This is a genomic window from Microaerobacter geothermalis (genome assembly GCF_021608135.1).
Classification (GTDB): domain Bacteria; phylum Bacillota; class Bacilli; order DSM-22679; family DSM-22679; genus Microaerobacter; species Microaerobacter geothermalis.
Genome location: NZ_JAKIHL010000019.1, coordinates 1 through 52,152, shown reverse-complemented (window position 1 = coordinate 52,152; position 52,152 = coordinate 1). Strand labels below are relative to the sequence as shown.

The window sequence follows — 52,152 nt, the reverse complement described above, 5'->3', positions numbered from 1 at the left end:
CGTTTGCCTCCAGCTTCCTCCAGATTCCGCCTCGCGGCGGACACCCTTGCTCTTGGCTAACGGTAGGCGCTCGCCAGCCCCCGTTCGGGACTTTCACCCTATAGATGATCGCCCATGCTGGGCGCACTAAAAAACTGGCGCGGCAAAGATACTGCCGCGCCAACGCATTTAAACTGTCCATTGATTATTGATCCTTCGTCACAATGAAAACAGATTTTGATGCACCTTCCCAATCGACTCTAGCACCCAAAGCTTCGCTGACAAACCGTAATGGCACCATTGTTCTATTATTGATAATCTCAGGTTTCTGTCTAAGAATAATGGGCTTTCCGTTAATACGGGCCAAAGCATTACCTATTTGCAACACGATGATGGCATCCCCTTTAACAGCAGTCACAGTCCGGTTAGCACCATCCCATGTAATATCCGCTCCTAATGTTTCAAAAATACCCCGTAACGGAACCAGAGTTGACCCATTGACGATAACAGGCTGTTGATCGTAAAATTGTTCGATATTATCAATAAACACGGATACGGGGTAGTTTATCTTGCTTCTCTCAAATTGATTGGGAATTGCTTTGGGTTGAAACGGATTGCGGAAATCATACCAATACATCGGAGAGTAGGTCATCTGCTTCGTTTCGGTATCGAAAGCATAAATACGGATATATCCTTTTTCTTTCGGTATGAAAGGTCTATAAATCCTGTTCCCTTCAATTTTGGTTCCGTATTGTATCGTGGTTTTTCCTTGCACAATATCGGACTGGCCATAAACAAAAGGAACCGAGGAAGAATTTTGCTCACTAAAGATTAAGAAGTAATTGATTCTATCCTTCGTTGACGGGTTCTCCCTTGCTGGCGTAAATGAGAAGGTATAGACCGGTTCCTTTCCGTAACCGCCATCAACATAACGAATAAGAAATGATGTGAGCTCAGGTTGGTAAAGCGGTTGTAAATTGACTTGAATACCTGATAATTTGGCCCAGTACTCACGTAATCCGGGCACATTTTCTGCCGGTGGAATAAGGGTATTCTCAATTTGAAACAGGGTATTCTCTTTTATTCCGGTTTTCCCTTCCGGTGCTCCAAATAGGATCGCATAATCATCTGCCATAATTTCTTCCGGTTGCCAGAAATGGTCATATTCCAGTTTGCTGTTTTCCCATCTAATTGGAAACCCATTCAATTTTCTGATTTTCGCCCATTCCGTTGAGGGATCAACCGGTAATTTATTTTCCTTTTTAATAAGCCAATAGTATGTAAAAAGATGGCCATATTCATGATTTAATGCAAAAGACAATTCTTCAACACTGGTCAACCGATCCGCTTGAAATAATGTTATGGTTTGCCCTGATTTGAATTCCATTTTCCCATACCGATCAATTGTCCAGCTTAATGTAACATTGCCCGCTTCACCTATGGGTTCCTCTGGCGAAAGTTTTACAGTGGAAAGGACAGATAGTTCTGATGAGTGGGGATTTTTGATAAATACTTCGTATAACTGCTTTAATTTCTGTCGATCCCATTTCGTTGAGTAGCTGTCAAAATTGATTCCTTCCGGCGAAGTATATCTGGCAAATAGAGTATTTGACAGAGATGCAGATGAGGCGGCATATAAATGAGCGGAATTTAAGCTTAATAAAATTAGAAGCATTAGCATTGCCGCAATTATTTTCTTGCTGCGAGTAATCAAAAAAACACCCCCTTAAAAAAATTCGATCTTTACTTCATGTTTCTGTCTGCTGATGATACTTTGTTCAAAAATTTATATAAATAACATAATAGAAACTTGCGGTCCATAGCCAGGAGAGGGTATGCTCTCTCAGTCCCGGTCCTAAGACAAGACCATCAAGGTATTCCCAAACTGATTACAAAGGAAGTGTTCTGCTTATTTGTCAGGAATCTGAATTTTACAATGATATTGTAACAAATATCTATTGTGAATTTCTGGACAAAGAAACTTGTTTAACCTATATGCGCCAGAATTCTCCCACCTTTAAGTGAGGAATTTCTGGCGCTTCGGTCCTGTCTATCTGTTAACAAGCTCTCGATTTACGAGATGCTCCGGTGTCTGATTGGATAAAGCTTGAAGAAGATTGGTTGCAGCAACTTCTGCCATTCGGGTTCTAGTCTTGATGCTCGCGCTTCCGATATGCGGCAGCATCACAACATTAGGCAGTTTTAGAAGCGGATGATCCGGCTTTATCGGCTCTTCTTCAAATACATCCAACCCTGCAGCCCAAATCGTTCCGTTTTTCAGCGCTTCATACAGTGCCTGCTCATTGACAATTCCGCCCCGTGCGGTGTTAATCAGAACCGCCGTTTTCTTCATCAAGGAAAGCTCTTTTTCACCGATTAAATTGCGGGTTTCAGGAGTATAGGGTGTCATCACACAGACAAAGTCTGATTCTTTCAAAAGAGTTTGCAAATCTGCATATTCTAAATCAAACGTCTGCTCGGCTTCCAGCTTGCGGTTCCGGTTATGGTAAAGAACCTTCATATCAAAACCCTTTGCCCTTTTGGCTACAGCTTCCCCTATTCTCCCCATCCCAATAATCCCCAAAGTTGCACCATATACATCTTGTCCCGTAAGCAACATTGGAGACCATGTTTTCCATTTTCCGCTCCGTAAATAGTCAGTTGATTCTACTATTCTGCGGGCAGTCGCCATTAATAGAGCAAAAGTAAGATCTGCAGTCGTTTCCGTTAATACTCCCGGTGTATTGGTAACCATAATCCCCCGTCTTGTTGCGGCATCAACATCAATATTGTTATACCCAACAGCCATATTGCTAATTACTTTCAGGTTTTTTGCCCTACTGATTAGAGATTCGTCTATCGATTCGGTGAGGAGACAGAATAATCCGTCTGCCTCAATAATCTCCTCCTCCAATACTTGCCTCGGAACAGGAACATCTTCTTCTCCCCACATCCTTACTTCACAAAGCTGGCCGATTTTTTCTACCACTTCTTTTGGTATTCGCCTGGTAATGTAAACTTTTGGCTTCAAAGTGACGTACCACCTTTCCATGGTTTCGCTACTCGTTCCATGATTCCAGTCTTATTTTACCATAAAGCTATCATATATTAAGATACTACTCCAAAATTCTCCGCAATTCCTGCCCTGATTCGGGGCTTGATCCACCGGCATCGTACCCGAATCTAGTATATCAGTCAAAGTTGGTGATAATACGCCTGATTTGATCCATACTAAGAAATATCAAAAAGGAGTTGTTGATCCATTGAGTGTGGTTGTGAAGCCTCTCCAGCGAGTAAACGGCAGAAATATCATTCATTTACAAGGGCTTGATACAAAGGTTATTGCTGACTTAACCAGTGATGATGTTATCACAAATGAAGATGATTCTTTATTACACCAAGCTAGTAATTGGTCAGTTACAATCTCTCCTGAGGAAACATATCATGCTGGACCAATCATTTCCTTTCCCAGGTTATATCTTACATTTATTGGTGAAAAAGAAACCTTAGAAAAGGTAATTGGTAAATTGGATTCCCGCACATTGCCCCTAATGACCAAGCTGTTTCATATTCCATGGATTCAACACTTGTTTTGAACTTCCCTTCTTTTACCTCAACCTCTTTTTTACATGCGACAGGACAAGCATGACAAGTTGGGTCTGAAACCAAAAGCTCCTTTCGATATGCTTCACCACTTATCTCATCAGCAAGCTCATAATGTGATTGCTTTGCATTATATGCCGGAAGTCCTCCAACCTCGTTTAGTACATTCATTAGAACATTCGTACCATAAACCGATAGTCCACCTTTTTTGGGTGCTGTAATAACGCCTTCCATAATCATTTTCAAAGCAGTTTGTCTTGCCTTTTTATGCTCTTCCCCTTGCTCTGGTTTTAGAGCATTTTTGGTTGAACCTCTAATTACAATAGCCTTTAGATTTTTGCTCCCAGCAACAGCTCCTGTTCCTCCTCGACCGGCTGCCCTATCATCCTCGTTTAGAATAGCGGAAAACTTAACAAGATTTTCCCCGGCCTGTCCAATTGCTATTACACTTAGATCCTTTTCACCGTAACGTTCTCTCATGATTTGGACTACTTCATGAATACCCTTGCCCCAGATATCGCTAGCCTCGCGAATTTCCACTTGACCATTTTCAACAAATAAGTAAATTGGCCGGTCAGCCTTCCCTTTGATTACGAAGCCATCAAATCCAGCCCAACGGATTCTAGATGCAGCCCATCCGCCCATATGTGAATTTGTTATTGTTCCAGTTAAGGGGGATTTTGTAACAACAGCAAGTCTATTTCCCATTGTTACCTGTGTTCCTGTAATCGGCCCAGTCATGATTGCCAACATATTTTCTGCATCTAATGGATTAACCTTAGGACCGTTGTCAAAGACGTATTTATTGCCTATACCCCTTGCACCGATGTATTTTTCTTTAATATCTTCTCCAATTTCCTTATACTCAATTTTCTCTTCAGATAAATCAATCCATGCAACCTTATCCTGATAACCAGGAAGCTTCAACTTAATTCCTCCAATCATTTTTCTAATAGAAAATGCTTTTTTGTACACTTTTCAGGAATTATTCATATTTTGGTTTAAACTATAAAATAAATACATTTTATTTACTCTACTTTCGAAGCTTAGTTTTGCAAACAAACCCTTAATGTAGTTGGGCAAACCGGACATCCATTCTTGTACTTGACTCATCATGACAGACTGTTTCCGTTTCGGTTGAATATCGATCTGATTCTATTCAACCTACAATTATTGAAAAGTGAGGTAATATCATGTCAAAAACAGCATTGATTACCGGAGCATCAAAATGAAATTGCCGAGAAATCCAATCTTTCACGCCCGGCTATTTCTCACCACTTAAAGGTACTGCGCGACGTCAGTTTGGTAAGTATAGAACAAAAAGGGACGCAGCGCTACTACTCCCTCGCTTTAAAAGAGGCTGTTTATATACTCAAGGAATTGGTCCGTACAGTAGAAACGACTTGTAAGCTTGGGGATTCCGACTGATATACGTTCTATGGTTTGGAATTATGGGAATGCCTATGCCTGATGAACTGGTTGTTATTATGGTGTGTGTAAAGTGTGTATATCTTGCTCGCAGATTTGCATTCGAGTAAATCTGTAGGAGTTACGATTCGTTCAATGGTTCCGTTGTTGATACAAACAATCCGATCCGCCAATGCTATGGCATCATTCTGATCGTGAGTAACAAAGATAGATGTGATGCCGGTCTCTTTTAAAATCTTCCGCAAGTCATCCCTGATTCTGACCTGAAGGTCAGCATCCAGATTGCTAAAGGGCTCATCAAACAGGAGCAAGGAAGGAGAAGGAGCAAGGGATCTGGCAAGAGCAACACGTTGCTGCTGACCACCGCTTAATTCGTGAGGGTAACGGTCTTTATACTCCTCCAGGTTGGTTAACGACAGCATTTCATCAAGACGCTGCTGCCTTTGTTTCCGGCTCCATTTCCTTAATCCGAATTTAATATTTTTGGCTACAGTCATATGAGGAAAAAGAGCATAATCTTGAAATACCATGCCAATACCTCTTTTTTCAGGCGGAGTGTAATGACGGTCGTCAATAAATACCCTTCCATTAACGACAATAGAGCCGGCGTCAGGGATTTCCAGTCCAGCTAGCAATCTCAGAATGGTACTCTTCCCGCTCCCGCTTTCACCAAGAATGCAAACAATTTCTCCCTTCGTCATATCTAATGTGAAATTTTTAATCGTCGTTTCTTTTGTGTTTTTATATTGGAATTGTAAGTTTTTAATTTGAACAAACATCAATCATGCTCCTTATCTAAAATTTTGTGAAAGGAAAAGATGCACGCACCACTTATCAAAATAATCAGCATTGATGCCAATGCAGCCTCGTTAACCATTTCATCATTGGCGTATTGAAATGCTTTCGTTGCTAATGTCGAAAAGTTAAAAGGTTGCAAAATCAAGGTCAGCGGAAGTTCCTTTAAAATATCAACAAAAACTAAAATAAATCCGCTAAAGATTGCTCCTTTCATCATAGGAAGATCAACCTTGAAAAAGGTTTCTGTAATAGGCACACCTAAAGTTCTTGAGGCCTCCGTAAAACGGTTGCCTATTTTCTCAAACCCTGCTTCGACGGAGTTATAACCTAACGCCAAAAAACGAATAATGTAAGCAGAAACAAGCATAAGCAGACTTGTGCTCAAAACGAAGACAGGGGTCAGATTAAAAGAAGCAGATATTGAGAAAATAATACGATCAATCGTTAAAAAAAGAGTGATTATGGCAATCGCAATGACAGCACCGGGGATAGAGTAACCAAGCACAGTGATTTTGGAGAACAGCTTTGCAATGAATCCCCCCTGCAGTCTGGTATAATTGGCAACTATCAATGCAATCAAGACAATCACAGAGGCAGCTGTCGTTGATACAAAAATCGAGTTCATAATTAAAGTGGTGAACTCTGGGCTAATGATCTTTTCAAACGTCATAAACATCCAAAACGTTAATTGTATAAAGGGAATCAGGAATGCAATACTGAAAATGCCGAAGCAATAAGCAAAAACCAGCCAGGCAGCAACACCTTTTACCGGTTGAGGTTGGATAGGCCTGATCTTTGATGTGGAGTAACTGTATCGCTTACGCCCACGCAGAATCTTTTCCAGGACCAAAATGATCATAACGATGGACATCAACGTACCAGCGAGCTTAAATGCGGAATCAAGATCTCCCATCCCAAACCAGGTCTGAAAAATAGCAGTACTTAATGTCTGAATCCCGTAATATTTTACAACACCATAATCGTTTAAAACTTCCAATATCACCAAGCTTGCGCCAGCAACAATGGCTGCCCTTGAAATAGGCAATACAACCCGGAAGAAAATTCCGAGGGGACTACCTCCCAGTAAACGAGCGTTCTCCAAAAACGATGCAGATTGATTGGACAAAAAGCTTTTCGTTATCGAATACACATATGGGAAGAGGAATATGGTAAATATAAATACTGTTCCTTGCATGGTCATGATATCGAAATATTTCTGATCCAACTGTATGTCAAACGAGTTTCGCAATGTAGACTGGATAATACCTGTATAGCTTAACATGCCTTGGTAAGTATAAGCACCGATATACGGGGGGATGGCTAGAGGCAGAATTAAACCCCATTTCAGGAAATTACGTAAAGGGAACTTGTAAACCGAGATAACCCATGCCAGACTGGTTCCAATCACAGAAGCCGCAATTCCTGTAAAGAGGATTAGAACAAGGGTATTATAAACGTAGTCCTTTAACAAGTAATCTTTAATGTGCTGCCAATTCTCATTCGGTTCAGAGAATACCTGCAAACCTATCATTAAATTAGGCAGCAGAATGATTAATATAATTAGAAAACTAAGAATAGCCCATATATTGAGCTGTAATTTTAATTGTTGTATCAGCCTCATCTTTCACACGACCTTAAATAATTTATCAACTTGTAATCCCGAATGAAAAGTAATGTAACCGTATCACCTTCCAGTGATACGGTAAGTCACTTTCTTAAAGAGGCCCTTGTTACTTCCAACCTACTTCATTAAATATTTTAATCGCCTGGGCATTGTTCACACCAAGTATGGTCAAATTAATATCCTGCGCTTTAAAGTCTCCCCACGACTTTAACAGATCGGAAGGAGGTACCGCTGGATTTACCGGATACTCATTATTACCTTCCGCAAATTGTCCCTGTGCCTGCACGCTGGATAAAAATTCAATGAACTTCACCGCGTTTTCTTTGTTTTTCGCATACCTTGTTACTCCGACACCGCTTATATTAATGTGGGTCCCATTGGTCTGCTGGTTCGGGAAGAAAACACCTACTTTTTCTGCGATCTTTACATCTTCGGGATTGGACGAATTTAATAATCTGGCATAATAATAGGTATTGACGATAGCAATATCTCCTTCGCCAGCCACGAGGGCCTTGATCTGGTCAGTATCGCCACCTTTAGGATTCCTTGCCATATTGGCAACGATTCCTTTCGCCCATTCTTTCGCTTTTTCCTCACCGTTTAACTCGATGAATGAAGCCAGCAACGATTGGTTGTAAATATTACTGGAAGAACGGACCAGGATCCTCCCCTTCCATTTCGGATCAGTCAAATTCTCATAAGTGGACAGCTCGGAAGGGCTCACACGGTCTTTGGCATAGGCGATAACACGTGCTCTTTTGGTTAAGCCAAACCACTGATTATCCACATCACGCAATTGTTCTGGTATATTTTCAGCCAATGTTTTGCTCTCTACAGCTTGCAATAATCCTCTTTCTTTCAGACGATACAAATTACCTGCATCCGCCGTCATAAATACGTCAGCTTCAGTGTTTGCTCCTTCACGGTCAAGGCGCTCCATCAACTCATCGCCTTTTCCTTGAACTACATTAACTTTGATACCAGTTTGCTCTGTAAAAATTTTATAAAGTTCCGCATCGGTATCGTAGTGTCTGCTAGTATACAGATTAACTACACCTTTATCTTCCGCTTGTTCATTGTTGCTAGTAGATTTGTTAGCTTGAGAAGACGATTCAGTGGTTTGCACACCTTCTGTGCCGGAGCATCCCGCCAAAACCAACAATGCTACTAAAAAGATGGCTCCCAAGAAGAGAAATTGTTTTTTCATGATATGTATCCCCCTTACGTTACAATAAGAGATTGTTCTCAACTACTAATTATAATGATAATCATTATCATGTAAAGAAACTTTTTTGCTTTACAGCTAAGAGTGTTAGTGATTTGTCACTTTTACCCTTCATCTGCAGAAAAAAAGTTGGAAAACTTAGATTGATAAATTGTAGGACTAGGCGATTTTTCCAAATAAGGATCGATACTGTCAGATGAGGAATCACTTGTGTACGAATTTGGAAAAGGGTATAGTATTTGTATCATTGTAACAATGAAAAATTTTCTAAAGGTTAGGAGACGCTGATGTTAAAGCTATTCGTCATTCTCGGCAGCTTAAATATGTTTTTGTCTGTGGCATTAGGAGCTTTTGGAGCCCATGGCCTGAAAGGGAAAATTTCTCCCGATTTGCTGGCTATTTATCAAACAGGCGTTCAATATCAAATGATTCATGCGATTGCCCTGATCTTTATTGCCATTTTATCTGACAGATTGGGGGCCATATCACTCATGAATTGGTCAGGATGGTTGTTTCAAATCGGAATTCTTTTATTTTCAGGAAGTTTGTATGCTTTAAGTATAAGCGGGATTAAGGTCCTAGGAGCAATTACTCCCTTCGGGGGAGTAGCCTTTTTACTTGGCTGGATTTTGCTTGCGTTAGCAGCCATCAGAGGGTGAGTACTCCTACGATCCCATAAACTAACTTCTGTTAAAACAGCATATCCAGCATGGGGAAGTCGACCTTGAAGGTTCTCCGCTACTCACTAAAATTATCCATTTATAAACAAATGGAGGAGTGGGAGAAATGCGAGTGCAAAAAATGGGGTAACAGTTTGGTAATTTGGCTGCCGAAGCCTTATGAGAAGCGATTTCGATAAAATAAGGAAGCGAACTGAAATTTGAGGTAAGAGATGATACCCTAATAATTGGCAGTGAAAGAGGGTCAACACATTCTCACATAAACGTAACAAAAAACCCTTGATTATCAAGGGTTTCAATCTCTTATGTATGGTGACTCGGACTGGGTTCGAACCAGCGACCCCCACCCTGTCAAGATGGTGCTCTCCCGGCTGAGCTACCGAGTCACATCTATTAATAGAAATGGTGGGCCCTACAGGACTCGAACCTGTGACCAATCGGTTATGAGCCGACCGCTCTGACCAACTGAGCTAAAGGCCCACAGAACATACAAAACAGTGTTAAAAGTTGAAGAATTTCATATATGGCGGAGCTGACGGGATACGCTCACTTCGTTCCCGACTTCGACGCCCCCTACGCCTCTTACGAGGCTGGTTTCGAATCCCTTTGATTAAAGGGCTACGAAGAATTTCATATATGGCGGAGCTGACGGGATTCGAACCCGCGATCTCCTGCGTGACAGGCAGGCATGTTAGGCCAACTACACCACAGCTCCACTTTGGTTGCGGGGGCAGGATTTGAACCTGCGACCTTCGGGTTATGAGCCCGACGAGCTACCGGACTGCTCCACCCCGCGTCATTACATGCTGAAATAAATGTTTTTTTCAGCGACAAGACTAAATATACACCATTTCACGAAAGAAATCAACCCCCTAATCGCAAGTTTCTGATTCCAATTATTTTATTCGTCAAAAATTCACTCGTGAATGATACATAGCTTTTTTCTCATGATTATACCTCAATCGTTCTACGGCACAAGTTAAAATTAACTAGAGGCTAATCACCACTTATCTCCCACCTTAGAAGTAGAAGTCATAGTGGCGATTAGCCATCGGATTAATGAATACTTAGACTATCCTACGTTCTTGTTTTTTTCATCAACCATTTCTATCCGTTGCTTTCTCTGTTCCAATTCCTGTTCCTGTTCATCCCTAAGACGATGGGCTAAGCGACTGGATGCTGAGGCTGCAATACTGGCGACCAAATCATCTAAAAAAGTATGAACTCCTTTTCCACTCTTCGTATCGAGACGTTTAATAACTCCAATCTTTTGTTTATCAAGGTGACCGAACGTGGTTACCGCAATACTTCCATAGCCAAATACGGAACCCAGTGCTAACGTTTCATCACAGCCAAATAATCCCTCATCACTTTCTACTAAAGACTGAAGTGGTTCAGATAACATCCCCTTTTCAGCAAGGACATCCAATTCTACTCCAACAAGAATGGCATGCTGCAATTCTCTCTTTTCCAAAACCGCTTCAACACTTTCTACGCAGGATTCCATCTTTAGATCTACGTTGTATGGTGCCTGCATCAGATATACCACTTCGGCAATATCTTCAACGGTAACCCCTCTATCTTTTAAACGCTTTAAACAAGCTTCTTTTACTTCTTTGCTGTGAACTTGTCTCATCATGATTTGAGTCCCCCTCGCCATTTACGGTATACTAACATCATATCATATTTATCGTAAAATGTGTCTGAATGATAAACTTTCGGCAGTATGCAAATGGTATGAGATTTGCTAAAATTTAGCTAAGAATCGTATTGGAGGGATTGGTTTGAAATACGGAATTGTGATTTTCCCTAATAAGAACGTACAAGATACGGCCAACTCATATCGCAAAAGATATGACAGCCATTATGCATTAATTCCCCCTCATCTAACATTAATTGAGGCTTTTGAGGCGGATGACCCTCAAATAAAGGAATTAACCCCATCAATAAAAAAAATAACAGAAAATACAAAGCCATTTATACTTCAGTTTCATAAGGTCAGCACCTTTCACCCTACAAATCCAGTCATTTATTTTGCAATAAAAGAAGAGACTGAGATCATTAAGCTTCATCAATCTCTTAGAAACGAAATAAAAATTCCCATACCAACTTCATATCGTTTTATTCCTCATCTAACCATTGGTCAAGACATGTCAACCTCTGAACTTCTCGATGTATATGGCAGATTACGAATGAACAAATTCAACCTGGAAACTTATGTGGACAGAATTCATTTGGTCTATCAGTTAGAAAATGAGACCTGGAGTGTATATCAAACTTTTTTATTAGGAGAAGTGGAATGAGAACGACAGATCAATTAACATTTAAAATCGCCCAAAACAAAGAAGATTGGCAAGACGCCCTTAAGGTGAGGAAAAAGGTGTTTATCGAGGAACAAAACGTACCTGAAGAGATTGAAATTGATCAATACGAAGAAATTTCCACCCATTTTATTGTCTACAATGAACAGTTGCAGCCCGTTGCAACTGCCCGATTTAGATCCTATGATGAAACAACGGCTAAAATCGAAAGGGTTGCCGTACTTCCTGAATTAAGGGGAACTGGTTTGGGCAGAGAACTGATGTTATTCTTGGAGAAAGCGGCAAAAGAGGCTGGATACACAAAGGCAAAATTAAACGCTCAACTTCACGCAGAACCCTTCTATAAAAAATTGGGATACTCTCAAATTAGCGAACTGTTTTATGAAGCCAATATTCCCCATGTCACCATGGTAAAGGATCTATAGTTAAGCATTTTCCGCTAATTGTTTTAATTGATTGACAATCTCAATATTCACATATTTTAAACCGATGTCACCGTGGAAAATTTCACCATTTCTTTCTCCATGGAAATCTGAACCACCGGTCATTATCAACCCATATGTAGACGCTAATTTAGAATAGCGATTTACTGCGTCATCGCTATGATCGGGATGAAACACTTCTATACCCTTTAGACCATACTGAATCATCTCTTCAATTAACAAATCATCATCATATAAACCGGGATGGGCAACCACAGGAACACCCCTTGCCTCTTTGATCAAGTCAATGGCTTCAAAAGGGGATATCCTGGGAGGATTCACATATGCCCTTCCCTCTTTTCCCAAATATTGACGAAAGGCCTCTTCCATAGAAGATACAATTCCTTTTTCCATTAATACTTCCGCTATATGAGGCCGCCCGATATTTCCTTCGTTATCTTTTTTTCTAGCGTATACCTCATCCATTCCAATAGAAAGGCCCAACTCATTTAATTTCTTCACCATCATCTCGTTTCTTTTATCTCTGGTTTTCCTTAATTCTTTAAGCTTATTTAAAAAACACGGATCATCTTTGTCCACATAATACCCCAACACATGGATATCTTGTCCTTTGAAAATTGAACTGATTTCTATTCCCGGAACAACCACAATATCCATTTCTGTTCCCGCTTTCATCGCTTCGTCCAAACCGGCAACTGTGTCATGGTCAGTAATGGCAATTGCCTGTAATCCCTTCTTCTTTGCCCGAATAATATTATCTGAAGGAGAGCATTTTCCATCAGAAGCAGTCGTATGCGTGTGTAAATCAGCCCACATAAAAACACCCCCATCATAATCCCTTCGTTCATCTCTATAGATCGCAAAATGATAGCGAAAGTGAATTAGGTATAAAAGTTATAAACCATGCCTAGTAAAACATAAAGTGTAAATATGTAATCTGAATATGAAAAGGGAGGATTGATTTATTTTATGCAAATTGGCCGTTCTTTACTTGCCGGAAAGACAAAACCGTTTTCAGTGGTAGATCGCACATTATCAGAAAGAGGGTTTAAAAAAAATGGAGAGAGCATGTCTCCCACATATTCACTAAAAATCACCGATGTATCAACAAATATTACCTACCAATTGCGAATACCCACTAAGGTTATTTCCTCCAGCCTCTCCATTGAATCCTTAGAAAAGCAACCGGTAAAAATTGGTCAACCCAGTATAGAATCAAAGGGTCATGTAAAAAAGCGTATTTCTCATTTCCATATACCCCACTCTATTAGAGAAGCAGCAGAGCATAAAATTGCCGAAATCGCTACTTATTTAGACAATTGAAGCAAGAAGCAAACCACCATTGTGGTTATTTGATCTGTCAATCTTAATTGCCAAGAATATTGTAACCGGCATCAACATGAATAATTTCACCAGTAATTCCCCTGGATAGATGGCTAAACAAGAAAAGAGCGGTATCCCCAACTTCACTTTGATCAACCGTTCTGCGAAGGGGTGCTTTTTCCTCAATGACTTTTAGAATACTGTTAAAGTTGCGTACTCCCTTCGCCGCCAAGGTCCTTATCGGGCCGGCGGAAATAGCGTTGACACGAATATTGTGGGGCCCCAGATCATTTGCCAAATACTTGACGTTCATATCTAAGGCAGCCTTGGCCACTCCCATTACATTGTAATTGGGGACGACACGTTCTCCACCCAAATAGGTGAGTGTGACAATGCTGCCTCCCTCAGTCATGAGCGGCTTGGCTTCTCTGGCAACGGCAACCAGAGAATAGGCACTAATATCCTGTGCCAAGGCATAACCATCTCTGGAGGTTTGTAAAAATTCTCCCTCCAATTCTTCAGTCTTGGCAAAAGCAATACAATGGGCAATCCCATGAAGTACACCTACTTTTTCGCGAAGGGTTGAAAAGGCATTCTGAATATCCTCATCTTTGGTAACATCACATGGAATAAGTATTACTTCCTCTTGAGGCAAGGTCTCCGCCAATTCCCTTACATTTTGTTCAAGACGTTCCCCCTGATATGTAAAAGCTAAGGTGGCTCCTGCCTTACTCAAAGATTGAGCAATCCCCCATGCAATACTTCTTTTATTCGCCACTCCCATGATCAAAAAATTTTTCCCCTGCAATAGCTGATTCATTTCTTTTCCTCCTCTATTCAGACAGTTAGAAATCATTATATCATTTGATCCCCTTCAATTTCAAATGATTCATTTGTCACTGACTGAATGATGTAGGAGGCTTAAATAGAAAAAATCGGCCACATAGCCGATTTCAGTATTAAATATATTATCCTATTTATTCAATGATGGAGCGGAAGACGGGATACGCTCGCTTCGCGCCCGACTTCGACGTCCCCTCCGCCTGTTCCAGGCTGGTTTCGAATCCCCTTGACTTAATTCCGGGGATGTTTATTCAATGATGGAGCGGAAGACGGGATTCGAACCCGCGACCCTCGCCTTGGCAAGGCGATGCTCTACCCCTGAGCCACTTCCGCAGATTGGTGCGGACGAAGGGACTTGAACCCCCACGGTGTTGCCACCACTAGAACCTGAATCTAGCGCGTCTGCCGATTCCGCCACGTCCGCATGTATAGGTGTGTAATATCATTTTATCCATCATGTAAAAAAAGTCAAGAAAAAGAAATTCTTGATGGAACCATGGTAGCGGCGGAGGGAATCGAACCCCCGACCTCACGGGTATGAACCGTACGCTCTAGCCAGCTGAGCTACGCCGCCACAATGATGATGCCGCTGATAGCACAAGACATAATTTATCATAACCGTTATAAATTAGTCAATAGAATTTTTTGGAATCCAGTTCCACTTCTATAGAAATGAATTTCGTCTGTGAAAATTTTTCTTTCCCGAAAAAAAGGAAAGAATATTATACAATTGGACAAGACTTCGCTATAATTAAAAAAGAAACGGTACAATATGAGAAAATCATAGGAGCTATTACATGCTAAAAAAAATTCTAAGAAGTTTACGCTTACAATATCTCAAATTATTGCGTACGAAAGGGGCTCCAGCCATTGTTGCGCGAGGATTTGCCATCGGCATCTTCATTGAGTTTATTACCTTGCCTACCTTGGGTGTTGCCGTTATTCTATTGTATCCATTGGTTCGATTGTTCAAAGGGAATCTGCCGGCATCCATTATCGGATTTATCATCGGAAAATTTATTATTCCTCTCTTTCTATACTTTAACTTAAATACAGGAATGATATTAATTGGAGATAAGGTCACCAAAGAGATGACCGAAGTTTCAGGATTAGCTCTGCTTAAGGAAAAGGGAGTTGCCCTTATCTTAGGAAGTGCCATCAACGGATTCATTGTGGCTATTTTTAGCTTTTTTCTGGTATACATTCTTTTAGGATTATACCGAAAAAAGAAAGAAAGGAAATTAATGGAAAAACATTTTAACGACCAAGGGAAATAATCCGTATAAAACAGATAAAGGAGAGTTCCCCATGTACACGAAAGAAACGATTGAAAAATTAATTGGACACAAAGGATTGCTTCGAATTTCATACATTAATGGAGATGATGAACTCACTTCAGATAGTGGTGTGATCCAATCCATTATTCGGGATGCCATGATTTTTGAAGTAAAGGACGGAACCATTGATCATGGAAGGAAGAAGGTTATATATTTTCGGTATATAAAGAATATTGAAGCACCTTGACGCAGCAAAAAGGTGACCTAATGGTCACCTTTTTTCAATCCCTCAAAAAGTATGGGCAGTATGATGCAGGAGTCAGTTTGTAAACATAAGATTATCGGGCCGAACCACGGATTCAATCACGCCCTTGGGAGCCTTGTATCCTTGTTCGCGAAGAACCTCTTCAAAGGCAGACAAGAATAAAACCACATTGCGGAGCTGACAGGAATATCCCATCAATCCTACTCTCCAAATCTTTCCTTTTAACTCTCCCAATCCTCCGCCGATTTCAATGCCATATTGATTCAACAAATTTTTACGGACAGCCAAATCATCTACGCCTTCAGGAATCACGATGGATGTCAGTTCAGGCAGTCTCTTTCCTTCCTCTACGTGAAGTTTTAACCCCATGGCCTCTATTCCATTTTGCAGGATTTTTCCATATCTCCAATGGCGTTCGATGGTTTCTTCCAATCCATCGTTAACAATGATTCTTAGAGCTTCCCTTAAAGCATATACCATAGAAATTGGAGCCGTATGATGATAAAACCGTTCTTTGCCCCAATAATTTTGGATCATAGAAAGATCTAAATACCAACTTTGTACCTTGCTTTTTCTCCTTGCCATTTTTTCAAGGGCACGTTCATTGAATGTAACAGGAGACAATCCAGGAGGCGCACTGATACACTTTTGTGTTCCGCTGTAACAGGCATCGATTCCCACTTTATCTATGGAAACATGAATTCCACCCAATGAAGTTACCGCATCAACCAGCAGTAATGCCCCATATTGATGGACAATATCCGCAATCTCCTGTAATGGTTGCAGAACTCCAGTGGATGTTTCTGCATGGACGACTGCTACAATGACTGTATCGGGATGAGCTTTTAGGGCCTCCTCGATCTGTTCAGGATATATGATATCCCCCCATTCCCCTTTTACCTGGACCACTTCCGCTCCACAACGCTCTGCAACATCCACCATACGGGTTCCAAACAATCCATTCACGCCAATCATTACTTTATCTCCTGGCTCCACCAGGTTTACAAAAACCGTTTCCATTCCAGCACTTCCCGTCCCTGACATAGCGACGGTCAATCGATTTTCCGTTTCAAAAACAATCCTCATCAACTGCATAGTTTCATTCATGATCTCCAAAAATGAAGGATCTAAATGACCTACCAAAGGAGTAGCCATAGCCTTTAGTACATGTGGATGAACATCACTAGGTCCCGGTCCCATCAATATTCGAGAGGGTGGTTTTAATTCAGACAACATCAAACTTCACTCCTTTTTTGGGCATCAGTCTATCCAATTGATTCCTATTCAAATCTATTATACATAACCAAGCCAATTCCACCAAGTAATGGCTAAAAGATAGGTCACGATAATACTTGCAAGGGTTAACCAAACCCCTGGCTTGAAAAAATCCTTTTGTGATAAAAAACCGGTCCCGCAAACAATCACTCCAGGGATGGTTTCCACAACAAATAAGAAGCCGAACAAGGAAGTAATCCCTGCTACAACACCCAATAACATTACAGGTGCACCGACTTGAGCACCAATGGCCAGAACTATCGGTACAACCGTCAACACAGCGGTTGAAACATTGGATGTGACCTTGTGCAGGAACTGGGTGAATACCGACACTGTCAGGACTGAGATTGCTGGAGAAGAAAATAAAAATAATGTAACATCAGTTTTTACCCAATTGGAGATACTATCAACCGCACCCGTTTCATAGAGGGCTTTCCCCAATGACAGGGTAATCGCCAATAACAGAAGTGTGCCAAATTTCACTTCCAACATCTCATTCCAATTGACAATGCCAATTTTGGGAAGTCCCATTAACACGGCTCCCATCAGAGCAGGGATCGCAGGAGGCCAACCGTGAATGGATTCCATGGTCCATAATAAAAAGACAAAAACCAATATGAAGATGGCCTTCATTTCATTCTTGTTTAATGGACCCATCTCCTTAATCAAATCTCCGATTTTTTCTCTCATATCTGGAAAAGAGTCAGATTCTACAGGAAACGATTTGTATAATACATACCAAGTAATGGGAATCATAAATAACCACAATGGAAATCCAATAATCAGCCAATCCAAATAAGTGACCTGTTTCCCTAAATAATAATTGATCAACTCCACGGTGATTACATTTCCAATGGCAGCCGGGATAATAGCGGTTCCACTTATCGTTGCTCCGTATGTAAGTCCCAGCATCAATTGTTTAGTCATGGGATTTTCTCGGGTTAAACCAAGGATAGAAACAATAGAAAAAGTAATGGGAAGAACCATCGTCGTCCGGACAGCAGCGGCAGGGATAAAAAATGCCATCAACTGCGGGACCAAAATAATCCCTGCCAATACCCCACCTTTTTTGTGCCCTAAATGATAGAGAAGAAAATAGGCAAGTCTTTCCCCCAGGGAAGTAGATTCTACCCCTTTGGCTAACATCATTCCAGCTACAATTAAGAATATGGCTGGCGAAGCAAATCCCGAGAGTGCCGTTTCAAAAGAAACCGAACCCGTAACAGGAAGAAGAAATAGAACCAATATCGCCGTCAAAGAAAAAGGGATAGGCTCAAATACCCATAGGATAATGGCACCTGTGGTAATGGCGATGGTCATTTTTGCCTCATAAGGAACTGAGGAAGGCAATTCAAAGTAAATAATAGCAAACGCAACCGCTGATAATATAATAATTATAAATTTTCTCACAGAAAAGACCCCTATCAATTTCCAGCCAAAAATTCTTTTGTTTTTCTTTTAAGGCTGTCCTTAATAAATTCTTCAGTTCCGTCTATATTCTATATAAAGCAAGAAGCCTACAAATTTCATGTAGACCTTAACGGGATGATCCTTTTTTTCTTAACTGATAAAAACTGAAGATTCTCCCCCAGGATTTTTCCAAGGGTTACAAAAGTAAATAAACCAAACCAATCCACCTAAATAGGCATAAGCTGCAAATCGGGGATAGGAAAGTTTTGAAATTCCAGCAAAATAAGCGGTAGTCCCCGCAGAGATGGTTCCAAGGTAGCTGATGAGAATCGTTAATTTGTACTCAAAATGCCCGGTATACACCAAAAAAACGGAAAAAGTAAGGAGCGTTTCCTCTGGAACCGGAAATCCGATTCTACCCATTTTTCAAATTCATCCAGATTTCAAACGGGTTAAATCGACAAGGAACCCGCCACCTTTTAGCGGACTGCTCCCTTTTTCCAACAAGTTCAGGATCTGCGATAGTGTATAGGAAGAATTATATCCTTTAAGAAGAGCAACGGCACCCGTAACATGGGCACAAGACATGGAAGTTCCACTTAAATTCCGATAGGTACCATCCAACCATGTCGACAAGATCGACACACCGGGGGCGTAAAAATTCACACCTTCTCCTCTGCTGCTAAAGGAAGCAATTTGATTGGATTTCGTCGTTGCACCGATACCAATGACTCCTGGATATTTGGCGGGATACTCCGCATCCCCGCCGGAATTCCCGGCAGAAGCAACCAAGATAATTCCAGCGTTTCTTGCTTCAGCTACCCCGAACTCCAAAATATTGCTTGGATCAGGAGTCCCAAAGCTCATATTCATCACCTGCATGTTGTGTTGAATGGACCACTCGATCCCCTCAAGTATATCTGAGAGAAAAGCGGAACCATCACTTTGAAAGCTCTTTACGGCATATAATTCCACTTCTGGAGCAGCACCTGCAATACCCAAATGATTTAACGAGGCACCGATGGTTCCAGCCACATGGGTTCCATGGCCGTTTTGGTCCCCAGAGCCGGAAACGAAGGAAACGCTCTCCTTCACCCGATCCTTTAAATCAGGATGGTTAGCATCAATACCGGTATCAATTACCGCCACCTTAACCCGATTCCCTTGGCTGATTCCCCAAACATTTGGAGCACCAATTCTTCGTATTCCCCAAGGAATAAAATCACGCTGATGGGTAGAAAATTGAATATTATCTTCCATTTGAATCCCGTAACGGGTTGAAACCTTCCATCTGGTTTCAAGGGTATGAACATACTCCACCGGTATTGAAACAACTTTTAATCGGGGCAAAATTTTGCAATCTTTTACCTGCCGTTTTTTCAAAGCCTTGCAAAAATATTGAAAGTCTTGATCCTTTTCAAATCTTACAACCTTGTGTATGATCCTCACTCCCTCATATGACAAATCACTTTATCATATGAGAGAGAAGTGAATGTGGTGAATCTCGTTTTGATACTATGGACCAGGTTTCATATAGAATGCCAAAATTTTCCCGTTTTTATCGGCCTGAATAATCATCATTCCATTCTTAAATAAATAGGTAACGAATGTGTTCGGTTCACCGTTCACAGATCTGCCGATGACCTCTTTATTGGGAATGCCATAAAGCTTTACAGCTGACTGAATAGATTGGCCGGTCTTAAGCCCCTCTCTGGTTTGAACGGTCTGGGATTTACCCATGTCATACACTTCAAAATAATTGATTTTCCCTCCACTCTGCCGAATAACCAAGTTTCCATAATCCAATACATCTGAATTTAAATTTCCTGATAATGGATTCCCTATCCATTCAACCAATTGATTGACGGAGGATGTATTTAAATTTTTCCCATTATAGGTAACAACCAGTTCCTTATCACTCTTTTTTCCCTGTTTATAAATGGTAATTTCCTCTACTTTGTCCTGATAGAAATAAATGTCCGCCTTCCCACGATATTTCCAGGTAACACCACTACCTTGGTTTACTTCATCCGGCTTACCCAGTTTCTTTGCCACATCTTCCTGACTTTCCCCTAAAGAGACACCTGAAAAAGAAAGAGAAAAATGAACATTCTCCTGCTGGCTCTGATCTGGTTGAGTGGAAGCTGGGTTCTCCGGGTTTATCGTTTGTTGATCTGCCAGTTTCAACGTTGGGGTCTCCTCTGGTTTTTGGGTTGGCTGATCAACAGGTTTCACCATTGGTTCGTCCACCGGTTTGGCAGCAGGTGCCACCGTCGCTTTAACAACCGTCTTCTGCTCAGATGACTGCTTGGTTATTGACGGAGCCATGGATGGCTCAGGTTCCTTCGGAGGTTGATACTCAATTCTCATTTGATCGAACAAATCATCGATGCTTATAGTGCTTCCGTCTCCGATCGGCAAAGGAGACCCCCCTTCTTTCAGCGGTTGTTCAATCATATTGGAGTCCTCCGCTTCAGCAAAGGCTTTAGTAGTCTCCATCCGCTCAGAAGCCAGTTTCCAAAGGTCCCCCTCTTTTTCAACCAATATTCGCCATTCCTTTTTGTCTCTGTTGGTGGTTCCGTTTATCCTCTTTTCAAGTGACACATCCAAATAAACTGTAGCTGTATCCCCATTCAAAAGGATCTCTTTAATCTGTATATTTGTTGCTTTTATCTCATCATTCTCATCCATTGTTTTGGAGAGCTTCAGATTTTCCTGATAGGACGAATTCGTTTTGGCCAAGTATAAAGAGGTGGCATAGGATGAAAAATCCACATTCCGATACTGATCGGTTACATGGAATAAGGTTTGAGTCATTTCCGTGATCTGTTCTTCAATACCGGGAACTGAAGCCGTTTTGGCTTGGGTGTTATTCTCCTTGCCACATCCGGAAAGAACAACCATCATGGCAAAAGCTAGGAATAAAAAAATCCATTTCTTCTTTTCCATAGATCAAGACTCCTCTCCGTGTATCAAGACTCCCCCCGAACAAACATCGTTCTCAGCATCACTTTAACTGATCACAGAAATGATATCCCTCATATCCTCCAAAATATAATCAGCATGTAATTTTTCAAAGGTTTCCCTTGCTTTCTTGCCGGATAAACCGGTTAATGTGGCCGCAAAATGGGCGCCAATCGCCCGGGCAGCCATATAATCTGCCACGGAATCCCCCACGATTAAAATATTGGAGCCATCCCGTAACGGCAGGGATTGTTTCAACACCTCATCATCCGGCATATTTTTCGTAAAGATTCCCTTGACATAGCAAAATGGCTGGGGCTTTGCCAAAGGGGCGTGTTCGGGATGAGCCTTTTCAGCATCCAATACATCCGAGGCAGTTACGATTCGTTCTCTTTCAAAAAAATCAAGAAGTTCCAGCTCCCCCAGGGGGACCATGGTTTCAATCGTGGGACGTCCAGTTCCAATTCCTAAAGAACATCCCATCTCCTTTAATCGAGAAAAGACTTCCCTCATTTCTTCAGGAGGAACAATAGGAATCTCTTCCTTCAAAAATCCTCTTTTCCCCTTTGTTCTCGCTTCTCTGCCGATGGATTTGGCAATTAATTGATCCCCTAAATACCATTCCTGAAACGTTTCCTGGCAAACATTCCACAACCTGCTGTTTCTTGAGAAAATGGATGTGTCTACTCCGATTTTCTCATGGGCAATCGTATTTAAATAAAGAAGCAATTCCTGTTTTTGTGCATCCCCTTTTGAAAAATCGGCCACAAATCGTGAAAAATCAGGCTGGTATCCCAGATCCTTTACTTTTTGTGCGATCATTAGAATCTCATCCACACCAATTTGCCGGGTTAAAATATTTTCGACAAATCGCTTATCCACCTTGGAATACTCAGCCAGCAGCAGAATCAATTGATGGGAAAAAGTTAAATAAACCATATCCCAGTTGGAGTTAATTCCCCTGCTTTTCATAAATGACAGAATTTCATCATCATGAAACATGCGGCTCCGAACCTGCCTAATCAGATCATGATCAGGAGAGGGAGTAAATGGTCCGGGCAACCCCAGGTAATGTTCATGAAACAACAGTTCCCAAACCGTTAACGCAGAGGCATCAAAATATCTCTCCTCACTAAGAAGAACCCCATCAATATCAAACAAAATCAAATTATACATACCTACCTCCAAATATCAGTTGATTTACTCACACGAACAGGAGCAGTTGACAAAAATTATAACGGTTCCTTAGCTGATCGCCAAGTCTTAATCTCAAAAAAATAAGCCTTCCCTCAAGGAAAGCTTAGATGATAAAAGTTTGTTCGGGTTCTTGTTTTGGATTCTTCTCCTGATCGTTACCGTCTTTTCCGTTTTTACTTCCGGATTGTTTTCCCATTTGTCCGGCCATCTTCTCAATTTTATCTAATGCCTGTGGGGCTAATTCCAATATTTTCTCGTAAATATGGGTTTGCCCTTCAAGAGAAATGGATTTGATTCCATTTTTCCCGACGACTAAAAAAGCCACCGGGGTAATGGATACTCCTCCACCGCTTCCTCCGCCAAATGGGTAACCGTTTCCCGATTGATCACCGCCCACTCGATTTGTTCCTCCTTGTTTGTCTCCATTTGGCTCAAATTCCGTTCCACCAGCGGCAAATCCAAAACCCACCCTGGAGATTGGAAGAATCACGCTTCCATCAGGCGTTTCTACAGGGTCTCCAACGATGGTATTTACATCGATCATTTCTTTTAAGTTTTCCATTGCGGTTTTCATTAAACCTTGGATAGGATGTTCTGCCATGGTTTCTCACGCCCCTTTTGTCTATTGAATAGGAGTTGAATACCTGCTAACATAGCATACCCCACACGAAATCTTACTATACAAGTAAACTCCGTGGTTAACGTGGAAAATTGAAAATTTGCAACCACATTTAATCTTGGAACGGTTCGTAACTTCAAATAACGGGTTATAGAGCCCACAAGCATGGTTTTTATTCCCCAAATCACCCCTGTCAACATTCCGGTATCCGCAGCCTCTCCCGTACCGATGCGGGAAAACCATTCCAGTTTTTCCAAGCGAATATGATTCATAAATGTTTTCATAATCACCTTGACATCGTGAAAGTTTTTTAAAAACCGCCGGTAGGATTGATACCAAGAAATAATGGTTGAAGCATTTACACTTTTTCTTTTGACCTTTAAAGGCTTCCCAACCTGCCCTAACTCTGTTTCCTCCTTCACTGCTACCCCAGTAAAAATTCCCTTCCAGTCAACCAAAGGGTACTCCCTGCGAATATGCACCAAACCAAATAACCACTGGAAATCAATCCCTAGACGATCATTTTCCCCTTCCCTTAAAAAGTGGATCCCAATCCGAACCGATGAACATAGAATAAATAAGAAAAGTAGAAGCATCGTACTGATTATCCATAAGAATATGCCCATATATTTTGATAATCCTCCATTTTTTTCCTAGTATGAGGGACAATGAGTAATTTTATTCAACGGAATAAAAGAAGAAAAGAGGAATCAAAGATTACTTTGAAGAAAAATTATAGATGTGGAACTAACCGGCTTTAATTTTTTAGGGGGGGCCAACATGATTGATCATTTTGTGCCGTTTTTGGTATATCTCCATGATTATGATGAACAGGAGTGCCATTTTGATTTATTCCATCGAATGGAGCCGATAAAAAAATGGAGAAAACCGCTGGAAAAGTTAAACGCTCATATGCCCAGACGTTTTTTTGATTTTTTGTACAACCGCAATGTCCTTTATATCGTCAATCAAGGGGAAGTTCAATATGAGCCCATATTCAAGCGGAAGGTTGGGGTCGGATTTAGCATCAAGTATTTGGGGGAAACGATTTCCTTTGATTTATATTTTGCCAAAAAATCCTACCGGTTATGGCAACACGTGGTGTATATTATGGAAGATCTATGGTTGGAGGAATCGATTTTTCAGGAAATGGTATACCGGTTGGAAGGCCTTACTCAATTCCGTTATTTAGGGAAAGTCAGCAATCCAAAAGAAGCTGTTTTAATTGGAGAAAACCAGTATATCGAATTTAAACGGGACTTCCTGTTTTCAAAGGGGAAATTGATCAGAACCGTGGTAGCCTTTGCCAATACCAATAACGGCAATCTTTTTCTAGGTATTGATGATGACGGAAAAATTATTGGAATCGATGACGATATTGCCAAATATCAAAATGAGGATAAATTTCTCCTGGCGGTGACCCACTTCTTGCAGGAAAAAATTACTCCGCTTTTATCCCCTTTTCCCACATTAAGAATCGTTCCTGTGGAAAATAAAAGAGTCCTTCATATTTATGTGGAAGAAGGAAGTGATTTATATTGCGCCCTTGAGCATGATGGTAAAAAAAACGTCGTCATTCGTACCAACAATCAATCCATTCGCATAGAGGATCCGCAAAAAATCGGGGAATTATATGTCAAAAGAAAATTAGGAAAGGAAATTGGTCATCGACTTGGGCTTTTATAGACATAGGATACCACATTCCACATGTGTCTAACCAACAGTTTCTATAGCTTGTAGGGGTAATGTCCAAAGGACTATTCTTTATAGAATTGTTTGGCCATTGAGATAAATTCTCGCACACAAAAGGGTAAGTATTTATTTTTTTTCCATATCATCCCTAATTCCAGGTTAACTTTAGATTGGTACATAGGGAGAGCGATAATTTTTCCACTACTTATTTTTTCACATATTTTTCCAGGTAATAACGCGACTCCCAATTTTGCTTCTACCAATTCGATCATTAAGTCTTTTTGGGATGTCTCGCATACTACATTTGGCTGAAATCCATTTTTTGCACATTCTTCAATAATTCTGTCATAAAGCGAAAAATCCTTACGATATAAAATAAAGGATTCGTTTTGTAGATCTGAATAATGGATGATCCTTCTTGAAGCTAAGACATGTTCACGATGCACAATTAACATGAGTGGATCGATCAACAGTTTTTTAAATTCAAAACTGTCGCTTTGAATGGGTACGCTACAAATTAACCCGATATCTAATGACCCGTTTTCTACTTCTTGTTTAATTACTTTTGTTCCTGCTTCCTCTAAAGTGATCTCGACCAATGGATAAACTTCTTTAAACTGACTGATTAATTTTGAGAAAAAAGCAGCCCCCACAATCGGCGGAATTCCAATTCTGATTTCTCCTTTTTTTAATTCCATCACATCGTTTAGCTCAGAAGTAAGATTGTGAAATACTTCCAAAACATTCTTTGCATTGACTAAGACTGCTTTTCCGGCATCCGTTAATTCTAACTGCTTGGAAGAACGATAAAACAAAGGTACGCCCAACTCCGCTTCTAAACTTTTAATTGCTTTACTGATGGATGGCTGTGAAACGTGTAGAGCAGAAGCAGCCTTTGTAAAGCTCAGATGTTTAGCTACCTCTGAAAAATATTCTAGATGACGAATATCCACCTGGAATCACCCCACTTTATAACTAAAAGGCATAATAGAGATTCAAAATATATATTTTTGATATAGTATCATTTATTATATACTAATTACAAACCAAACAAAGCCTACGGAATGCTTTTCTCTTCGGTTTTTTCAAAATTTAGAAATTAATAATATTAAGGGAGGAGTTATAAAATGAACGATTTTATAAAAGTGGGTAATCTTAAAGTAGCACAAGTTCTTTATGAGTTTATTAATTCAGAAGCCCTTCCAGGCAGCGGATTGACCAGTGAGCAGTTTTGGTCCGACTTAGATACCTTGATACATGACTTGACACCAAAAAACAAGGCGTTGTTAGCCAAGCGCGATGAAATGCAAGAGGCAATAAATAAATGGCATCAGGATCATAAAGAAAGTTTTGATTTTGGAAAATATAAATCATTTTTGCAAGAGATTGGCTATCTGGAACCAGAGGTAGAAGATTTTGAGATTACCACCCAAGGGGTAGACGATGAAATTACGGTGCAAGCCGGACCACAGTTGGTTGTTCCGGTCAGTAATGCCCGTTATGCTCTTAATGCGGCGAATGCTCGCTGGGGAAGCCTTTACGACGCACTGTACGGAACAGATGCGATCGATGAGGACGGAGGAGCGGAACGCACAGGCACTTACAATCCGAAACGTGGTGAAAAAGTCATTGCCTATGCCAAAGAATTCTTGGATCAAGCAGCACCCTTAACAAAATCCTCACATAAAGACGCTGTACAGTATTCGATCGCCAATGGACAATTGTCTGTTTTACTTAGAAATGGAGAAACAGCCGGACTTAGAGATAATTCAAAGCTTGCGGGCTATCAGGGACAGCCTGAGGAACCTTCTGCAATATTATTAAAAAATAACGGCTTGCATATTGAAATCCAAATTGATCGCAGTCATCCTATCGGCAAAACGGATCAGGCGGGCGTCAAAGATATTATCATTGAAGCGGCTCTGACAACCATCATGGATTGCGAGGACTCTGTTACTGCTGTGGATGCAGAAGATAAGGTAGAGGTGTACAGGAACTGGTTGGGCCTAATGAAAGGAAATTTATCCGCTACCTTCGACAAAGGTAATAAATTAATGACACGGACCCTTAATCCTGACCGTACCTACACATCCCCCTCTGGAGAGAAATTTAGCTTGCGTGGGCGTTCACTCTTGTTTGTCCGTAACGTTGGACATTTGATGACAATAAATGCGATATTGGATCAGGCAGGCCAGGAGGTTCCTGAAGGGATTTTGGATGCTGTTATCACTAGCCTCATCGGGAAGCACGATCTCTTGGGAAACGGCAAATATCAAAATTCCTCTAAAGGGTCAATCTATATTGTTAAGCCGAAAATGCATGGATCGGAAGAAGTGGCTTTTGCTAACGAACTATTTGACCGTGTTGAAGACATGCTTGGCCTGGAACGCAATACCCTTAAAATAGGTGTGATGGATGAGGAACGTCGCACTTCTTTAAACCTGAAGGCTTGCATTCGACAAGTGAAGGATCGAGTTGTATTTATTAATACGGGATTCCTGGATCGAACCGGTGACGAAATTCATACTTCTATGGAAGCAGGACCTATGATTCGCAAAAATGACATGAAATCATCAAGATGGTTACAAAGCTATGAACAATCCAATGTGAACGTCGGATTAGCCTGTGGCTTTCAAGGGCGTGCCCAGATTGGTAAAGGAATGTGGGCTATGCCAGATCTGATGAAGGAAATGTTGGAGCAAAAAGTTGGTCATCTCAAAGCAGGCGGGAATACTGCATGGGTACCCTCACCTACTGCAGCTACATTGCACGCTCTCCATTATCACCAAATTGATGTGAAGGAAGTTCAAAATAAATTAAAAGAAACCATTCGAGATCTCCGGGATGATATTCTGGACATTCCTGTGGCTAAGAACCCTCAATGGAGTCCTGAAGAAATCCAACAGGAACTGGATAACAATGCTCAAGGGATATTAGGTTATGTGGTCCGTTGGGTAGAACAAGGGATTGGCTGTTCCAAAGTGCCTGACATTAACAACATAGCCCTTATGGAAGATCGTGCCACATTGCGTATCTCCAGTCAACACATGGCAAACTGGCTTCACCATGGCATTTGTACGAAGGACCAGGTCTTGGAAACGATGAAACGTATGGCCAAAGTGGTGGATGAACAAAACGCAGGAGATCCCGCATACCGTCCTATGGCTGAGGATTATGATAACTCTGTAGCATTTCAAGCTGCCTGCGATTTGGTCTTCAAAGGCTATGAACAGCCAAATGGTTACACCGAGCCAATATTGCACCGCCGTCGCCTGGAATTTAAGGCCAAGCTGGCAGCCGAGAAGGCATCCCTAAAACGATAAGCTGCGTTTTTGTGAAAATAGAGGGTTCCCCAAAGTATTTAGGGGTACCCTCTTATTGATGGAAACCCCTCTCCAAATCCTTTACTAAATCATCGATTAATTCTTCCTGAAAGCCTGCTTTTCGATGGATTATCATCAAATCACGGATTCCAGTCAGTTCATTTGCACTTATGGATGCCAACTTCTTAATCCGGGTATCATTTAACTTAACAGTGGAAATGCACTTTGCATAATCTTCCGTACCATATCTCCACATTTTTACTGAACCTGGATACCTATCAATTAGACGTTGAGCCATTTGCAGTCCTTCAGGATCAAAATCCCCGGAATAGAATATGGTTGTCCCGTTTGCCACCAGTTTATCTAACATTAATAATGCTGCTAACTTAAATTGACCATGGGTGCAAATCATTGGAGGAAATTTTAATGAGCGTGAGTGACGTTGTACTTCTTCCAGATAATCAAGAACCGCCGAAAAAACACCAGAATTTTCGATGACAAATACAACATGGGGTGTGGATTTCATTGTTTGGGAGTTTGCTGGAAGAAAGTCTCGAACCCGCACGATTTCTCTTAGAGGAACATTAAGGATATTTCCATTTTCCCAAGCATTTACCCACATCGGAATCGGGAGATCCCCATTAAAGCCTATGATCCCTGTGCACGTCACGAAATTTAAAAGATCATCACGAATCAAGCCAAAATAATGAAGCAACTCTGTAACCTCTTCTGCAGATGGTGAGGAGATAATAGGATTTCCTACTTCTTGATGACGAATCCATTGCAGGGCTGTAATAAAGAATCTTCCCTGTTCTGAATCTACATCGAAACCATGGGGATCCCCAGTTATTTGACTAGCAAATACTGAAAGGCGTTTATCGGGCTGTGGTAATTGGGAGATCCCTTGCAAGACATGGGTTAATTGCATTCTCAATGCTGAGGGATCTTTATCATACGCCATGTGAATCCCACGGCTTCCAGTTCCTTTTTCTATAACGGATGTCAGCCATAATTGACAGTACGGGTGTGAATGATCAGCGATCAAATCCATAAAAAACTTCTGTTTTTGCAACTCATATAAGCTTTTTTCTTCCTGATTACTTAACAGCTCTTCACCAATATAACCGTCAAGAATTTGTTTAAAGTCTACCCCTGCAAATTTCGTATGCTCTAGGCTTTTCGCAAATTTAGCCAATGAAATGACTACGGTTTCTTGATTAGAATAATCGTTTCGGAAAAATAAGGAGAGGGCCTCCCTCTCCTGATTGGTAAGATTGGTAAGTGTTACACTTCCGCCAATTCGCCCTAATCCTTTATATTTTTGGATAAAAAGATGAAAGAGTCGCTGAAATCCCTTCTCTTTTTGAAAGTATTGAACGGCCTCCATTACTTTATGGTCCATGTAAAATCCCTCTTTCATTCTATCCCTGCTAAGCTTACTTCTTCATAATCGTCTTCAAAGTCATCCTGTTGGTGTAATAGATGACGTACCTTTCCATCCCAATGGTAACGAACCACAGTAACAAAGGGTGCATTCTTTGGTCGAACCAGTTCACAGATCGAAAGGGAAGATACCGTATCATAATCGCCCCACAGTGCTTGGGAGTTCATAATATAGTTAAAACCAAGTTTTTCTACAAGGTCAAACATGTCGCGAATATTATTTTCATCAACTCCTGCAAATGCTTCATCCAACGAGATAATGTACGGTGCATCCTCTCTAGCTTCTAAGTAACGAGAATAGGCTGCAGAGAAGAGCGGAATGTACATGGCCATCGCCTTCTCCCCGCCACTAAATGTAAAGAATACATGATTGGTCAGTTCTTTGCGTTGTTCCCCTTCTCTTCTATAATATAGAATAAAAGAAAACCATCTACGATAATCAAGCATCTCCTTAATCAACTGATGAAGAGTATCACCATACCCCTTATCTTCCAATAACTCTTTTGCACGACGAATCTTGGAACGAAAATGTTGAGTGATGCGCTGCATATCCACTTCTCGCAACAAACGGGGGTCAGAACGGAGAAGGTCAACCAGTTCTTTCGTATCCAGCTCATCATCATCATCGGCAGTCTTTGGCTTCCAGGCAATAGAGAACGTTAACCCACTTGAGGTATCGCGTTCGCTCATCAGGTGGTTAATTTTTTCTACCCATTTTTCGGCACGGTTTATACGGGCGCGTATAATTCTTCCGACACTATTCATAATAATTTCTTCATACAGTTCTTGATCTTTTTCATTTAGGATTTGTTGCTGCAGGGCTATATCACGATCCATTTGCTTCAATACGAAGTAAGGACTTACCCGTTTCCCGTTATACTCCATGAGAAGCTGGATTCTTCTGGATTTTTGCCGGAGATTCTCACTTTGTATTCGTAACATCTCATCATCAACAATTACAGGTAAGTCGGTAACTTCTAAGGTGGTTTCCTGCGTAAGACGATATTCAACCAAGACTCCCTGTTCTTGATAATAGACTCGATTTAATCGTTCGGTCACCTTTTCCTTATCGAGATTGGAGTCAGTCAAAAGGTGTCCAAATTCCTCCAGTATCGCTTTTGCCCGTTTCATGATATTTTCCTCTGATTCCCAACTGGCAGATTCCGTTGGAGAAACGAATTGTAGTTTGTCATCCTCTTCAAAGACTTGAAGCCATTTTTGAAAGAAGATCTGTGCCATTTGGAGTTCCCTTTGATGATCTGTCATCTCTTGCTCAATTCTCTCGATTCGATGGCGAACGTTTTCTCTTTCCTCAATGTAATGTTCTTTTTCGTTAGGAATTTCGCTTAGTCGTTGAATGACTTCTGTAATCCGTTTACGAATCTCGTCGGCTCCTAGCTCCTGAAGTCTATGCTGAACCAGATCCAATAGCTTGGTAAGCTTACTTAATTCTCCTTCAAGAACATTCTGCTCTCCTTTTAAACTATCCACATCAAGGATCATTTCATCTAACCGTTCTTGAAGCTGTTGCAGTAACCGTTTGCTGTTGAAATAATCTTTATACGTGAGTTCTAATTCTTGTAAATCCTTTAAATAGTCTTTCATAAAACGTCTTGCAGATTCATAGGCCTCCTCTGTAACCTCGATGGAAATGTTCTCCGTCAGCTTGCGCAACTCACTTCGTACCGTTTCCCATTTTCCCAGTGTTTCTTTTACCTTTTGATTCTTCCGTTCTACCTCATCGATGCAGCCTTTTACTTGTCTGCGTATGTCTACGAGGGTATGATACGCCTCATATACATCTTGATCCGATGGATATTCTTCTAATTCAGTCTCCAATTGTTTTTGACTTTTCTGTAAACCAGAAGAAACTTCTACTAACTGCTGATATTCCCTTTGTAACCCTTCCAATTCCTCCTGCAGTTGGTCGATCATCCGTTGCCGATATTTGCGCCGGGCTTCTTTGCCAATATAAATCGATTGATCTTCCTTGGGAGCATGTCCGCGAATAAGACCAATTTGGTAGGTACCATCCTCTCTGATGGATGTTACATTTTCCCCTGATTCATCGATAAGGATGCTTCGAAGAACGTTATCAATATCTTCTAAAGACACCTCTACCCCCTCAACAGAAGTCGGCAGCAAATAGTCTGCCAAAGTATGGGCAAACAGTTGAGGATTCGGTTGAAGGATTCGGTCACAATCAAGAACTTGATCCAGATAAGGTTCTGGTACGATAAGGGAATCCAATAATCCCATATGATAAATGGCCGATTCGATCCGTTCCCGTTGTTCCTGGGTAACCCACTCATGAAATTCAACGGCAACAAAAAAAGGAACAAAAGGGACTCCTTCTTGTTGCAACTTATTTCTTGCTTCATTGGTCTGTGGATTTCGAGGGGGTTCCGGATCCTTCATCATTTTCCAATTCTGTAATTCCAATTTCTTTTCTTCGATTTCTCGCTTCTTTACTTGTAGTTTTTGATCACTCTCGGCCAACGCATCCAGGAGCTTACGATATTGTTGATGATATGCCTGGGTTACAAAGGAGCGAACATCTTCCATTCGATACGGTTCATAATATTGCATAATACGCTGAGCCGTAGATTGTACATCGTCGTCGGTTAATGATAAAGTCGTATTTCTCTTTCGCCAATGATGAAACTCTTCCAAGAATCGTTTTTTCTCTTCTTCAAATAGATTTTCCCATTTTTTTTCTTCGCTTCGTTTTAAATCCAGTGCTTTCTTTGCTTCCCCAAGCTCTTTATCTGCATCCAAATACCTTTCCTTTGCTCTACTTTGCTCCCTCAAGACTTTAAGGATATTTTCTAGCTGACCATCGTATTCCTGGGCTTCCTTTTTCCAAAGAGCAAACCCATAATCCCCATCCTGATTCCGTTTAAATTCATTTACGGCAATTGTATGATACTCATATTCAGCTTCACTCGCCTCACAATCAAGAGTTTCTATAAGACCAGTGATCTGATCCTGAAGTTTTTTGATATTTGTTTCTTCACAGTAAATCTGATCGCGAAGTTTCCATTCACTTTGTATTTTTTGCTCTAATGCCTTTTCTTTGTCCGACAATTGCTGCTTTTTTTCTGCAATCTTTTGTTCCAGTTCCTGTTTTTCTGTTTCTGCCCGGAAGACATCATGTTCCCTTAGCTGCTTCTCTTCTTCCTTTAACACCTGTTCTTCTTGGGATAACCCGGATAGCTGCTTGATAATATTTTCCTGATGAATCTGCTGTTGGGAAAGATCACGTCTTAAATCCTCGCCTTTTCGGAGAAGTTTGTCCCTCTTTTTTCGGGATTGAAAAAGCCCATCCGCTTTCTCTACTAACGTAAATTGATTATAGAGATCGTACTGTTTGCATAACTTAGATAAAGAGCGATGGTCGCGCATGAGCTGGTCTAGTTGTTGCTTTGTTTGATCCATGTTCTCAATGGTGTCAGAAAGTGGGCGTAACTCCTCATCTGATAAGGCTGGAAGGGATTCATTCAGGATTTCATAAATAACGGTAGGCTTAAAATCTTTAGATAACTTCGGACTGCGAAGCTGTATCAGGAGCTTTATCAATTCTTCATAGGCTTCAATCGATTCAAAGCCGAACACATATTTATTCACAAGCTCCATATATTCGGATTGGGTGAAAACGACTTTACCACCCAACTCAATCCGATTCTCCAACTCTCTTTTTGAGAGTGGAATTTTCTGGTCTTTCCCCTCTTCAATACTGTACTCCGTTTTATAGAGGAAAAAGTCTTTCCCGATCCTACGATTATCATGGATAACAAAACCCCAGAAATCCAAATGACTATGGCGTTTTGCCCGCAATCCAATTCCAGTAGTTAAGTATTGCTCCGTTCCCTCTCGTTTATATTCCAGATAGAGATAACCTGTCCGTTCATCCCGATCAATCACATCTTTTTCCCCAAGTAGATAGTCTTCCATTCGTCGGGCTTTAGAGCCAAAGGGATCCAAGCGATCCGGACTTTTTTTCCCATCAAGGAGTATGGGGATAAAACTCTGCATGGTAACAGACTTACCAGACCCGTTACTTCCCCTTAATAGCAGTTTCCCATTGGAGAAGTGAAATTCTTCTTCATCGTAGTACCAGAAATTAAAGACACCTGCACGATAAAGCTGCCATTTATTCTTCTTCAATCTCTTTCACCCTCTCCTTTTTGTTCGATGAAATCTTTCGGATATGTCCCAACGATTCGAGCGATTAATGGATAAAGGACAACGACGCCAGTATCAGGTTCCTTGGTTGCCATTTTCCACTCTTCAAGAAGTTGATACAAATCTTGGGCAATGGTAAGAATGGTTGCTTCTCGATAATTTTTGCTCCAACCACCAGCGAAACGCTGTTTACACAAAGACACCCACCTCTCGAAGTCAATCCATGTCAGGCGTAATGTTCCGTCGTATTGAAGAGGAATATCTTCCTTATTCCGAATTTCACGAACCAAGCCGGCAAACTGAATCGCAATATCCATGATTCCCCGATTTTCCGGGAATAGATTTAAGCGCATCTTCCTTTCAGGAATACTTAGGAGTGCTGCATTTTTATATAGCTCTAATCGATAGTCCGTGTGTTTTTCTAAATCTTCCTGGATCCGATTTCGGTAATTGCGCAAGTAAAGGAAATCGGCATCTTGAGCGCCCGTGCTGTACATGACTGGAGAGAGGAGTAGTTTTCGATACACACGATGTCGACGACGGGTACCGGTTTGCTCTTCCCCTTCCTCCAACCACTCTGCATCCAGAATCTCCTCTTTCGTATGAAATTGAAACAAGTCCTTCGGATAAGAACGCATAAAATATCGGGAAACTAATGGTATTTCGTACAAAACTTCATGATTCTCCTCAAAACTAAAATGTTCAATCTCCCCATCTACTACTCGGATAACCCCTTGTTCCTCAGAGAACCGTAAAACACGAACTAAGGATTTTCGGTGTTCATAGTGAGTCCAATCCAATCTTTCCTCACCAGGACACATCCCTTGGAGTTCTTCGCAAAGATCGGAAAGCAAAAACTGCTCATCCACAGCCTTCCCTTCCAAGTAAGCGAACAGGCAACAAAAGATGGCATAATCCCGAGGTTGTTTAAACATTTGGATTCCCATCCAACTTTCAGGAACAGCTGGGATTTTTTCTAATTTAGCAAAATAGCGGTGAACAATTAACCGATACCCCAGTTTTTCAAGACAATAAGTCCTTAGTACATGTTCCCGTTCTCGGATCATCTGGTATTTATCTGGTTCTTTGTCCCGTAAAACCCAGAACTGTTCCAATAAGTATTCCAATGCTTCTTTGGCCATCTCATCAAAGAGTTTTTGTCCTTTATCCAGTTCCATCTCTCTCTCCTAATCCAAAAAAATAAAGGCATAATTGGGCATCTGTAAAATTCCGTCATCGGATTTTAGACGAATCCGTGATTGATCAAGGGTTAACAACTTAAATTGACGACCTGTTTCCGTTTTAGCAACTCGTTCTGAGTTACTCATACATTTACTAATCCAGCTTAAAAGGGTTTTGCGGGCGTAGGGATTAAGATGTGGCAGCTCGCTAACAATAATTCGATCATTTCAGATCATTTCCTCTACTAACTGACGTTCCGCTTCTCTCTCCCTCAGATATTCCTGCAGCATTGCTTGTTTCTCCTGTTCCCTGCTGATTACTGCACCTGTGCGGATTTTCTCTCGATAATTACGAATCCTGGGTTTAATTGTTAAGACGGTTGGGGGGTGATCCCATATTTCAGTGTAAATATCTTCCGTTGCTTTTGTCTCTGCATATATATGTCTGGTATGAAACACCCCAAATACGCAAGCTGATAATTCATGGGCTTCCTTAACATCTTCAAGCTTACTAAACCATTCAGCCAAGTGGAGATAGTCTTTTCGTCTGCTGCGGAAATTATGATGTCTCTCACCAAGTCTCTGGGCAAATCGTGTAATTTTTCGGATCGTTTCATTTGTCTTGTTTTGCAGATAGATGAGTTCACTGTCCACACGATCTCTACCTAAGAACCATCCCTTGATACTCTTCCATTGTTCTTTAAATTTCACCTTCCATTCATCCAAACTTTGTTGCACTGTCAAGCGTGGAATACTCATTTGATAATCGGCAACTCGATCAATGACTCGCTCGATTAAATCATCTGGAGTTTCCAACAGAATGGTTTCAATCTTTAAAGAAGTACGTTGTAAGGAGGTCATAAAATTACGCAAATATTCGGTTAAAGAATCTTTATAAACAAGAAAAGCTTCTGTCATCATCATCTCTTCCACTTTTTCGCTTTCTAAATGGGCAAGATAATCGGTTGCATTCTCTACAAGCTTACGAAAATGATCATACATTTCTTCCCAAATCTGGTTGGCTTCTTCTCCTGTTAATCGATCTATCCTATAGGATTGTTCTTTTTTATCACGGAAAGGGCTATTCTCAACAGAAGTTAGTTTCATAAGAGAATCCAATAATCGTTCAAAAAGGGATCTTTCTAAGGATCCCCCGAATGAATCCCCCATTCGTTCCAATCCTAGGACCATTCGTTCAATTTCTACGGTATAGGGGGTACACTGGTAACGAAATTTTTTCTTCTTAAACTCCTCAATTGTCGTTACTTTTCCAGTATCCTGACGGGGAATCAAGTTTTTCCATTCAACAAGTTGATTCAGGTCCTGTTGAAGCTTCTCTTCGGAATAGTCTTCAAAATAAGGGTTTTGTTTTAAGTATTCATATACTTCTTCCGGAAACAGGTAATGTCGGAGTCTTTCGTGCTGTTGATAGAAATATCTGAGAATTGCACGATATCTCCAGGCATTATCTGTCGTAAGATAGGTTACTTCCGAAATCGGCCGATACAGGTTTTCTTCCAATGAAATCACTTCCTAATTCTCCATTACGATTCCAGTCACAACGAACGAATTCAACCCCGTTTGTTATAAAGCAATCTAACGATAGTCACTATCTCATCCATTCGAAAAACTACCACAACAATATTTTACCACAGGATAAATACAACACAACGTCTGACGTTATCACAAAATAATTTCTGGAAAGGTCATGGTATGTTAATATATAAAGTGGAATAGCTCCATCGGGGGGAATCATTCGTGAAACTGATCAAACCATTGTATGAAGTGTTTATTATACTTTTAGTCATCACTTATATTATCCTGATATTTACAGATACCAGCCAAAGCACCCTTCTTACAAAGGGAATGTTGATTTGGTTTGATTGGGGACTGATTTCTTTTTTTGCCTTGGAATATCTCATTCGCCTTTATCGAGCAGAAAAGAAGTGGCAATTTGTAAAGGAGAACTGGTTTGACCTGATTGCCATGATTCCCTTTGATGCCTTCTTCCGGGCGGCGAGGATCATGCGGATTGTCCGGCTCATCCGAATCATTCGCACCTCTCCTTTTTTAAGGGGTCTGCTGGGCACAAGGGAAATTCAAATGATCCTAATTGTAACCAGCTTTGTTATTCTATGGACATCCTTTGGTGTATACTTGTTGGAAAAGGACATCAACAGCAGCATTCAAACTTACGGAGATGCCCTATGGTGGGCGATTGTTACCACAACGACGGTGGGATATGGAGACATCTTCCCCTCCTCAGATGGAGGGAGGATCTTTGCTGTCCTGCTGATGTTTACAGGAATTGGACTCATTGGAACATTGACGGCAAATATCGCCAGCCACCTCACCCAGACCTTGTTTAAACATGAACTGGGAAAAAAAGGAAATGAATCAAAAGTCCATTTCCCATGAGATTAAAGATTTAATTAAAGAAAAAGTGGATCAGATAGAGAATTTATCTGAGGCTGAAACGGAAGACCTTATTCGAATGCTGAGGAAGATGAGAGGCCATTGACTTTTTAACCCTCTTAGAGGATGTTCAAAAAGTCCGGTAAAAATTGCCCTATTATCCCCATTTCTGAATAGGCTCTTTACGAAGCGGTCTGATGAACCACCCTCATTCTCACCGTATTCCCATCCTCTGTAATATGGTATACTACAAGTTTTTCATCCCTATCTTCTATTTCTATACAACAATGTGCGCAAAAATAACGTTTAGGGGTAATTTCACCAACATATTTATTTTGGCAAATTGGACATTCCATTTTTGCTTCCTCCTCTCTGTCCGACTAATCTATTTTTCATAATTTCATCATAAAAGGGGAAGCTTAAATTAACCTTAAAATCTAATAAAAAATAAATGAATTTTGATATGCTATTTTATGGAATGTTGATTTATTTAAAAAATCTTTTCGCTACTTTCATCAATTTGAATGTTTGTGATACTATATAGTTTAATTACCGTTTTAAAGGGCTAAAGATGTATCTAATGTAGATCTTAACGAATGGACATGTAAATTCTTTAGTTCTACTTCTACAGTTGTTAGATAGAGAGAGGGGATGAATATGGTAAAAAAGATTCAAAAGGTCCTTGTTGCCAACCGAGGGGAAATTGCCATTCGTATTTTCAGGGCTTGCACCGAAATGGGGATCAGAACCGTTGCTTTGTATTCTGAGCAAGATGGAGATTCCCTCCATCGGTTCAAAGCCGATGAAGCTTATCTGATTGGTGAGGGAAAGGGACCCATTGAAGCTTACCTGGATATGGATCAGATTATTGAAATTGCCAAAAGACATGATGTGGACGCCATTCACCCGGGATACGGCTTTCTTGCGGAGAATGCCCAATTTGCCCAGAGATGCCAAGATGAGGGAATCATTTTTATCGGTCCTACTCCAAAGGTCATCCATCAATTTGGGGACAAAATGGAGGCCCGGAAATTGGCCATTCAGGCGGGTATTCCCGTCATTCCCGGGACAGAAGAGCCCATAGAGCATCTGCAAGATGCCCTATTCTTCGCCAAGAAGGCGAAGTATCCGATTATCATCAAAGCAGCCTCTGGCGGCGGCGGACGGGGAATGCGCATTGTTAGAAAGCATGAAGACCTGGAGGAAGCGTTAAACAGAGCCCGGTCCGAAGCAAGGTCTGCCTTTGGAAACCCCCAGGTTTACATGGAGAAGTTTATCGAAAGGCCGAAGCATATTGAAGTTCAGGTCATTGCCGACCAACATGGAAATATGGTTCACCTTTTTGAAAGGGATTGTTCCGTTCAACGCCGTCACCAAAAAGTAGTAGAAGTAGCTCCCAGTCTCTCATTAACGGCAGAACTAAGGGAAAAAATCTGTCATGCTGCGATCAAAATCATGAGGGAAGCGGGCTATATCAATGCGGGTACGGTGGAATTTCTCCTTACTCCTGATGGAGAGTTTTACTTTATCGAAGTGAATCCCCGTATCCAGGTTGAGCACACCATTACAGAATTAATCACCGGTATCGATATCGTCCAATCCCAGATTCGCATTGCCGAAGGATATGCCCTCCATGACAAAGAGGTGGGAATTCCCACTCAGGACAAAATTGACATGCGGGGATATGCCATTCAATGCCGGATCACAACCGAAGACCCTGAAAACAACTTTTTCCCAGATTCCGGCCGCCTTCTGGCCTACCGTACAGGAGGAGGATTTGGAATCCGCCTAGATGCCGGAAACGGGTTTACCGGAGCAACCATTACCCCTTTTTACGATTCATTATTAGTAAAGGTATCCACTTGGGCTGTTACCTTTGAACAGGCCGCAGCTAAGATGTTTCGGACCCTTAAAGAGTTTCGGATTCGCGGGGTAAAAACAAATATTCCATTTTTGGAAAATGTGGTGCAACATCCCGATTTCCTCAGTGGAAATTACGATACTTCCTTTATTGATACCACACCCGAGCTATTCATTTTTCCAATAAAAAAAGACAGGGGAACCAAGCTGCTCTCCTATATTGGAAAGACCATTGTAAACGGGTATCCGGGCCTCCCTAAAGGAAAAAAACCGTCCTTTTCTGAACCAAGGATTCCAAAAACCTCTTATGATCAGCCTTACCCAAGAGGAACAAAACAAATTCTTGATGAAGGGGGGCCTGAAGGACTGGTTCAATGGATCAAGGAACAACATCAGGTATTGATTACAGACACCACTTTCCGCGATGCCCACCAGTCATTATTTGCAACCCGAGTACGCACCTATGATCTTTTACAAATCGCAGAGGCCACCGGCAAGCTGGTTCCTAATCTCTTCTCCCTTGAAATGTGGGGCGGAGCCACCTTTGATACATCCATGCGCTTTTTGAAGGAGGATCCTTGGGACCGTCTCATCCAATTAAGGGAAAAGGTACCCAATATCTTGTTCCAAATGTTGCTTCGTGGTGCAAATGCCGTTGGATATACCAATTATCCGGATAATGTTATTCGAGAGTTCGTCAGGGTTTCTGCCCGTGCAGGAATCGACGTGTTCCGCATCTTTGACAGCTTGAACTGGCTGGAAGGGATGAAACTGGCCATTGAATCGGTAAGAGAAGAAGGAAAAATCGCGGAGGCAGCGATTTGCTATACCGGAGATATCCTGGATGAAAGCCGGGATAAATACAACCTTCAATACTATGTAAATTTTGCAAAGGAATTAGAAAAGGCAGGGGCACATATTCTGGGCATCAAGGATATGGCTGGACTATTAAAGCCATATGCTGCTGAAAAGTTGATCAAAGCATTAAAGGAAGAAATCGGCATTCCCGTTCACCTTCATACCCATGATACCAGCGGAAATGGAGGGGCAATGCTGCTCAAAGCAGTGGAAGCCGGAGTTGATATAGTGGATGCGGCGGTAAGCTCCATGTCCGGACTTACCTCACAACCCAGTCTGAATGCCTTGGTAAGTGCATTAAAGCATCATGAACGGGATTCCCGGCTATCTGCCAGGAATCTGCAAACACTAAGCGATTATTGGGAAGATGTCCGCCACTACTATCAAGGCTTTGAAAGCGGCATGAAATCCCCCAATACCGAAGTCTACCTCCATGAGATGCCCGGCGGGCAATACAGCAATCTGCAGCAGCAGGCCAAGGGCGTTGGTCTTGGAGATCGTTGGGATGAAGTGAAAAGGGCATATTTCACCGTCAACCGGATGTTCGGGGATATCGTGAAGGTAACCCCTTCCTCCAAAGTGGTGGGAGATATGGCATTGTTCATGGTGCAAAATAACCTGACGGAACAGGATGTTTATGAAAAGGGAGACCGTTTGGATTTTCCCGAATCTGTGGTCCAATTTTTCCAAGGTTATCTCGGTCAACCCTACGGTGGTTTTCCGGAAAAGCTCCAAAAAGTGATTTTAAAGGGACGGGAGGCTTTCACCTGCAGACCGGGAGAACTGCTCCCCCCTGCTGACTTTGAGAAAATTAAAGAGGAATTAAAAGGGAAGCTAAATCGGGAGATTACCGAATATGATGTCCTCTCCTACATCATGTATCCTCAGGTGTTTCTGGAAAAAGAAAAACATACCCAAGAATTTAGTGATGTATCGGTGTTGAATACCCCCACCTTCTTCTATGGACTCCGATTGGGAGAAGAAACCTCCATTGAGATTGAAAAGGGAAAGACGCTGATTGTCCGGCTGATCTCCATCGGAGAATTAGCCAACGACGGAACAAGAACCATCTACTTCCAACTCAACGGTCAGCCCAGGGAAGTAAAGGTACGGGATGAATCGGCCAAAGTAACGATCCAGAAGCGAGAGAAGGTGGATCCTTCCAATCCGAATCAAATCGGTGCTTCCATGCCCGGAAAGGTATTAAAAATCATGGTGGAAGCCGGGGATAAAGTGAAGAAAGGAGAGCATCTCTTTGTAACCGAGGCGATGAAGATGGAAACCACCATTCAGGCTCCCCATGACGCAACGGTTAAGGCAATCCTTGTAAAAGAAGGAGATACGATCGAAACGGGAGATCTGCTTTGTGTGTTAGAATAGTGAAATTCATGTTGTAATAAAGGTCGATAGATGTAAGTAAAAATGAAAATGCACCGTTCAAATAAAAACGGTGCATTTCTGTTGAGCTAACCAATTTAGTGGCGCTAAACCCCTGGGTAAGTGGCTCTAGTGGAAAGGGATTTGGCAAAGGGACTCACTTCTTTCACCTGATCATATGAAAGTCCTGTTTCCACTCCCATTTCCTCCAGCATGAGCAGCAGGTCCTCCGTCGCCGCATTTCCCAAAGCTCCTGGAGAATAAGGACATCCGCCCAACCCCCCCATGGAACTGTCAAATTTGTCGATACCCACCTGCATCGCAGCCAGTGTGTTTACAAGGGCCATCCTTCGCGTATCATGGAAATGACCGGCAAATACCGCTGTCGGATAAAGATCCCTGAGCCGGGAAAACCGGTCATACACCATGCGGGGATTGGCATAACCATTGGTATCGGCAATCACTATTTCATCGGCAGCCAGGTCAACAAATCGTTGGCAGACATGTTGAACCTCCTCAAAGGTCACCTCCCCTTGATAAGGGCAGGTAAATGCCATTGACACATAGGCCCGAACAAAGATATCATGTTCCTTTGCTTTTTTAAAAATCTCCTCACACTCATCCAAAGATTCATCTGTCGTCTTATTGATATTCTTTTTATTAAAGGCTGCACTTGCCCCAATAAACACGGCAATTTGAGGGACTTTTACTTCAATGGCCCGCTGTACCGCCTTGATATTAGGAGTCAATGCAATAAATGTAATGCCCAATCCATTGCAGAAATTGGCAATTTCTTCAGCATCAGCCATCTGCGGCACCCATTTGGGGTGGACAAATGAAGTGGCCTCTATCCGTGAAAAGCCAAGGTTGGCCAACCTGGATATCAGTTCTTTTTTCTGTTCAGTGGAAATCGGCTTCGGTTCATTTTGAAGCCCGTCACGGGGGCTGACTTCAATGATCTCAACTGATTTTGGGATGTTCATCATATCCCCCCCATTAAAATGACCTGGGGAGACCCAGCACATGCTCCGCAATATAAGACAAAATTAAGTTGGTAGATATGGGCGCCACCTGGTACAACCTCGTTTCACGAAACTTCCGCTCAATGTCATACTCCTCGGCAAAACCAAACCCCCCGTGGGTTTGCAGGGCAACATTCGCTGCTTCCCATGAAGCATCGGCTGCCAGCAGTTTTGCCATATTGGCTTCTGCACCGCAAGGTTTTCCTGCATCAAACAGTTCTGCCGCCCGGAATCTCATCAGATCAGCTGCTTCTACATGGATATGAGCCCTTGCAATGGGGAATTGAATTCCCTGATTTTTACCAATGGGTCGCTGAAAGACAACCCGTTCATTGGCATAACGGGTGGCCCGTTCGATAAACCAGCGTCCGTCGCCAATACATTCTGAAGCGATCAGGATCCTCTCCGCATTCATCCCATCCAAAATATAAGAAAATCCCTTTCCCTCTTCCCCAATTAAATTTTCAACAGGAACTTCCAAATCTTCGATAAACAGCTCAGTTGTCGCATGATTCATCATGGTCCGAATGGGACGGATGGTAATTCCGTTTCCAACGGCTTCCCGAAGATTAACGAGCAGCACGGATAAGCCATGGGTTTTCTTTTTTACCTGATCCAGCGGAGTGGTCCGAACAAGAAGCAGCATTAAATCGGAATGTTCCGTCCGGGATATGAACACCTTTTGTCCATTTACGATATATCTGTCGCCCTTTCGTATGGCGGTTGTTTTTAATTGAGTAGTGTCTGTTCCGGTATTTGGCTCGGTTACGCCAAAGGCCTGCAGACGCAGCGTGCCATCGGCAATTTTAGGCAAATAGGTCTCCTTTTGTTCCTTGGAACCATGGCGCAGCAGGGTTCCCATGATGTACATCTGGGCATGGCACGCCCCGGAATTTCCACCTGAACGGTTGATTTCTTCCATAATGATGGACGCTTCTGTCAAGCTCAACCCTGATCCGCCATATTCCTCCGGAATCAGAGCAGCCAAATACCCGGCTTTGGTCAACGCATTTACAAATTCCTCCGGATAGGCATGGGTTGCCTCTAATCCCCTCCAATAACTGTCAGGGTAATTTTTGCATATGGCCCGAACCCCTTCTCGTAAATCATCATAAATTGAATAGTCTCTCATAAATTATCCCTCCATTTTTTTCTGTAGATGCGGGACTAAAGATTTACACGTCTGCTGGTCGAGTTCAATAAAAAAGTATTAATGTCCGCTTCCAACCTAAAGAATGGAGCCCTCAAAAACGTTTAGGCCCCTTCGCTTTTCATGAACTCGAAGGCTATCCTTAGTAGTTACTAGTTTTAACCAATGATTCCTTTTTCACGGTAGGCTTTGATTTCCTCCGCAGTTAATCCATAACGGAGAAGGAGCTCTTCCGTATGTTCCCCTATCATCGGTGCCCCTGTTTTGATCAAACTGGGAGACTTCTCTAGCCGGATGGGCAATCGGGGAACACGGACCGATCCAATTGAGGTATGAGGAGCGGTTTCCATCATTCCTAACGCCTGAAATTGGGGATCATTCATCACCTGGGATACCCTTTGAATCCGAGAACAGGGAACTCCAGCCCGATCCAATTGTTCCAGCCAAAATTCACAGGGTTTCTTCTCTAAGCAATCTTTCAATAATTGATCCAACTCTTGCCGATGGGCCAAACGGTCATGATTATGGACAAACCGTTCATCCTCTGCCCAATCTTCATGGTCCAGAGCCTTTGCCAACCGGCGAAACAGAGAGTCATTAGAAATACCGATCAACAGCAGATCATCCGCTGTTTTATACGCCCCATATGGGGCAAAGGCCGTATGGGAGGTTCCCTGTGGAACCGGGTCAATTCCGTTGGCCTGAAAGGCAAGCAAGTGATAATTCATCCAATAGATTCCGGTTTCATAGAGAGAGGTTCCCACTATTTGCCCCTCCCCGGTTTGGCTTCTGTGATATAAGGCCACCAAAATGGCCATGGCACTCCACATACCGCTGCCCATATCCAATACGGAAACCCCTGATCTCGCCGGTTCATCCGGTCTTGACCCGGTAATGCTGATCATCCCTGTCCTAGCTTGAAGAACGGCATCATAACCTGGTTTTTCCCTTTCAGGACCCTCTTCCCCATAAGCAGATAATGAACAGAATATGAGTCGAGGGTTTATTTGAGATAAAGATGCTGCATCCAAGCCGTATTTCTCGAGGACTCCCCGACGGAAGTTCTCTACCATTACATCCACCTGTCGGGCTAAGCGGCGTATTAGCTCTTGCCCTTCCGGTTGGCGAATATCGATGACCACCGATTGTTTGTTGCGGTTTATCGCCAGAAAATAAGCAGATTCTCCGTTGATGTAGGGACCCATCCCCCGGGCATCATCCCCCTGTTTTGGTCGTTCGATCTTAATAACCTCCGCCCCCAAGTCGGCAAGAATAACCGTTGCACTGGGGCCTGAAATATTGCTGGTCAGATCCAGAACCCGTATTCCATGGAGAGGTCCCCGTTTTTCGATTTCAGACATTAGTTTTCTCCTTTCTATTAGCTTACTTTCCCTGAAAACGAGGTGGCCGTTTTTCCACGAAGGCCCTTACCCCCTCCAAACGATCCTCTGTATCGACACAGCGGTTATAAAATACAATTTCCTCTACTCTTGCCTCTTTATCATCCATGCCAAACAGTTTATCAATGGCTTCTTTACAGGCTTGGACAGCCAGAGGAGCATTTCGGGAAATCATTTCGGCAAGATCCAGTGCTTCTTTTTTAAGATTCTCGGAATCTGTTAATCGATTTAACAAACCAGCACGATCTGCCTCTTCAGCCGAGACAAAACGTCCTGTACAGAGCCATTCCTTTGCCCGATGAACCCCGATCCGTTTTGACAGTAAACGGGATCCGCCACCACCTGGCATGATGCCCCGGGTGACTTCAGGCAAGCCAAAGGTTGCCGTTTTCGCTGCGACAATCATGTCGCAATTAAGGACCAATTCAAATCCTCCGGCCAATGCATACCCATCCACTACCGCAATTACTGGTTGTGGCATATCTGCAATGGCGTAAAACATTTCTTCGAAAAGCTTGTGCTGATCACGCCACTCGGTTTCCGTCATATTGTTTCTTTCTTTCAGATCAGCCCCTGAACAAAAAGCCTTTGAATTTGAGGAAGTAAGCAATACCGCCCGAACATCGGAATTCCCGACGGTTTTACAAACCTCCAGTAACTGTTTGGCCATTTCCGTGTTAAAGGCATTTCTAGCTTCTGGACGGTTTAACACAATTTCGGCAATTGTTCCTTCTGCCCCAATTCTCTTCCATTCAACATGTGACATTCCCTTCACTCCTCTTGTTTTTATTCGTTATAGATGTGGCATTAAAGATTCACACGTCTGCTTGTCGAGTTCGAGCAAGAAGTGAAAAAGTTCGCCTCTAGTCTGAAGAACGGGGCCCTCTAAAACATTTGGGTATTTCATAGGTGGAGCCAGTTTGAAGGATGATTCCCGTTCTTCAACCCTACGCTCAGTACGAACTCGAAGGCTGTCCTAAGTGAATTCTTTAATTCTGTCCATATAACACAGGAAGTAGATTTAAAGAACAAATTGTATTAAGACTCTGGATAAGTTTGGATGAAAAATTCTCGCAAATCATGAATTTGATCAAATTGATAGACCTGCTGAACCAAGAATTGCTGTTGTGAAGAAGATATGGGAAGGGTAAAGGCATTTTGCCAATCTGGCTTCCACCTCACATCCTAGTACAAAGGCAAAGAGGACATCTTTTCCCGACAATCCCATCGTTTCAACATAGGCTAATATGGCCGGAAAAACCGGGGCGCTTGGATGAAGAACCGTCTCCAACAGGGTATCATCAAAGTCAAAGATATGGGATGACATCCCATTCACCAGAGAAGCAAACAATAGATTTGTCTTTAATCCTCGACCCAAAATTGTAGCTTGTTCATTCCCTCCAACCCATTGGGCCACCTTCAGCACCATATCCACCGACGGATGATCAACTGCTCCGATGGCAACTCCTAGCCAATTGAGGAGACTTCTTTTGGCTTCCTCTATGGTTTCTGACGGAAGATCCTCATAACTTGTGTGAAGCAAATTGTGGACGAGTGTTTCTGTAACCACCGCTGCTCTCCCTCCTTTTTCATTGGATTCGAAATTGTTCCCTCCCAGTTCGAACAAATCGTTTCCGTAAATATCGTTTGCAACAATGACTGGAAAATTTTCCACTTCCAATTTACGGATGGCTTCCGTCCCTAAATCCTCATAAGCAACCACTTCCACCTTTTTAATTGCCCGGGCAATAAGGGCCCCCGCTCCACCCACTGCCGCTAAATACACGGCTTGATGCCTCTTGATCGCTTCCTTCACTTCCTCATTTCTTTTCCCTTTTCCGATCATCACCTTTAATCCCATCTCAAGAAGCTTCGGAGTATATTTATCCATTCTCCCACTAGTGGTCGGTCCAGCTGAACCAATCACCTCACCCGGTTTGGCTGGTGTGGGTCCCACATAGTAAAGGGTTTGGCCGACGATGTCAAAAGGAAGAGAGTCTCCCTTTAACAGGCTTTCAAACATCCTTTTGTGGGCGGCATCCCGTGCCGTATACATGATTCCGGTCAGCATCAAACGGTCTCCCGTCTTTAAAGTGGGAAGAACATCTTCAGGAATAGGGGTTCTTAAATGCTGAATTCCCATCGAATTCACCTCGTCTCCTTCACTATATAGAAACGGTTTTATGGCGGCTGGCATGACATTGAATATTAACCGCCACTGGCAGAGCGGCAATATGTGTGGCATAAACCTCAATATGAACGTCCAAGGCGGTGGTCCTCCCCCCCATTCCCTGGGGACCTATACCAAGCTGATTGATTTTTTTGAGCAGATCCAATTCCAACTGGGCAATGTCTTTTCTTTCATGACGGATACCAATATTCCGAAATAAAGACTTCTTCGCCAGATATGCCGCTTTTTCAAAGGTCCCTCCGAGACCAACACCGATTACCATTGGAGGACAAGCATTGGGTCCGGCCAGTTTTACCGTCTCTATGATAAAATCCTTTACTCCCTCTAATCCGTCGGAAGGGGTTAACATTTTTAACCGGCTCATGTTCTCACTCCCAAATCCCTTGGCTGCCATATGAATGGTACATGTTTCTCCATTGACCAGTTCAATATGAACCACACCAGGGGTATTATCCCCTGTATTTTTTCGGTTTAGGGGATCATGAACAACGGAGCTTCTAAGGTACCCTTCCCCATATCCCTGCCGTATTCCTTCATAGATCGCATCATATATACTTCCGCCAACGATATGGCAGTCTTGACCTAGTTCCACAAGAAATACAGCCATTCCCGTATCTTGGCACATGGGCACATGTTGTGTGGAAGCGATCTGAGCATTTTCTATCAATTGGTTTAAGATGTCTTTTCCCAACTCAGATTCTTCCTCTTGTAAGGCACGTTGAAAGGCATCCAACACATCTTCTCCTAATTGGGTATTTGCTTTTTGACACAGCTCCTTTACGGCATCCACCACTTTGTTATAGTTTATTTGCCGCATCATGTTCCCTCCCATGACAGAATTGATGACGTCTACACCAACCGGCTGACATCTTTTACCTCCTCCAAGTTCATTAGCATTTCCGCCAGCTGATTTACCTTATTGGAGGTTAACCCCTTTGAAGCCAGTTGGGAAAATTTATCGATGAGTTCTTTTTCAGTGGCAGGATTTTCAGGATCTCCTTTCGGATAAAAGGTTTCTTTTTGCAGGATGGTGCCGTCTTTCAGACGAATGCTAACCCGGGCAGGCCAAACCTTCGGATAACGCTGGTTATATTCTTCATTAACCCTTAAAGTAATTCTTTCCATCATGTTTCTAATCTCGGGATCATCTAGATTTTCCTCAGTAAACTCATCTAACCCGGCTTTTCCTTTTTTTAGCATGAGTGCAGAGGCATAGGGTAAGCTGAATTTGGCTTCATAGACGCTTTTCGGATCATATTTTTCCGTAATATTTAAAGCAACCTGATAAACCTCAATCAATACCTGATCAATTCTATTCCATAAATCATCATGCTCTTGAACCATTTCTTGCAGAAGGTCTAATGTGGGATGAATATGCCGACAGCAGGAATGGATTTTAAAGGTGTTCTCTACAATTTTGTATGATTCGCCCAATCCCTGGAATAGAAGGTAAGTATTCACTTCTTTTACTAATCCGGCAAAGAATCCCCTTCTTCCTTCCAAGATACGGGTGGCTCCTGTAAACCGTTCTTTTGCCAAAGCAGCAGAAAGCAATCCGTTTGCAGCCGCCTTCGCGGGATGCAGCTGCTTGCTCATGGCCCCATCTTCTATAAACTCCCACAACCCTGCAGCTTGGGTTCCTGCACTCCCAAAGGCATGGATCATCTCCTCCACACTAAGCTGAAGGATTTTCCCCACCGCTGCAGCTGCACCAAAGGTTCCTACCGTTCCGGTGGTATGAAATATATCATAATGGGAAGGAGTAACCGCCTCACCTATACGGATCCCCACCTCAAACCCAAGGGCTACTGCTTCCACTAATTCTTTTCCCGTTACATTCTTCCACTCTGCTGCGGCAAAGGCTGCTGGAATAATAGATGCCCCGGCATGTAGAATCGACGCTTTATGCACATCATCCAACTCTAGAATATGTGAAGATCCTCCGTTTACAAGGGCAGCATAATGGGCGGACGTCTTTTCAAAACTGACAAAGTTGGTGGCTTGAGGATTTCCGCCAAATTGTTTTAGGGTTTGGTTCAAAATCAGGGCTGGTTTTTCTTTTCCTCCGGCTATAGCTGAACCCACCCAATCCAGGATTGATCGTTTGGTAAACTGGACCGCTTCTTCTGTCATTCCGTCAAAACGATGGTTTACCACATACTCCGCAAACTTTCTGGAGTAAGTCATCTTTCATCTCTCCCATCTTAATTTGAATCTTCCAATTTCATTTGAAATTCTAGTCAATCTATCGATTCGCAACGAAACATACATGACCCAACAGCTCACAAGTGGATATTGATCAGCCTAGATCATTAAGAAAGTTAATTTATAATTTTTGGTTTAGCATCGCTTTTGCCTGTTTATAGACGGGGTAATCCACCATTTTTCCCTTAACAGAGATAGCAGCAATTCCATTTTTCTCAGCCTCCTCAAAGGCAGCCACAATTTCCTTTGCTTCTTTCAACTCCTGTTCTGAATAAGAAAAAACGGAGTGTACTACATCCAACTGTTTGGGATGAATAGTCAATTTCCCTTTATACCCTAACTGCTTGGCATGGTTTGCTTCTCTTTGCAGCCCGGCAGAATCATGGATATCGGGATAGACGGAGTCTATGGGGGGATTAAGTTTTGCCGCCCTGGAAGCAATCACGATCCTGGAGCGGGCATACAACAATTCCGTTCCCTCCCCGGTCCTTTGGCTCCCTATATCTAGTGAAAAATCAATGGAGCCAAAAGCCAAACGGGAAATCATCGGTTCACTGGAAGCAATCTCAAAGGCAAATTCCACACCTACTGCTGATTCTATAATAGGCAAGATTTCAAAGGTTCGATTTTCCGAGAGTAAAGAACGGATTAGCTCTCCCGCTTTTCTCACATCCTCTCCCCTCTCGGCTTTGGGGAGAACAATACCACTTGCCCCATATCGAACAGCGCATTCCAAATCTTTTTCCCAGAAAGGAGTCGTCACATCATTGATTCTCACAAAAATCGGCTTCTCCCTGGCTAAAGACATTCCATGGGAGGCAATCTCTCTTCCCTGTTCCTTCTCTCCCAGGGCCAAAGCATCTTCCAAATCAATAATGACCGCTTCTGCCTGGGAACGAATAGCCTTCTCGATGATTCTAATATCTGTTGCCGGGACAAAAAGATAAGAACGAATATTTCTCATGAATTCCCCCCTCTTTCTCTCCTCTTTGGATATTGTATCCAATCTTAGCTACAAAAGAAACTTATTTTTTAAAATATTTTAGCATAGCCTGACCAGTCCGTATGATATGCATCTCCATGATAGACCTTAGCTTCACCGGATCTTTCTCTTTCACCGTATCTACCATGATTTTATGCTCTTGGTTAGATTGACTCATCGTATCAGGCATGAGGTTGGGTGCATAAGGAGGGTAACCATTCCATAGAGTCTGGATAACCATTTCAATTCTCTTCCATTCGCACCCCTTTCTAAGCAAACGGTGAAACTGGTCATTCAATTGAGTAAATTGTGGTATATTGTTGGTTTTAATGGAATGATCCATCTTTTCCACCAATTCTTCCAATAGGATAATATCTTCCTTTTTTAAGTGGTTAAGAGACTTTTCGACCGCCAGTCCCTCCATTTTAGATCGTAAATAGTAGATTTCTTCAATATCATCCTGGGATAGCGTGGTGACCACTGCTCCCTTATGGGGAACCATCTCCACCAAACCCTCCATCTCCAATCTTCTTAAAGCCTCCCGAATGGGCATCCGGCTGACTCCCAGCATTTCAGCCAATTCCTCTTGCACCAGACGTTCGCCCTGGGCAAATTTTTGACTCAGGATGGCATCCCTGAGAGTAGCTGTCACCTTTTCCTGAAGGGTTGAGTTATCCAGCTTGATCTCACTTAGTCTGCCCAAAGAACATTCACCTCCTATAAATCATGTCTATCGATGATTCTCAGTTTCCCATTTTGACATACGTCTCTCTTGCTTGGACAGGATTAATGTCAAAGGAAGAACAAAGGCCAATATCAAAATGACCACCCATTTCACTCCACTCCAATTCCACTCTGACCAAATATATCCAAGCAGCGTGGAGCCTAAACTGCCTCCCGTGTAATAGGATACTAAATACATTCCTGATGCCGCACCCTTCCCCTGTTTTGCCTTACTGCCGATCCAACTACTGGCTGCAGAATGGGCGGTAAAATGCCCCCCTGTAAAGAGAAGTAGGCCAAGGACAATCCATAGTACCCCTTCTGCTCCCGATAGGAGGATTCCGATTATACCTGTAGTGGCGCCAATCCGTATCAGATTAAGCAACCCCAGTCGATGAGAAAGAAAACCGAACAATGGTGTGACAATCATCCCCATCACGTAAACCAAGTGAACTACTCACCACTTAACGTGTCCACGTTTGAAGTGGGAGCTTCCTAATCAAAGATTAGAGATTTGTTTCAAGCGAAGTTTGGTATTTAAGTTTCCACCTAATGGTTCAGGCAACCCTTATTCGCTTTGGATGGTTCACGCATCCATTATCCCTCACTGCTTGTATCAGATAGGGAATACCTGTATAGGCTTGTCTTAGAATATTAAGACTACCGTTAATATCTGCATTTATCAGTTGATTTTGATTGGTGCAAAATAGCCTCCTCTTTATTCGTCTGTTTTTGTTGTAATATTCATCTGTACAAAGCGTTGAATTGGGATTTGGACAAAGGTTTTTATTGGATTATGCTGTTTGATCTCTTTGATCTCGCCAATGACGATTTTCCCCACTTGATAGGTTTTTGCTAGCTCGATTATTTT

Annotated in this window: 43 protein-coding genes, 7 tRNA genes and 2 pseudogenes; 12 read left to right on the top strand and 40 right to left on the bottom strand. The window is 42.1% G+C overall.

The window, feature by feature from the left end; genetic code table 11:
• Window positions 1-184: 184 nt before the first annotated feature.
• The 3 genes from L1765_RS08845 to L1765_RS08835 form a co-directional block, all read right to left on the bottom strand.
• Window positions 185-1,693 (bottom strand): copper amine oxidase N-terminal domain-containing protein, encoded by a 1,509-nt coding sequence (locus L1765_RS08845; RefSeq protein WP_236406407.1) that lies wholly within the window; start codon window positions 1,691-1,693, stop codon window positions 185-187.
• A gap of 336 nt (window positions 1,694-2,029) precedes the next feature.
• Window positions 2,030-3,010, bottom strand: a complete 981-nt coding sequence (locus L1765_RS08840; RefSeq protein ID WP_236406409.1) for a 2-hydroxyacid dehydrogenase — start codon at window positions 3,008-3,010, stop codon at window positions 2,030-2,032.
• Between the two features lie 455 nt (window positions 3,011-3,465).
• Window positions 3,466-4,557 carry an aldehyde ferredoxin oxidoreductase N-terminal domain-containing protein gene (locus L1765_RS08835; RefSeq protein ID WP_236406406.1) on the bottom strand — a complete coding sequence of 364 codons (1,092 nt, stop codon included), beginning with the start codon at window positions 4,555-4,557 and terminating at the stop codon, window positions 3,466-3,468.
• A 252-nt stretch (window positions 4,558-4,809) separates the two neighbouring features.
• Here L1765_RS08835 and L1765_RS08830 point away from each other — a divergent pair.
• Window positions 4,810-5,010: pseudogene (locus L1765_RS08830) on the top strand (ArsR family transcriptional regulator); the annotation flags it as partial.
• An 8-nt stretch (window positions 5,011-5,018) separates the two neighbouring features.
• On the opposite strand, the gene L1765_RS08825 reads toward L1765_RS08830, so the two are convergent.
• The 3 genes from L1765_RS08825 to L1765_RS08815 form a co-directional block, all read right to left on the bottom strand.
• Complete coding sequence (locus tag L1765_RS08825; RefSeq protein ID WP_236406405.1) at window positions 5,019-5,789, bottom strand: ABC transporter ATP-binding protein; 771 nt, start codon at window positions 5,787-5,789, stop codon at window positions 5,019-5,021.
• The gene (locus L1765_RS08820) at window positions 5,789-7,429 is read right to left on the bottom strand and encodes an ABC transporter permease (protein WP_236406404.1); all 1,641 of its coding nucleotides are present in this window, start codon (window positions 7,427-7,429) and stop codon (window positions 5,789-5,791) included. Before L1765_RS08820 ends, L1765_RS08825 begins: the two co-directional genes overlap by 1 nt.
• A gap of 109 nt (window positions 7,430-7,538) precedes the next feature.
• Complete coding sequence (locus tag L1765_RS08815) at window positions 7,539-8,639, bottom strand: Fe(3+) ABC transporter substrate-binding protein (protein WP_236406403.1); 1,101 nt, start codon at window positions 8,637-8,639, stop codon at window positions 7,539-7,541.
• 305 nt (window positions 8,640-8,944) lie between these two features.
• Between L1765_RS08815 and L1765_RS08810 the strand changes: the two genes are divergently transcribed.
• The gene (locus L1765_RS08810) at window positions 8,945-9,316 is read left to right on the top strand and encodes a DUF423 domain-containing protein (RefSeq protein ID WP_236406402.1); all 372 of its coding nucleotides are present in this window, start codon (window positions 8,945-8,947) and stop codon (window positions 9,314-9,316) included.
• Window positions 9,317-9,647: 331 nt separating this feature from the next.
• On the opposite strand, the gene L1765_RS08805 is transcribed toward L1765_RS08810, so the two are convergent.
• From L1765_RS08805 to L1765_RS08785, 5 genes are all read right to left on the bottom strand, one after another.
• A tRNA-Val gene (locus L1765_RS08805) sits at window positions 9,648-9,723 on the bottom strand.
• Window positions 9,724-9,740: 17 nt separating this feature from the next.
• Window positions 9,741-9,817: transfer RNA gene (locus L1765_RS08800), tRNA-Ile, on the bottom strand.
• A 157-nt stretch (window positions 9,818-9,974) separates the two neighbouring features.
• Window positions 9,975-10,052: transfer RNA gene (locus tag L1765_RS08795), tRNA-Asp, on the bottom strand.
• A gap of 4 nt (window positions 10,053-10,056) precedes the next feature.
• A tRNA-Met gene (locus L1765_RS08790) sits at window positions 10,057-10,133 on the bottom strand.
• Between the two features lie 276 nt (window positions 10,134-10,409).
• A complete protein-coding gene (locus L1765_RS08785; RefSeq protein WP_236406400.1) occupies window positions 10,410-10,976 on the bottom strand; it encodes a phosphatidylglycerophosphatase A family protein in 567 nt (188 codons plus the stop codon).
• Between the two features lie 145 nt (window positions 10,977-11,121).
• Here L1765_RS08785 and L1765_RS08780 point away from each other — a divergent pair, with 145 nt between their 5' ends.
• The gene (locus L1765_RS08780; RefSeq protein ID WP_236406398.1) at window positions 11,122-11,640 is read left to right on the top strand and encodes a 2'-5' RNA ligase family protein; all 519 of its coding nucleotides are present in this window, start codon (window positions 11,122-11,124) and stop codon (window positions 11,638-11,640) included.
• Window positions 11,637-12,083 (top strand): GNAT family N-acetyltransferase, encoded by a 447-nt coding sequence (locus L1765_RS08775; protein WP_236406397.1) that lies wholly within the window; start codon window positions 11,637-11,639, stop codon window positions 12,081-12,083. Before L1765_RS08780 ends, L1765_RS08775 begins: the two co-directional genes overlap by 4 nt.
• Here L1765_RS08775 and L1765_RS08770 read toward each other — a convergent pair whose 3' ends face one another.
• Window positions 12,084-12,917 (bottom strand): PHP domain-containing protein, encoded by an 834-nt coding sequence (locus L1765_RS08770; protein ID WP_236406396.1) that lies wholly within the window; start codon window positions 12,915-12,917, stop codon window positions 12,084-12,086.
• 153 nt (window positions 12,918-13,070) lie between these two features.
• On the opposite strand from L1765_RS08770, the gene L1765_RS08765 reads away from it, so the two are divergent.
• Window positions 13,071-13,424, top strand: a complete 354-nt coding sequence (locus L1765_RS08765; protein ID WP_236406394.1) for a hypothetical protein — start codon at window positions 13,071-13,073, stop codon at window positions 13,422-13,424.
• 43 nt (window positions 13,425-13,467) lie between these two features.
• Here the strand turns inward: L1765_RS08765 and fabI are convergent, their stop codons facing one another.
• From fabI to L1765_RS08745, 4 genes are all read right to left on the bottom strand, one after another.
• Window positions 13,468-14,244, bottom strand: coding sequence for an enoyl-ACP reductase FabI (gene fabI, locus L1765_RS08760; RefSeq protein WP_236406392.1), 777 nt, complete (start codon window positions 14,242-14,244; stop codon window positions 13,468-13,470).
• 281 nt (window positions 14,245-14,525) lie between these two features.
• Window positions 14,526-14,600, bottom strand: a tRNA-Gly gene (locus L1765_RS08755).
• Window positions 14,601-14,604: 4 nt separating this feature from the next.
• A tRNA-Leu gene (locus L1765_RS08750) sits at window positions 14,605-14,691 on the bottom strand.
• A gap of 73 nt (window positions 14,692-14,764) precedes the next feature.
• A tRNA-Met gene (locus L1765_RS08745) sits at window positions 14,765-14,841 on the bottom strand.
• A gap of 223 nt (window positions 14,842-15,064) precedes the next feature.
• Between L1765_RS08745 and L1765_RS08740 the strand changes: the two genes are divergently transcribed.
• Window positions 15,065-15,544, top strand: coding sequence for a DUF2062 domain-containing protein (locus L1765_RS08740; RefSeq protein WP_236406390.1), 480 nt, complete (start codon window positions 15,065-15,067; stop codon window positions 15,542-15,544).
• A 31-nt stretch (window positions 15,545-15,575) separates the two neighbouring features.
• A complete protein-coding gene (locus L1765_RS08735) occupies window positions 15,576-15,791 on the top strand; it encodes a hypothetical protein (RefSeq protein WP_236406388.1) in 216 nt (71 codons plus the stop codon).
• 72 nt (window positions 15,792-15,863) lie between these two features.
• Here L1765_RS08735 and L1765_RS08730 read toward each other — a convergent pair whose 3' ends face one another.
• The 8 genes from L1765_RS08730 to L1765_RS08695 all read right to left on the bottom strand — a co-directional run bounded on the left by L1765_RS08730 (window position 15,864) and on the right by L1765_RS08695 (window position 23,900).
• Window positions 15,864-17,045 carry a pyridoxal-phosphate-dependent aminotransferase family protein gene (locus L1765_RS08730; RefSeq protein ID WP_236406387.1) on the bottom strand — a complete coding sequence of 394 codons (1,182 nt, stop codon included), beginning with the start codon at window positions 17,043-17,045 and terminating at the stop codon, window positions 15,864-15,866.
• Window positions 17,046-17,102: 57 nt separating this feature from the next.
• Window positions 17,103-18,494, bottom strand: a complete 1,392-nt coding sequence (locus L1765_RS08725) for an SLC13 family permease (protein WP_236406385.1) — start codon at window positions 18,492-18,494, stop codon at window positions 17,103-17,105.
• A gap of 150 nt (window positions 18,495-18,644) precedes the next feature.
• A complete protein-coding gene (locus L1765_RS08720; RefSeq protein WP_236406383.1) occupies window positions 18,645-18,917 on the bottom strand; it encodes a hypothetical protein in 273 nt (90 codons plus the stop codon).
• Window positions 18,918-18,926: 9 nt separating this feature from the next.
• Window positions 18,927-19,877 carry a S8 family peptidase gene (locus L1765_RS08715; protein WP_236406380.1) on the bottom strand — a complete coding sequence of 317 codons (951 nt, stop codon included), beginning with the start codon at window positions 19,875-19,877 and terminating at the stop codon, window positions 18,927-18,929.
• 132 nt (window positions 19,878-20,009) lie between these two features.
• On the bottom strand, window positions 20,010-21,443 hold the full coding sequence (locus L1765_RS08710; protein WP_236406378.1) for a hypothetical protein: 1,434 nt from the start codon (window positions 21,441-21,443) through the stop codon (window positions 20,010-20,012).
• A 63-nt stretch (window positions 21,444-21,506) separates the two neighbouring features.
• Entirely contained in the window at window positions 21,507-22,634 is a 1,128-nt protein-coding gene (locus L1765_RS08705; protein WP_236406375.1) for an HAD family hydrolase, read from the bottom strand.
• Between the two features lie 124 nt (window positions 22,635-22,758).
• The gene (gene ytfJ, locus L1765_RS08700) at window positions 22,759-23,256 is read right to left on the bottom strand and encodes a GerW family sporulation protein (protein ID WP_236406374.1); all 498 of its coding nucleotides are present in this window, start codon (window positions 23,254-23,256) and stop codon (window positions 22,759-22,761) included.
• On the bottom strand, window positions 23,229-23,900 hold the full coding sequence (locus L1765_RS08695; RefSeq protein WP_236406373.1) for a DUF2953 domain-containing protein: 672 nt from the start codon (window positions 23,898-23,900) through the stop codon (window positions 23,229-23,231). The genes ytfJ and L1765_RS08695 overlap by 28 nt, the downstream gene beginning before the upstream one ends.
• Before the next feature lie 154 nt (window positions 23,901-24,054).
• On the opposite strand from L1765_RS08695, the gene L1765_RS08690 reads away from it, so the two are divergent.
• Window positions 24,055-24,960, top strand: a complete 906-nt coding sequence (locus L1765_RS08690) for an AlbA family DNA-binding domain-containing protein (protein ID WP_236406372.1) — start codon at window positions 24,055-24,057, stop codon at window positions 24,958-24,960.
• A 71-nt stretch (window positions 24,961-25,031) separates the two neighbouring features.
• Here the strand turns inward: L1765_RS08690 and L1765_RS08685 are convergent, their stop codons facing one another.
• A complete protein-coding gene (locus L1765_RS08685; protein WP_236406371.1) occupies window positions 25,032-25,919 on the bottom strand; it encodes a LysR family transcriptional regulator in 888 nt (295 codons plus the stop codon).
• Window positions 25,920-26,093: 174 nt separating this feature from the next.
• On the opposite strand from L1765_RS08685, the gene L1765_RS08680 reads away from it, so the two are divergent.
• Window positions 26,094-28,289, top strand: coding sequence for a malate synthase G (locus tag L1765_RS08680; protein ID WP_236406370.1), 2,196 nt, complete (start codon window positions 26,094-26,096; stop codon window positions 28,287-28,289).
• A gap of 52 nt (window positions 28,290-28,341) precedes the next feature.
• Here the strand turns inward: L1765_RS08680 and L1765_RS08675 are convergent, their stop codons facing one another.
• The 4 genes and pseudogenes from L1765_RS08675 to L1765_RS08660 all read right to left on the bottom strand — a co-directional run bounded on the left by L1765_RS08675 (window position 28,342) and on the right by L1765_RS08660 (window position 36,628).
• Window positions 28,342-29,691, bottom strand: coding sequence for a TIGR02679 family protein (locus L1765_RS08675; RefSeq protein ID WP_236406369.1), 1,350 nt, complete (start codon window positions 29,689-29,691; stop codon window positions 28,342-28,344).
• Window positions 29,692-29,705: 14 nt separating this feature from the next.
• Entirely contained in the window at window positions 29,706-33,899 is a 4,194-nt protein-coding gene (locus L1765_RS08670) for a TIGR02680 family protein (RefSeq protein WP_236406368.1), read from the bottom strand.
• A complete protein-coding gene (locus L1765_RS08665; RefSeq protein WP_236406367.1) occupies window positions 33,896-35,095 on the bottom strand; it encodes a TIGR02678 family protein in 1,200 nt (399 codons plus the stop codon). The genes L1765_RS08670 and L1765_RS08665 overlap by 4 nt, the downstream gene beginning before the upstream one ends.
• 9 nt (window positions 35,096-35,104) lie before the next feature.
• Window positions 35,105-36,628, bottom strand: a pseudogene (locus L1765_RS08660) (TIGR02677 family protein).
• 228 nt (window positions 36,629-36,856) lie between these two features.
• On the opposite strand from L1765_RS08660, the gene L1765_RS08655 reads away from it, so the two are divergent.
• On the top strand, window positions 36,857-37,516 hold the full coding sequence (locus tag L1765_RS08655) for a potassium channel family protein (protein WP_236406366.1): 660 nt from the start codon (window positions 36,857-36,859) through the stop codon (window positions 37,514-37,516).
• A complete protein-coding gene (locus L1765_RS15955) occupies window positions 37,491-37,619 on the top strand; it encodes a hypothetical protein (RefSeq protein WP_268928794.1) in 129 nt (42 codons plus the stop codon). The genes L1765_RS08655 and L1765_RS15955 overlap by 26 nt, the downstream gene beginning before the upstream one ends.
• A gap of 76 nt (window positions 37,620-37,695) precedes the next feature.
• On the opposite strand, the gene L1765_RS08650 is transcribed toward L1765_RS15955, so the two are convergent.
• Window positions 37,696-37,869 carry a hypothetical protein gene (locus L1765_RS08650; RefSeq protein ID WP_236406364.1) on the bottom strand — a complete coding sequence of 58 codons (174 nt, stop codon included), beginning with the start codon at window positions 37,867-37,869 and terminating at the stop codon, window positions 37,696-37,698.
• 301 nt (window positions 37,870-38,170) lie between these two features.
• Here L1765_RS08650 and pyc point away from each other — a divergent pair, with 301 nt between their 5' ends.
• Entirely contained in the window at window positions 38,171-41,611 is a 3,441-nt protein-coding gene (gene pyc / locus L1765_RS08645; RefSeq protein WP_236406363.1) for a pyruvate carboxylase, read from the top strand.
• Window positions 41,612-41,715: 104 nt separating this feature from the next.
• On the opposite strand, the gene L1765_RS08640 is transcribed toward pyc, so the two are convergent.
• The 10 genes from L1765_RS08640 to L1765_RS08590 form a co-directional block, all read right to left on the bottom strand.
• Window positions 41,716-42,591, bottom strand: coding sequence for a hydroxymethylglutaryl-CoA lyase (locus L1765_RS08640; RefSeq protein WP_236406362.1), 876 nt, complete (start codon window positions 42,589-42,591; stop codon window positions 41,716-41,718).
• Between the two features lie 13 nt (window positions 42,592-42,604).
• Entirely contained in the window at window positions 42,605-43,762 is a 1,158-nt protein-coding gene (locus L1765_RS08635; RefSeq protein ID WP_236406360.1) for an acyl-CoA dehydrogenase family protein, read from the bottom strand.
• Between the two features lie 176 nt (window positions 43,763-43,938).
• Window positions 43,939-45,141 (bottom strand): CaiB/BaiF CoA transferase family protein, encoded by a 1,203-nt coding sequence (locus tag L1765_RS08630; protein WP_236406358.1) that lies wholly within the window; start codon window positions 45,139-45,141, stop codon window positions 43,939-43,941.
• Window positions 45,142-45,163: 22 nt separating this feature from the next.
• A complete protein-coding gene (locus L1765_RS08625; protein ID WP_236406357.1) occupies window positions 45,164-45,946 on the bottom strand; it encodes an enoyl-CoA hydratase/isomerase family protein in 783 nt (260 codons plus the stop codon).
• A 324-nt stretch (window positions 45,947-46,270) separates the two neighbouring features.
• Window positions 46,271-47,377, bottom strand: a complete 1,107-nt coding sequence (locus L1765_RS16115; protein ID WP_329610001.1) for a Fe-S-containing hydro-lyase — start codon at window positions 47,375-47,377, stop codon at window positions 46,271-46,273.
• Window positions 47,346-48,188: a fumarate hydratase gene (locus tag L1765_RS08610; RefSeq protein ID WP_236406355.1), complete on the bottom strand. Its 843-nt coding sequence runs from the start codon at window positions 48,186-48,188 to the stop codon at window positions 47,346-47,348. The genes L1765_RS16115 and L1765_RS08610 overlap by 32 nt, the downstream gene beginning before the upstream one ends.
• Window positions 48,189-48,220: 32 nt before the next feature.
• Window positions 48,221-49,558: an MmgE/PrpD family protein gene (locus L1765_RS08605; RefSeq protein WP_236406353.1), complete on the bottom strand. Its 1,338-nt coding sequence runs from the start codon at window positions 49,556-49,558 to the stop codon at window positions 48,221-48,223.
• Window positions 49,559-49,697: 139 nt separating this feature from the next.
• Window positions 49,698-50,540, bottom strand: a complete 843-nt coding sequence (locus L1765_RS08600) for an HpcH/HpaI aldolase/citrate lyase family protein (protein WP_236406351.1) — start codon at window positions 50,538-50,540, stop codon at window positions 49,698-49,700.
• A gap of 61 nt (window positions 50,541-50,601) precedes the next feature.
• Window positions 50,602-51,261, bottom strand: coding sequence for a GntR family transcriptional regulator (locus L1765_RS08595; RefSeq protein ID WP_236406349.1), 660 nt, complete (start codon window positions 51,259-51,261; stop codon window positions 50,602-50,604).
• A gap of 27 nt (window positions 51,262-51,288) precedes the next feature.
• Window positions 51,289-51,720, bottom strand: a complete 432-nt coding sequence (locus L1765_RS08590; RefSeq protein WP_329610002.1) for an MFS transporter — start codon at window positions 51,718-51,720, stop codon at window positions 51,289-51,291.
• Window positions 51,721-52,152 lie beyond the last annotated feature (432 nt).

Coding starts and splice junctions, on each gene's coding strand:
- L1765_RS08825 (WP_236406405.1), bottom strand. CDS start 5,789: ATGTTTGTTCAAATTAAAAACTTACAATTCCAATATAAAAACACAAAA.
- L1765_RS08820 (WP_236406404.1), bottom strand. CDS start 7,429: ATGAGGCTGATACAACAATTAAAATTACAGCTCAATATATGGGCTATT.
- L1765_RS08815 (WP_236406403.1), bottom strand. CDS start 8,639: ATGAAAAAACAATTTCTCTTCTTGGGAGCCATCTTTTTAGTAGCATTG.
- L1765_RS08810 (WP_236406402.1), top strand. CDS start 8,945: ATGTTAAAGCTATTCGTCATTCTCGGCAGCTTAAATATGTTTTTGTCT.
- L1765_RS08785 (WP_236406400.1), bottom strand. CDS start 10,976: ATGATGAGACAAGTTCACAGCAAAGAAGTAAAAGAAGCTTGTTTAAAG.
- L1765_RS08775 (WP_236406397.1), top strand. CDS start 11,637: ATGAGAACGACAGATCAATTAACATTTAAAATCGCCCAAAACAAAGAA.
- L1765_RS08770 (WP_236406396.1), bottom strand. CDS start 12,917: ATGTGGGCTGATTTACACACGCATACGACTGCTTCTGATGGAAAATGC.
- L1765_RS08765 (WP_236406394.1), top strand. CDS start 13,071: ATGCAAATTGGCCGTTCTTTACTTGCCGGAAAGACAAAACCGTTTTCA.
- fabI (WP_236406392.1), bottom strand. CDS start 14,244: ATGAATCAGCTATTGCAGGGGAAAAATTTTTTGATCATGGGAGTGGCG.
- L1765_RS08740 (WP_236406390.1), top strand. CDS start 15,065: ATGCTAAAAAAAATTCTAAGAAGTTTACGCTTACAATATCTCAAATTA.
- L1765_RS08735 (WP_236406388.1), top strand. CDS start 15,576: ATGTACACGAAAGAAACGATTGAAAAATTAATTGGACACAAAGGATTG.
- L1765_RS08730 (WP_236406387.1), bottom strand. CDS start 17,045: ATGTTGTCTGAATTAAAACCACCCTCTCGAATATTGATGGGACCGGGA.
- L1765_RS08720 (WP_236406383.1), bottom strand. CDS start 18,917: ATGGGTAGAATCGGATTTCCGGTTCCAGAGGAAACGCTCCTTACTTTT.
- L1765_RS08710 (WP_236406378.1), bottom strand. CDS start 21,443: ATGGAAAAGAAGAAATGGATTTTTTTATTCCTAGCTTTTGCCATGATG.
- L1765_RS08705 (WP_236406375.1), bottom strand. CDS start 22,634: ATGTATAATTTGATTTTGTTTGATATTGATGGGGTTCTTCTTAGTGAG.
- ytfJ (WP_236406374.1), bottom strand. CDS start 23,256: ATGGCAGAACATCCTATCCAAGGTTTAATGAAAACCGCAATGGAAAAC.
- L1765_RS08695 (WP_236406373.1), bottom strand. CDS start 23,900: ATGGGCATATTCTTATGGATAATCAGTACGATGCTTCTACTTTTCTTA.
- L1765_RS08690 (WP_236406372.1), top strand. CDS start 24,055: ATGATTGATCATTTTGTGCCGTTTTTGGTATATCTCCATGATTATGAT.
- L1765_RS08680 (WP_236406370.1), top strand. CDS start 26,094: ATGAACGATTTTATAAAAGTGGGTAATCTTAAAGTAGCACAAGTTCTT.
- L1765_RS08675 (WP_236406369.1), bottom strand. CDS start 29,691: ATGGACCATAAAGTAATGGAGGCCGTTCAATACTTTCAAAAAGAGAAG.
- L1765_RS08665 (WP_236406367.1), bottom strand. CDS start 35,095: ATGGAACTGGATAAAGGACAAAAACTCTTTGATGAGATGGCCAAAGAA.
- L1765_RS15955 (WP_268928794.1), top strand. CDS start 37,491: ATGAATCAAAAGTCCATTTCCCATGAGATTAAAGATTTAATTAAAGAA.
- L1765_RS08650 (WP_236406364.1), bottom strand. CDS start 37,869: ATGGAATGTCCAATTTGCCAAAATAAATATGTTGGTGAAATTACCCCT.
- pyc (WP_236406363.1), top strand. CDS start 38,171: ATGGTAAAAAAGATTCAAAAGGTCCTTGTTGCCAACCGAGGGGAAATT.
- L1765_RS08640 (WP_236406362.1), bottom strand. CDS start 42,591: ATGAACATCCCAAAATCAGTTGAGATCATTGAAGTCAGCCCCCGTGAC.
- L1765_RS08635 (WP_236406360.1), bottom strand. CDS start 43,762: ATGAGAGACTATTCAATTTATGATGATTTACGAGAAGGGGTTCGGGCC.
- L1765_RS08630 (WP_236406358.1), bottom strand. CDS start 45,141: ATGTCTGAAATCGAAAAACGGGGACCTCTCCATGGAATACGGGTTCTG.
- L1765_RS08625 (WP_236406357.1), bottom strand. CDS start 45,946: ATGTCACATGTTGAATGGAAGAGAATTGGGGCAGAAGGAACAATTGCC.
- L1765_RS16115 (WP_329610001.1), bottom strand. CDS start 47,377: ATGCCAGCCGCCATAAAACCGTTTCTATATAGTGAAGGAGACGAGGTG.
- L1765_RS08610 (WP_236406355.1), bottom strand. CDS start 48,188: ATGCGGCAAATAAACTATAACAAAGTGGTGGATGCCGTAAAGGAGCTG.
- L1765_RS08605 (WP_236406353.1), bottom strand. CDS start 49,558: ATGACTTACTCCAGAAAGTTTGCGGAGTATGTGGTAAACCATCGTTTT.
- L1765_RS08600 (WP_236406351.1), bottom strand. CDS start 50,540: ATGAGAAATATTCGTTCTTATCTTTTTGTCCCGGCAACAGATATTAGA.